Here is a 57,671-nt window from a genome sequence, read left to right as displayed (position 1 = left end):
TCGCAGAATGCAAAAATCAGCTTCGGAAGGATTCCCTCTCCGAATTCCACCCGTTCCTGTTCCTTTAATGCATCCTTTCTCTCTCTCACCAGTAAGGCTGCCTCCTCATCCGTCAAAGCAAGTCCAAACCTTTTCGTATAATCGTTGGCTGCTTTCACCCTGGCAATCTGGAAGCCATCGTTCGCAGTCTGAAGCCATTTCCTGTCATCCATAAAAATCACTCCTTTCTTTTGATAAATAACAAGTCTACTCCTGGCAGGCGGGAAATACAAGACTTGAAAAAAAGTCATTTTTATGGTATGATATATTCAGAAAAGACAGGAAATCCTGTCTTTTTTTTATGCCCTTTGGGGTACGGAAAGCAATGCCTTTCATCCCTTTTTTTCCAGCAGTATACTGAGTTTCCAGAATCCGGTAAGATTACGGTTTTCTTAACTTCTCCGGCGTTTCTTACGCATTCTTACGCCTTTTTTACATCCCTTGACCTTGGACCTGCTCCATGGTTTAAAGTCATTCCATCAGCAAAAAAACGCTGACATTGCAACAAAAAGGGGTTCTTATGAAAGGAGAACAAACATGAGAAAACAGAAACTTAAATGGCTGATTCCCTGCGCCGCAGCTCTATTTACCATAGGTGCATCCATGACCTCCTTTGCTGCACAGGGATGGGCAGAGGAAAATAACACCTGGGTATACCGGGACTCCAACGGAGACCTGGCAACAGAATCCTGGCGCAAGTCCGGTGACAACTGGTTCTATCTGAACGAAGATGGCGAACTGGCTACCAGCAGCTTAATTGAATCCGATGACAATTACTATTATGTAAATTCATCCGGTGCCATGGTTACAAATGAATGGAGGGAAGTCCCTTCCGACCAGGATGAAGAGGATGAACCAGATACATACTGGTACTACTTTGGCAGCAACGGAAAGGCCTTTAAAGCTCCTACCTCTGGCAGGACGTCCTTTAAATCCATAAAAATCGCCAACGGTGAATTCCATAACTATGCCTTTGATACCGAGGGACGGATGCTGTTTGGCTGGGTCAACGAAGAATCCGCACGCCAGACCGGAGACGATGCATGGAAGGACGGAATCTATTACTTGGGAGATTCCTCTGACGGCGCTCAGTCTAATGGCTGGAGATCCATTGAAGTGGAAGACTCTGAAAACGAAAAAGATAACTTTAACGGAGCCTACTGGTTTTATTTCGGCACCAACGGCAAGAAAGTTAAGGATACCACCAAAACTATCAACGGTTTAAAATACCGTTTCAATGAAAATGGTGCTGCTGAATCAGAATGGTATGATATTGCTTCTGCTTCTACCTCAAGTTCCGCAAACCAGTATTATAATCTTCCCGAACAGTGCTGGCTTGCAAAAGGCTGGTTCAAGACCGTTCCTGGAGAAGATGTTGATCAGGAAGCTTATGAAGACGGCACCGAATACTGGTTCTACGCATCCAGCAACGGACAGCTGACAACAAGCCAGATCAAGAGCATTAATGGATTAAGCTATGGGTTCAACGAAAAGGGAGAAATGCTTAAGGGCCTTTATAAGCTGACCTTTGAATCAGGTAAAACCATCGCAACCTACGACGAGATCGAAACAGAAAGCGATTTCCCGGCAGCCGATGATGCAGCAGAGGTTTACTACTTCGGCACATCTCCAAAGGAAGGCGCCATGGCAACCGGCAAGACCAACATTGATATCGACGGAGAGAATTACACCTATAACTTCCGCAAAGCCGGAAGCAACAAGGGTGCCGGCTACAATTCCATCACTGATGACAGCATCTACGTACAGGGCAGACTGATCAAGGCTGACAAAGATGAGAAGTATAAAGTAGTGGAATATAATGGCAAGGAATACTTGGTCGGTACAAGCGGAAAGCTTGCTAAGGGCAAAACAAATATTCAGGATGGCGACGGCAAATACTACAAGACCAACAGCGACGGAACCATCAAGGAATCCGGATACGAAAAGATAAAATAAGCTGATATAAGCTAATATAAATACCATTATAAAGAAGGCAGCACGGAGTACCAGGTGCTGCCTTCTTTTTATATTTATGAACCAGCATATACCTTGGCTCCTTCATAAATCGCTTCCGAATCCACATGATCAATGACCACCTGCCCCTTTGTCAGCCCTTCCTTAATAACCGTCTGGGAGGCGGTTTTATATTCCACCTCTACCGGCAGCTTTTCTGCCTTTCCGTTTTTGATGACAAACACGAAATTACTGTCATCCACCTCAAACACAGCACTTGAAGGAATCACCAGCTTGTTTTCCCCCTGATACAAAGTGAAACGTATGTTAGCTCCATATCCTTCCTTTCCTTCCAGGTCCGGATCCTCATCCATATCCATTTTCACGTGCACCCTGTATTCATCCATTCCCAGGGCGGAAGTTCCTTTGGACGCATAATCATAGACCTGGCTTATGGTGCCTCCATATATTTTATCCTGATTTTTAAGCTGCAGGACTACAGTTACCTTATCACCAGGAGAAAGATAAGGCGCTATGCTGGTGAGCACGTCAGACTCTATCTGGACTTTTCCCCTACCGCTAATGGTCAAAGCAGTTTCTCCTGCCTGAATGTAGGAAATATCCGCAACCGGCAGGGAGGTGATGATCCCATCCCGGTCTGCTGCCACCACACACTTTTTCAATCGGTCCTCCAGTTGCTCCATGGTCGTTTCCTGGGATTTGATCTGGGCCTTTAACTGTTCTTCCACACTTTCATAAAACCTTCCGTTAATGGTGGTTTCATCAATCCCCCCTGCCTTTAAACTCTCTAAAAACCGGCGGCTCTCCTCATAGCGGCCCTTTGCCTGCTCCCATGCCAGTGTAGCATACTCATATGTAGCCCGGTTCTTCTCCCACTCTATTTTGGAAATGCTGCCGGCAGAATACAGGGATTGGGAAGCGTCAGAAAGGGTTTTGGCTGCCTGGTAATCCGCTTCCTTTACAGCCACATCCGCCCTTACTGAATCTAAATACTCCTGAGGCGACGATGCCATCACCTGCCCGATGCGGCTCTGCTCCAACTTGGCTTTATATCCTGCCAGAGTGCTTTCACAAAGGGATTTTTCATGCAGTAAATCCTTATCATCGATGGTAAACAGAACATCTCCTGCCTTTACCCCATCATTTTCCCTGACCAACACCTCTTTTACGGGCCCTGACACATCAGAAACCAGGCGGTATTCCCCTCCTGCCGTAATGGTCCCTTCCTCTGTATAACGGTCTTCAACGGTATCATAAGAGGCTGCTGCGGTTTCCACCGGGGCCCCCCGAAAGCTTTTCAATGCAGTCCTGCCTATGGCCAATGCAAGGAGGATTCCTGCCGCCAGAAAGCATAATATCTTTTTCCTGCCATCCAATCGGATCTTCATAAGCCTACTCCCTTTCCTTTAATATATCTGTGAGTTTTATTTTTCTTACAAACCGCGTCTGGGCCAGCAAGGAGGCCCCTGTCATTGCAAGACAGGTAAGTAATGCGATCCCATAACAGGAGGGCCGTATCGCCAGATCAATGGTATAGGAATCGGAAATGACCAGATGCTCCAGAAGGTATTTCACCCCAATGCTTCCCAACACTCCCAAAACAATCCCCAGGATAAAGTAAACCACCTGTTCAAACAGCAGAATCCTTCCGATCTCCCGATCCGTTCCTCCCATGATGATAAACGTTCCAAGCTCTGAGATCCGTTCCCTGATATTGATCATGGAAATATTATAAATAAGGACCCCTCCTGCCGCTACAGCCATAAAGGAAAACATCTGGACCATTGCCATCATACTGCCCATGATGTCCCGGTAGCCGCCTATGATGCGTCCGGTATCCACCATCCAGGTGACACGGCTTGTTTTTAAAAGCTCTTCCCGGACTTCGTCAAGCTTTCCCTTCTCCACCTTCAACAATATGGTTCCCGCCATTGGGACGGATCCAAAAAAGCGGTAAAATCCCTTTGCCGACATATAGCAGCCGCCGCCCAGGCTCTCTTTTATGACTGCCTTTACCGGAACCTTCACTCCTTCCGCGGTCAGGCCGGGAACCGTTACTTCCATAAGGTCCCCTTCTTTCAAATGAAGCTTTTTTGCGATCCGGCTGTTAATGAGGATCCCATCATCCGGCGGCTCATAAAACCGTTCGTAGAGATCCATGATCCTCCACATGTCAGATCCCTGGTTCAGGCCGTAGACCATGGCAAACTCCGATAGATTTTCATGCTTTAATTCCACTGCCTTCTGGAGAACTGCCTCACTTTTTCTCACTCCCCTTATCCCCTCCCCTGCAGATTCCCCACGGATGGGAGAGACAAAGCGGTCCAGGGAAATCTGGATATCATAGGTTTGCACCTTGCTGAACTGGTCGAAAAACATCTGATCAGCGACTCCTTTAAAGGAGAAAAGTACGGAAGACATGGAAAAAGGGAATGCAATGGCCAAAATGATCAGAAAACCACGGAAAGGGTTTCTCACCACAGAGCGAAGTCCCATTTTCTCCATGGCTCCAAGTCTGGCAGCCCAAAAATGTGGAAGCCTAAAATTTCCTGCAGCTGAAGGAGCTTTTGCCCTCATAGCCTGGGCAGGAGTGATTTTTAAGATACCTCTCACCCCTAAATATACTGCCAGCAGCCCGGTCCCCACTGCAATTCCCATACCGCTTACCCTTGTATTCATATAGCTGTGATAAACCGTGTCCGGTAAGTTAAAAAAATCCACATACATATGAAACATAAACCGGCCAAAGGGAACCGCCAGAATGCTTCCCGCCAGAGCACCGAAAACGCCAACCTCAGCTCCCTGGTAAAGGTAGGCCAAAATCAATTCCCCGTCTCTCATTCCAAAGGATTTCATGGTGCCTATGAGACTCTGATCCCTGTCTATCATCTTCTTTAACACCACATAAAGCATAAACACGGATATGGACATAAAAAGAAAGGGCAGCACTGTTCCCATAGAATACAGCTCATTGATTTCACCCTTTACCATTTGATAGCTGGCCTGGTTTTCCCTGGAAGTCAGAGAGATCAGGCCATATCCGGAAAGACGGTCCATGAGCTGGTAGCGCACGTCTTCGTAGGTGTATCCTTTTGCCAGCCGGAATCCCAGCTCATTCATGGAATCCTTTTTCCCTGTCAATTCCTCCATCCTGCTTTTTTCCAGGCAGGCAATGTCATAAATCTCCCCATCAGGTATCATGGCTCCTCCCGGAGGAATGGCATATATGTATTCCGGGCCGTAACAGGTCCCGGCCAGTTCACATTTAACGCTTTTCCCATTGATCATAAGGGTGAGAGACGTCCCGTTTTCGTATCCATAGATTCCAGCCATCCGGTTCCCCAGAAAAATGCGGTCCTTACCCGTCCCACTCCCTTTGACCATCAGCTTATTTAACGGACCGGAGGGATCGTAAGAAAGCAGATGCACCGTGACGATTTCTGTCTGGGAGGGGGCAAACAGTCTTACATCAACAGCCATTTTCCCGGAAGCCTCTTCGATCCCCGGAATCTCCTTTAACCGCTCCAAGTCCACCTCCGATATTCCTGAAACCTGGGCAAACACATCCGCCATGGCACTTGCGTCATAGTAACGCTGTACCTGATCCCCTAAGTTTTTTAAGGTATCCATCATGGCAACATAAACAAAGATACCGATGGCAATGATGAAAACCGCCCCCAAAAAAGACCCTGGATTTTGTCTGGCGCACCGGACCACATTCTTTCGGAAGCTTTTCACTACCAGACCACCTCCTCCGGCTTTATGGGCCGTTCATTGACACGGACCCTTTCCAGACAGCCATCCTTAAAGTATAAAACCCGGTCTGCGATTTCTGCAATGTTCTCATTATGGGTAATAAGAATCACGGTCTTTTCATACTGCCTGTTAAAATCAGACAGCAGCTTTAGAATCTGGCTTCCGGTACCGCTGTCCAAGGCTCCCGTAGGTTCGTCGCAGAGAAGGATATCTGGATTCTTGCATAAGGCCCTGGCAATGGCCACTCTCTGCTGCTGCCCTCCCGAAAGCCTGCTTGGAAAATGGCCGGCCCTGTCTGAAAGCCCTACCTGCAAAAGCAGTGTCTCCGGATCCAGAGGGTCCCTGGACAGCTCCGCAGCCAACTGTACATTTTCCAGGGCCGTCAGCCCCGGCATAAGATTATAAAACTGGAAGATGAACCCGGCATGAGCCCGGCGGTAGGCCGTAAGGCTCTTTAAATCTCCCCAGGAAAGAGGCGTGCCGTCATAATAAACAGTTCCCCCGGTAACCGTTTCAATTCCTCCCAATATATTTAAAAGGGTGCTTTTCCCAGACCCGCTAGGCCCCAGGATCACAATAAATTCCCCCCGGTTGATCTCAAAGGACACATTCCTTAAAGCCTGTACCTTGACCTCCCCCGCATCATAATCCTTGCAGACGTCCTCTGCCCGTATCAAAACTCCCATAACCCCTTCCCTCCCTTCTTTTTCCCAATGATACATCCATGTTATTATCAATACGATCCCACGTCAATAGAGAGTTTTGATAGTTTTTATCAAAAAAAGGAAAGTGCCGGACTCAAAACGTCCGGTACTTTCCCTTTATTCTTTCACACGCCCCGGGAAAAACCCAACCCATAGGCTTCTGATTATTCCTTCATTCCCCAGTATACCTTTTCTGCTGTCACAGGCAGCTCCCTGATTCTTACACCTACCGCATTGGCCACTGCATCTGCAATGGCGGGAGAAGGGGTATTGATCACGATTTCACCAATGGATTTTGCCCCAAATGGCCCTGTAGGCTCATAGCTGCTTTCAAATTCCACCCGGATATCTCCCACATCCTGTCTGCTGGGAATCTTGTACTGCATAAAGGAATTCTGAAGCAACTGCCCCTTGGCGGAATAAGAGACCTCTTCATACATGGCCATGCCAATGCCCTGGGCGATTCCGCCTTCGGTCTGAATCCTGGCCAGATTAGGATTAATGGTGGTCCCGCAGTCCACCACAGCTACGTAATCCAAAAGTTCTACCTCACCGGTCTCTTGATCCACTTCAACCTCAGCCATGCCAACCATAAAAGGTGGAGGTGAAACCGGAGAGGTATGGCAGGCACCGGCAGAGAGCATGTCTTCATTAAAACACATGATCCTGTTTCCGATATCCTTTAAAGATATTTCCAGCTTACCCGCCTGCTGGTATACCCTCTTACCATCAAACTCCAGGGAATCCTCCGGACAGTCAAGGTATTGTGCTCCTTTTCTTATGATTTTTTCCCGCATCTCACCGCAGGCCTTTACCACGGCCATTCCCGTGAGATACATGGTACTGGAAGCATATGAACCGGAATCATAGGGGGAAATATCCGTATCCGTCCCATGGACCACGATCTCATCAAAATCACATTCCAGGCAGTCGGCCGCTACCTGGGCAAGTGTTGTGTCACATCCTGTTCCCATATCGGAAGCGCCGATTAAAAGGGTATAGAAGCCGTCATCATTGAGGCGCAGTTCCACAGAAGCGACATCCACTCCGGAAATCGCGGAACCCTGCATGGCCATGGCAACCCCTACGCCCCGTACCTTCCCATTCCCCATATCGATTCCCGGATATTTCTCATCCCAGCGGATCATCTCCTTTGCCCGGGCCATACAACGGTCCAGGGCACAGCTTCTTACCGTCTCCCCATAGTAGGCAGGCATAACATCTCCTTCCTTAACCATGTTCTGTTCCCTAAATTTTACGGAATCCATTCCCATCTTCTTTGCCAGTTCATTGACCGCTGATTCCACAGCAAAGATTCCCTGAGTGGCCCCGTACCCCCGGTATGCGCCGGAAGACATACGGTTGGTATAAACCACGTCATATGCAAAGCGAAAGGCCTTTGGCGTCCGGTAAAGGGGGATGGTCTTATGACCGGATAATCCTACTGTGGTAGGGCCGTGTTCCCCGTATGCCCCTGTATTTGACAGGGTATACACATCGATGGCCTGTAAGATTCCCGCCTTATCTGCCCCTGCCCGTACATGGATTTCCATCTCATGACGGGGAGAAGAGGCGATCTGTGATTCATACCGGCTGTAGATCATTTCAGCCGGCCTGCCGGTCTTCATGGTCACAATGGCCGGATAAACCTCAGCCACCACTGTCTGCTTTGCACCGAAGCCTCCACCAATCCGGGGCTTGATGATGCGGATCCGGGATTTTGGAACATCCAGAGCATGAGCCAGAATCCTTCTCACATGAAAGGGGACCTGTGTGGAGGCTACCATATTCAAACGCCCGTAGGCATCCAGATAGGAATAGGCACGGAAGGTTTCCATCATTGCCTGCTGATTGGCCTTTGTATGGTAAACCTGTTCCACCACATAATCGCACTGTTTTAAAACTTCATCCACATCCCCATGGGCTTCCTCACCGGAAGCGCACAAGTTTCTTTTGTTGTCCGCACCTACGGGACAGAGACTTTTCCAGTCCTCCTCCGGATGGATAAGTACCGGATGGTCCTTTGCCTGCTTAAAATCCAGCACCGGTTCCAAAACCTCATACTCCACCGTAAGGAGCCGCATGGCATGGTCCACCGCCTCTTCTGTCTCACCGGCTACAATGGCAGCCGCATCTCCAACAAAGCGCATCCGCTGATCCAGGATCAGCCTGTCATAGGGGCTTGGCTCCGGATAAGACTGGCCAGCCATGGTAAAGCGTTTCTGAGGCACATCCTGGTAGGTCAGGATACAGGCAATCCCAGCCACTTTCTCTGCCTTTTCCTTATGGATTTCCTTGATCAGTGCGTGGGCGTGGGGGCTTCTGAGCACTTTTACGATAAGACAATCCGCGGGAGCCAGGTCATCGGTATACACAGGCTTTCCTGTCACCAGAGCCATGGAATCCTTTTTTATCACAGAAGTATTGACCATACGCATTTTATAATTCATCCCTTTTCCCCCCTCTGCTTAAATAGTTCTTCACCGCACGAAGCTGTCCCATATAACCGCTGCACCGGCATAAATTTCCTGCCAGATACTCTTTGATTCCCTGGTCATTAAGAGCCGTTTCTTCCTTTTCCATTGCAAGCACATTCAAAATAAGACCTGGACTGCAAAAACCGCACTGCTCCGCTCCTTCGGCGGCCAGATATGCACCGAATTCCTTTGCTTCCTGCTCCACTCCTTCTAAGGTTACCACTTCGCAGCCATTGGCCCTTGCCGCCAGAAAGGAACAGGTAAGCCTTGATTTTCCATTGACAAGCACCGTACAAAGTCCGCAGTTTTCCGTTTCACAGCCGCATTTTACGCTGTAGCAGCCCTTTCTTCGAAGAAGCTGGAATAAGGTGGTGTCATCTGTGATCACCTCATAGGTCAGTTTTCCATTCAGTGTGAATTCTATTTCCATTTACCGTTCCTCCTGATCCAGCCCTTCCATAAGCCGTCTGATATATATTTCAGCCAAATGCTTCCGGTACGCTCCGCTTCCTCTCATATTGGAACCATAGCAAAAGCCGTCGGATGCCCTTTTTGCAAGCTCTTCCCATTGGCAATCCTGGGTTTCATCAAGAACCACCAGTTCTGCCCTTCCTGGCCTGGCTCCTACTGAAACATAGAAGTTTCCTTCTTTCCTGGCCACACAGCAGGCAATCACGGGAAAATCTGTCTTTGTCATACGCTGGGATCCGTAGGCCGCCCTTCTTCCATCCTTTTTAATATGAATTCGCACCAGGATATCCCTGTCACCCTTCATCCGGCAGAATTCTTTTAAGGGAACCAGGCCTCCCCGGTATAGTTCCACATCGGTATCAAGGGCCAGCAGACAAGTGATTATATCAGAAAATCCGAACCGGCCGTATACACTTCCTCCTACAGTGGCTCCGTTGCGGAACTGAACTCCCACAATGGAACGGGTGCATTCCTTGAAAATACCGTTAAAGCATTTGTTCAGTCCTTCATGAATTTCCATCTGGCGCAGCGTGCACATGGCTCCGATGGAAAATTCCTCTTCCGTTTCCTCAATCCCATGAAGTCCCAGGCCGGATAAATCCACAAGCGTCATCTTCACCCGGTTCTGTACCTTCAGCCACATCATGCCTCCGCCTATGACGCTGCTCTTTTTCTGATTCAGCACATAGGCTTCCTCCAGGCTTTCCGCTTTTACATAATTTTTAAATCGAATCATTAGAATTGTCCTCCTGACTCTCAAGCCTTCCCTTTTTGTCTTCCTACCGGTTTTCCCTTATCTATCAGTAAAACATTGATTAATTTATTATCAAAACTTATAAATACCATGTTATATATTAGAAAACCGGAAAGAGTATATCATACTCCTTCCGGTTTTGACAATGGTTTTCCAGGTTTTTTATTAATTTCGTCAATATTCGACAATGGATTCTCCGATTAATGCCTGGACATATTCCGGGCTGGAATTCAGGCATTTCAAAAATCCGGCTGCTGTTTCAGAAAAATCAATCCCATGGGCTTTCAGTTTTCCTATGTCCATGGTCAGGTTCCTTGGGTTGTCCTTGTCTCCCGTTTCATCGGGAATCACAAATTTCCCTCTGTTTCCGGCTTTATCAAGCATATGAAAGACACGGCTTCCTATTTCATAAGCGGAAAGGGTACTTTCGCTGCCAAAATTATAGATTCCGCCGGGCAGGTTCATGGCTGGCTCCAAGTTTGCCACTACCTCCTGCGCCCAGGTAATTCCCCGGTAATCGTAAATGGAAAGCCGGATAGGGCTGTTCTGCACCATGGATCTTAATAAGTTTGTCAGAAGATTGGAGCTGCTTTTTAAGCCCCTTACCGGAAAATCATACATCCAGGTAAGACGGAGGCAGATTCCGTCAGGCAGAATATGAAGGATTTCATCCTCGGCCTGCTTCTTATGGGCTCCGTAAACATTGATAAGAGGAACTTCATCGGATTCCTTATTCGGACCTTTTTTCCTGCTGCCCCCATAAATCTGGTCAGAACTCATAAAAAGCATGGTGCTGCCAGTCTCCCGGCATGCTTTGGCTATGTTCACAGCTCCCTTTCGGTTCACAGCCTCTGAAAGCTCCGGTTTCTCCTTACATACCCCGGTGTTGGATACAGCGGCGCAGTGGATTACCACATCAGGATTTTTGTTCTTTATATATTCAGACACCGCTGCTTCCTCTGTAATATCCAGATCCCTATGGCCCACCGGGACTACATCATAGTTTTTTTCGTAATATGCGGCAATTCTCCCACCAAGGAAACCCTGGGATCCTGTAACCATTAATTTTTTCTTCATCCGTATCCCCTCCTGTTTTTTAACAGTATATCACATTCCCTTCCCGGGTCCAATCACCAGTATGGCCTCTTACCATTCAAACACCCTATTTTTTTGAAGAAAAAATTGCCATCATATTTCAGCTGATTCCGTTCACAATAATAGATGTAATAATCAATCAAGGAGGGCTAACCCATGCTAGTAAACGGAAAAAACGAATGTATCCAATGCTCCATCGACAACTGCGCTTATCATGCAAAAAGTGAAGATTATTGCACCCTGGAGAAAATAAAGGTAGGAACTCATGAGAAGAATCCTACGAAAAAAGAGTGTACTGACTGCGAATCTTTCAAAAACCAGGCATAAGCTGTCAACTTTAATTTCCTCCTAAAAAATACTGCGTGACTTATTAGTCACGCAGTATTTAATATTCCTCTATTCATACAGCGGATATTTTTCGCAGATCTTTGTCACTTCGCCTCTGATGTAATCAGCTTTGCTTTCAAAATCCGTAGCAGCCAGCCAGATGCACTGGGCGATCTTTTCCATATCCTCTTCCTTTAAGCCTCTTGAGGTAACAGCCGGAGTTCCCACACGGACACCAGAGGTCACAAAGGGACTTCTTGGGTCATTTGGCACTGCATTTTTGTTCAGAGTGAGATAAACTTCATCACAGCGGTTCTGCAGTTCCTTTCCTGTAACCTCCATTCCTCTTAAATCAATCAGCATCAAATGGTTATCCGTACCGCCTGTCAGGATGTTGAATCCCTGCCTGATCAGTGCGGCAGCCAGTGCCTTTGCATTTTTCACCACCTGTTCCTGATAGGCCTTAAACTCAGGCTTTAAGGCTTCCCCAAAACAAACGGCCTTACCAGCGATCACATGCTCCAAAGGACCTCCCTGGGTTCCTGGGAAAATAGCTTTATTGAAATTAAATTTGTCCGCAGCTTCCTGATTTGCCAAAATCATTCCGCCTCTCGGTCCACGAAGAGTTTTATGAGTGGTGGTGGTTACCACATCTGCATAGGGAATCGGGCTTTCATGAACTCCTGCAGCAACAAGACCTGCAATATGAGCCATATCCACCATCAAATAAGCCCCAGCCTTATCAGCTGCTTCCCGGAACCTCTTAAAGTCAATAGCCCTTCCGTATGCGCTGGCTCCGGCAACAATTAGCTTCGGCTTATGCAAAAGCGCCAGCCGTTCCATCTCATCATAATCAAGAAAGCCCTCATCGTTGACACCGTAAGGAACGATATGAAAATACAAACCGGAAAAGTTAACGGGACTTCCATGGGTTAAGTGGCCGCCATGGTTTAAATTCATCCCCATAACCGTATCTCCCGGCTGAAGCATGGCAAGAAACACTGCCATATTGGCCTGGGCACCGGAATGAGGCTGAACATTGACATAATCGCAGCCAAATATCTTTTTTCCCCGCTCTATGGCAATGGTCTCAACAATGTCCACATCCTCGCAGCCACCGTAATAACGCTTTCCCGGATAACCCTCTGCATACTTATTGGTAAGTACCGTTCCCATAGCCATCATGACCGGTTCTGAAACAATATTTTCTGATGCGATTAATTCCAGATTTCTCCTCTGTCTTGCGCACTCTTTTTCGATGGCTTCTCCCACTTCCTTATCATAGCCGGTGATAAATTTCATAACCTGATTTACCATGTGCAGTCCCTCACTTTTCCTTTTGAATTTTACCATATTACCATTGTGGTAGATTATAAGACATTTTTCCTTACAATGTCAAGGCTTTCTCCTCTTCCTCTTTGGCTCTTGACATTTGCTGAACATGCCTATTGCTCCACCTTTATGAAGCATTTCCCCATACTGGCTTCCCATTCCGCCTTATCCAATGGCAACCGCCCTGATTTCTTTTATCTGTCTGGCCCCTTTCTCTGTCATATGCACCTTGGAATCTTGTAATTTCTTATAATTACCTGCAGCGTTTTATTACCATTGTATTCATTTACGGAAGGATAATAAATCACATCCAGGATCCGGCTGTCTCCCAGCTCTTTCAGAAAAGAATCCCCGTCACCAAACAGCATGGCATCCATTGGGGTTCCCTGATCCGTGGCCAGAGAAAATTTTACGGCATTCCTGTTTTTTCCTAAAACACGGACGCTTCGGATATGAAGACCTTTTTGGGCAAACAAAGGCTTTTCATTTCCCTGGCCAAATGGCTCCAACAGCTCCAATTCCTGAATCAAAGGCTCGTTTATGTACTCTAAGGGCATGGGAACATCGATCCACACCTTTCGAATGAAATCCTCCTCCGTAAGCCTTGCCTGTTCATTGAGACATTTCCGGAATTCATCCACATGATCCTTAAGGAGGGATAAACCGGCTGCCATGGGATGGCCCCCGAATTTTAACAGCAGATCCTTTACTCTTACCAGGGCATCAAACATGTGGTAGGCTTCAATGGAACGGCCGGAACCTTTGACACATTCCTCTCCATCGGTTAAAACAAAGGCAGGCTTCTGATAATATTCCCGCAGCCGTCCGGCTATGATACCTGCCAGTGATTCATGGCAGTCCGGCAGATAAACCACCAGAACCTTATCCCCGCGATACAGGGCTTCCACCTGCTCTACCGCCTCACTTGTCCCCTGCTTTGTCATGTCCTTGCGCCGGTCATTCAGCTCCTTTAATTCCCGGGCCATTTGATCCGCTTCCTCTTCGTTCCGGCTAAGAAGCAGGGATAAGGCCAGCTTGGCTGTCTGAAGGCGCCCGCCCGCATTTAAACAGGGACCGATGACAAATCCGATCTGATAAGCGGTTATCTGTTCCTTATCCAGATCATTCCTCTCAATAAGCTTTAACAGACCCAGACTCTTTGTCCGCCCCATCCGTTTCAGCCCTTCCTTTACGATGATCCGGTTCTCATCCTGAAGCTTCATCACGTCGCCTACTGTTGCTATGGCAGCGAATTCCACCATTTCCAGCCACTTCTCCATAGGTACATGAAAGGCTTCATAAAGAGCCTGGACCAGCTTATAAGCCACCATTCCCCCGCAGATATCCGGAAAGGGATAGGTACAATCCTCCTGTTTCGGATTCACCACTGCATCCGCCGGAGGCAGGATCTCCCTGCCGTTCTCCTTCATGATATCATGGTGGTCCGTAATTAATACCGTAAGACCCAGCTCCTTTGCCAGCCTGATCTGTTCCACCGCGGCGATCCCGTTGTCACAGGTGAGTATGGTATCTATGCCGTCTCCGGCAGCTGCCCTGATAATGGATTCATTGATCCCATATCCATCCTTTAACCGGTCCGGGATCTCATAATCCACCACAGCTCCCACCTTAGTCAGCGCCTGATACAAAAGGTAGGTGGAGCAAACACCGTCAATGTCGTAATCCCCAACGATCCGTATGGGCTTTAACTGCTCCGTCTTCTCCTTCAGAATCCCTACGGTCCTGTCCATATCCTTTAAAAGATGAGGGCTGTACAGGTCTTTTAACTCTCCCCATAAATATTTTCTCACAGCTTCCCTGCCCATCACATCCCGGTTTCTTATGATTCTTGCAGTCACCGGTGAGATGTGGTGGCATCTGGCCATTTCCTCAAAATCAGCCCTTTTTGTCTGAAGCATCCATTTTTCTTCTGCCATGTTTCGTTATCTCCCTGCATACAGCCTTGCCGGAAAGCTGTTCTTTTACATTTTCTTCCGTATCGGCTGACTCTCCTCTTTCCTTGCGCTTTTTTGCTGCATCCAGCCGGCTCATTAAGCTGGTTATGGAGTAGAGGATAGGAGCAAAATCTCCCCGGTATGCATGCTCACAGGTGGATTTTACTCCAAAATTTTCACTTCCGATCTCCCTGAATAAATATTTTTCATCATCAATGATGTACTTTAACCGCTTAATAAGCTGGTTGACAGAATTGGTCAGGATCCCGATCTCGTCTTCGGAGCGGTAGGGAAGGTATACCTCCAGATCTCCGTTGGCAACTCTCCTGGTTCCTTCTACAAGGGCCTTTACTGGCTTGTCAATAGCAATAACAAGATAAATGACCAAAAGAGAAATTACTCCGCTGATCAGGCAGATGGTTATGATCTTCACTTTTGCGAGCTGCTGGTAGAGCCTGTCGCCATGAATGCTGGCCGCTTCAGCTCCCTTGCGGTTAAAATCCACCACCTTTAAAAGCCCGTTGCTGGCATCATCGAATAATTGCCTGGACTCTCCTATGATCATATCAAAAGCTTCCTGGGTACGGTTTTCACGGCTTACGGCAAGTAAACTGTCACTGTAATCCAGGTATTTACTCCATTCCTCTTCCGCTGCCTCCATCAGCTTCCGGTCTGATTCATTGGTGATATAAAGCTCATAATCCTTAAATCCCTGGGCAATGTCTTGCTGGATCTGGTCCATTTCCCCTTCCAGGCGGTCCCTGTCCCTGTCATTGTCGGTGATGACATGGTTATATTCCTTAATGCGGTAATCGGATGTTCTGGTATTCAGCTCTTCAGCAATGATGATGGCAGGCACCCAGGACTGGGAGATTTCCGTACTGGCTTCATTGATCTGCCTGGCGGTTAACACAGATTCCGTCCCCATGAAAACCAATCCCATAATACTGAATCCCCCTAAAAACAGGAGCTTTGTTTTAATATTAATATTTCTGATAGACTTCAGCTTCATAGCCCTTTAATTCTCTCCTTCTCAACCGGTAATCCGGTAATTCTCTCTCTACAACCTCCCAAAATGCATGGGAATGGTTCATATGAATGCGGTGTGCCAGTTCATGGACCACCACGTAATCGGCCAGCTCCTCGGGAAGCAGCACAAGCCTCCAGTTGAAATTTAAATTTCCTCTGGAACTGCAGCTTCCCCATCTGGTCGCCTGATTCCGAATGGCTATTCTCCCATAGTCCACCTTCATAACAGCAGACCACCTGGCTGTTTTTTCCGCCAGATACCGTCTGGCCTCCTGTTTGTACCATAGCTTCACCGCCTCTTCCAGGGCCTCTTCCCGCTCTTTCTCCTCATAGGGTCCCCCGGGGCAGGATACCACCAATCGCTCCTTTGTAGCCTGTACACAGAACGACTTTTTCTTATGATCAGGGTTTACCACAAGGACCCGGTGGTGTCCGTAAAGAAGCAGGGAAGCCCCATCTGCCCAATGGAAGGATTCCTGCTGTTCCCTTGGGGTCCTGACCCTTGCCAACTGGGCAAATACCCAGTCTCTGTTCTTCTGCACCAGCTCATGCCCGGTCCTGAAGGCAAGGCGATTAGGAATCCGGACGAAAACCTCTCCCGTTTTTGTTACCTGCAGAGCCAGGGTGCGCCTGTCCGATTGAATGATCCGGTAATAGCATGTGCTTCCATCGTCAAAGGAAACCATGCCTCTTTCCTTTCTGCTGTCATGTATACCCGCTACCATAAATCTGATTTCAACCTTTTTCCTTTATCTTCTATTCTGACATATCTTAAACCCGTATCCCCCATTATAGCGAATAAATGCAAAAGAAACAATACATATCTTCATAGCCTGAAACGGAAAATAAGAGAACCCGGCAGGTCCCCTTATTGCGGTCTTCCTTTGCCCCTCCCCTTGTGCCTTAAGGGGAACTGCGGGAAACTTCTTCCAGCTTTTCCTGATCCACGATCCGGTACCCCTTTTCCTTCTTAAGGATTCCGTCATCACAGAATTTTTTCATGACAAAAAGCACATGGCGGTAGCTGACATTCATATACTCAGAAACATCGGTATGTGGTATGGCGTATTTCCCATTCTGCTGATATTTAAGAATAAAAGAAGCCAGCCTCTTTTCCAGAGAATAATTTAAATACTCACTCATCCGGTAGCTTCTGACCATCAGCTTATTGGAAATATAGGACGCAAAGTAAAATGCCGCTTCCGCGTCCTTTTTGCAGACCTGCTTTAACTGGTCCAGTTCAAATTCCAGGCAGACCACATCATCCATCACCTTATTTTCCTTGATATAATCCTCGCTGCAGAATAAGGAAAGCTCTCCCAGCCAGTCGCCCTTTCCTGCAAAATCAAGAATCGAACGGCGTCCGTTTTCATGGTCAATATAGATTTTCACCATTCCAGAAAGGATTAGATAACAATGGGTGATCGTTTCATCCACATGGAAAATATTCCTTCCCGCCGGAAAACGCCTTTCTGCCCCGGCCTCCGCCAGGATGTCCGGTAAATCACATATTCCGTATTTTTTCATACTTTCTTCTCCATATGATAATTCTCATAGCCGGAAACCTATTTTTTATGGTATCATAATCCCGAGGTGAAAACAATGAGCATAAAAAAACGAATCGACCTGGCCTGGACCATACTGTCCTTTGTATTATTTGGCTTTGGTATCTCACTGCAGTTAAAGGCATCCATCGGACAAAGCGTTTTAAACGCATTGGCAGTAACGTTATCCCATATCATTGAAATGAAGGTCGGCACCATACTCAATGGCATTAATTTGCTGTTCTTCCTTTCCTATTTACTTTTAAGACGCTCCCGTTTAAACTATAAAGACACCATACAAGTGCTTGCCACGGTTGCAAACGGATCCATGATCAACCTGTTCCTGTATCATTTTCTTTCTTTATTTACTGTGGAAAGCTATTTTTACAGGGTTCTGCTCTATTTGACCGGCCTTGGGATCGCATCGGTCAGCCTGGGAGCTATTCTGGCAATGGGGATTGTGAAATTTCCGCTGGAAAGCCTTTGCCTCGTAATCAGTGAATCCTATCAAAAGAATTTTGCCGCTGTCCGCATGAGCTTTGACGTGATATTTTTAATCGTCACCCTATGCCTGACCCTGTTGTCACATGCCCCCCTGCAAATACGGGAAGGAACCGTTATCAGCGTGGTTCTCCTGTCGACACTTCTGGGGATCTGCTATAATTTTTTCAGAAAACATTTAAGCGCGGAGGATTAAACACATGTACCAGACTTTTTTACTGGATATCGACAACACCCTGCTGGATTTTGACGCTGCCGAGGAGCAGGGCTTTAAAAAAATGATCCAATCTTATGATCTTGAATACAAAGAGGATATGCTTTCCCAATATAAACAGTTGAACAGACATTTATGGGATTTACTGGAGCAGGAAAAGATTGGAAGGGATGAGCTGCTTAATACCCGCTTTTCCCAATTCTTCCGCCTCTATGATATAGACATCAGCGGAGAGGAAGCGGAAGGGCGCTACCGCAGCCATCTTGGGAACAGTTCTTTTCTGATCCCCAATGCCAAGGAAACCCTGATCCGGTTAAAAGAAATGGGAAAACAACTGTATACCGCATCAAACGGCGTATACGCTACCCAGATTCAAAGGCTTGAGCTGGCCGGCGTTCTCCATCTTTTCGATGGAATGTTCATATCGGAAAAAGCAGGGTATGAAAAGCCATCTCCTTATTTTTTCCAGTACTGTTTTAAGAATATCCCTAATTTGGAAAAGGATAAAACTCTTATGGTAGGAGACAGCATTTCCTCAGACATCCAGGGGGCTGCAAATGCCGGCATCGACTCCTGCCTCTTCATCCGCTTGGACCCTCCTGCCGAATGCGGGGCTACTTATACCATTTACGATCTCTCGGAATTGTTAAATCTTTGACCTGCATACTCCACTATGCCCGGCAGCATAAGCTGCCGGGCTTTCTTCATACCCCCTTCATAAACTTTGAGGGTGATTTTAAGGTGTATTTTTTAAATACGGCACAAAAATGCTTATAATCTGTAAAACCCGTTGCATCGGAAACCTCACCGATCCGGTATTGTCCGGTATTTAATAGAACAATGGCCTGGGAAATCCGGTATTTATTTAAAAAATCAAGAAAAGTCTGGCCGGTCACCTCCTTAAACTTGCGGCTTAAATAGCTGGCGCTGACCCCAAGCTTATCCGATATGGATTCCACGCTCAGTTTATCTCCATACCCCGTCTTGATTTCCTCAATGGCCCTGGACACATACTTGTTTTCTGAAAGATCCAGCTGCATATAGTATTCCAGGTTCATGATTCCTGCCTCTGATTCCGCCTGCTCCATCACATAATCCAGCTGGCGGCTGCTTGTGATTTCCTCCTCCAGCCGTTTCATAAGTACCGCAAGCTTTTCTTCATCCACCGGCTTTAACAGATATTCGCTGACCTTGGCTGCAATGGCCCTTCTGGCGTATTCGAATTCCGCATAGCTGGTAAGAAGAATACTTTTAAATTTCACGCTCCTGGAGGCTTCCTTTATCATCTCGATTCCATCCATAAACGGCATGCAGATATCTGCAATGACCACATCCGGCTTATGCTCCAGTATCTTTAAAAGTCCCTCCTGCCCATTGGCAGCTTCAGCCACTACGACACAGCCCATTCCAATCCAGTCTGTCGTATAGATCAGCCCCTTGCGGATAATATCCTCATCTTCCGCTATCAACACCCGTAGCATTACGATTCCTCCCTTTGTACAGGAAGGGTCACCACCAGAGTGGTTCCAAGCCCTTCCGCACTGCGTATCTCCACCCCATAAGGCCTTCCATAGAGGATCCTGCACCTCCTGTGTATGTTATAAAGCCCGGAATGACGTCTGTTGTTCTCCTCCTGCTCCAAAAGCGCCTGAATCTCACATAAAACCCCTGGAGTCATTCCAATCCCGTCATCCCTGCAGATCATGATCAGCCGGTCTTCATGAATATAGGCCTTTAGCTCTACTTTTAAATTTTCCTGATTGCCGAACCCGTACTTTACGGAATTTTCGATCATTGGCTGGAGCACCAGCCTGGGAATCCGGCAGGTCAATGCCGGCTCCTCCACATCCACCACATAGGAAAACCGGCGGTTGAACCGGTATTTTAAAATCATAAGGTAATTCTCCAAATGCTCCAGATCCTCTTCCAGGGTAACTTCCGCCCTGCCGCCATCTAAGCTGTATCGAAGCAGGTTTGACAGGCTGAATACCATTTTACCGGCTGTCTCCGGCTGGATCAGGCACATATACCGGATATTTTCCAGGGTATTAAACAGGAAATGAGGATTAAATTGGGATTCCAGCTGCTTATTCTGGGCCGCCGCCACCAGTTCCGTCATCCTCCGGTTGTTCTCCATCTGAAGCTTTAAGCTGGCAATGGTTTCCCGGTAGGCATCGGCTATGATGCGGAATTCATTTTCACTTTCTATTTCCAGTGAGGTCTCTAAATTTCCATCTCTGGCCATCTCCATGACATGAAGGAGGCGGTAAAAATCCCTGGTCTCCCGCTCCGTTACTTTTTTCGTGCTGATCAGCACCCATATGGTCATAAGCACGAGGGCCGATATAATTAGAGCACTGCTAAGCCCCAGGGAAACCACGATATTCTGGATATCTGTCACGGAATAGACCAGAAACATGCGGTGATAGGCGGGATGAACGGATACCAGATACATCTTTTTATCATGAGGCAGATACCTGCCTGCCAATTTAAGAGCTTTCATGACCTGATTGCTGCTGTTCACCAGATTATAATTGCTGCTTAAATAAACCCTGCCGAACCGGTCTGCGATAATGGTCTGGCTGTCTGAACGGTCCAGCACAGGTCCCAGCTGGCTGCTGTTAATGGTGAAAACCAGGTATCCCGCCGTTTTCCCCTCCCGCATCATTGCTATGCCCATGGCAATATCCCGGTCTGAGCCTTTCCAGGCCTCCATCAAACGCACCCTGGTTTCCCCTGGTGTTTTATCCATGGCCCCGAACAGCCCCCAGTTCACGCCTTCCCTGTCTGATAAATATTCCGGGATCTCCTTTCTGGTAGATAAAATCACCTGCTTTTCTCCGTCAAAAACATACAGCTCTGCCTTATATCCCAACTGGCCGGACATACGGTAAAATTCCTCAAACACCAGCCTTCGCCCCGCTGCATCTGAACCTGCCGTAAGAAGCAGATCCGAACCGGAAAGCGCCGCAAGCTTTTCTTCATAACCCATAAGGGCCCTCTCCAGCTCAGCTGCCACGAAAGCGTTGTGGATCTCATTCCCGCTTTTTTTCCCGTAGAGAAGGACAGCAAGAAAAACCAGCGTACAGATCAGGGTAAAACCTGCCGCAGGAATGATGGCATACCCTAAGATCAAACGGCGCAGCTCCTCTTTGAAATATCGTCCCTTTTTCATGCTCCCTCCCCATTTTAATCCAGGGTGTCCTGAAAAATCTCTGAAAAACGATTCAGCCACTCCTTTTTGCTGTCCTTAACCACGGTCTCCTCGTCATAGATGATATGAATGGCCTGCTTATCCAGCAGATACTCCGGTTCATTCACATCCGTCCTTACAGAGCGCCTTCCAAGGCTTTCAGAGATGACCGTCTGGGCATCCTTTCCTGTCACAAAATCCACAAACTGCTTTGCTTCCGGTAAATGCTCAGTCTCCTTGACAATGCATACCACATCAGGCTTGGATATGACCCCTTCCTTCATGTACACCACTCTTACCGGATACCCGGAGCCAATGTAATGTGCGGCCCCCTCTTCAAAAGTGAGCCCCACGGTATAACGTCCCTCTGCCACCCCCTGGTATACCTCAGAGGAGCTTTGAAGAAGCTTTCCCCCAAGATTGTTGCAAAAGGCTTCCACATACCTCCAGCCAGCCTGGGGATCTCCCTCTCCCATAGCATATAGCATGTTGATTAAATGCTCAAAAGCCGAGGAAGAGGTGGAAGGATCACACATGGCAATCTTCCCAAAGAGCTCCGGCTTAAGGAGGTCCTCATACCCCTCTATGGGAATATCCGCCGCCAGATTGGTATTCACCATGAGTATGCTGGGAACATCCGTAAACCGGGTTAAGTTTCCTTCTTTATTCCTGTAATCTTCCTGGATCATAGGCTCATTTTTGCTGATATAGGGTTCAAACAGCTGGCTTTTTGCCATGGTGGTAGACAGGGAGCCTCCCCAGAAGATATCACACCTGGGCTCCTTCCGGTCTTCCACCATCTTTAACAGTTCTCCGGTACCTCCTGTGCATACCTCTACCTTAATCCCTGTCTGCTCCTCAAACTCCGATACAATGGGATTAATGAATTCCAGGGGATGAGGGCAGTAAACCACCATATCCTCAGCCCCATGAAAATCTGCGGGCACAGTCCGTGAACCTTCGGAGCAGCCTGCCAGACAGCTGATACACAGAAGGGCCGCAGTACATTTGATCCAGATTTTCATAACCTGCTTCCTGCCCTTCCCACTTATTAATATGATTCTATCACAGTACTACAGGATGTAAACACCCTTTGGATCAAAATTCAGACAAGCCCTTTCTCCCACTTCATAGATTCTGCGGTTGACCGGATTATAATCTGTTATCTGAATTTCCATATCACCTACCATAACCTGATAGTACTGATAAGAGCCCATAAAAGTGGACAGGGTGACCCGTCCCTCTAAAAGGCCTTCCTCCGCAAGAACAGCCCCCTCGGGCCGTATCACCAGAGTTGCCTCATCTCCTTTGTGGGCCCCTGCAAAGTTGTTGACCTGAAACTCTCTGCCAGCCACGGATATCATGGCTTTTTCTCCTTCTGCCCATAAGACCCTTGCCTTGAGGAAATTGGCTTCACCAATAAAATCAGCCACAAATCTGGAGGCTGGGTGATAATAGATCTCCCTTGGACTGCCGATCTGCTCTACCTTGCCCTTGCTCATGATAATAATTTTATCGGAAATGCTCATCGCCTCAGACTGGTCATGGGTCACATAAATGGCCGTAATTCCCACTTTCTGCTGGATCTTGCGTATCTCTGTTCTCATGGTCACACGCAGCTTGGCATCCAGATTGCTTAAAGGCTCGTCAAATAGCAGAACTCCTGGCTCAATGACCAAAGCTCTTGCCAGAGCCACCCTCTGCTGCTGACCGCCGGAAAGCTGGTTGGTCATACGGGATTCCATCCCTTCCATTTCCACCAGCTTTAATATGTTCATGACCCGTTCCCTGATCTCTTCCTTTGAAATCTTCCTGATCTTAAGTCCATAAGCCACATTGTCAAACACATTATAATGAGGCAAAAGGGCATAACTTTGGAATACCATGGCAGTATCCCTTTTATTGGGAGTCAGATGGTTGATGGCTTCCCCGCCCAGATATATTTCCCCTTCGTCAGGACTTTCGAAACCTGCAATCATGCGAAGGGTGGTTGTTTTTCCACAGCCCGACGGCCCTAAAAGTGTGACAAAGGTTCCCGGCTCAATATCCAGGGAAGTATCCTTAACCGCATAAAACTCCTTGCCTGTTTTTGGATCGATGTATATTTTTGAAATGCCATCCAGACGAACACCTTTTTTTTGTTTTTCCATTTTCTCTTCCTCCTGTTATCAATTTAGTCCCGGGCTTCCTTCACAGCTCTGCTGACGCCGAAAAATTTCATCAAGGCATTCATCAAGAGAACTGCCCCATAGGTTATCAGGATCAATACGGTGGCATAGGCACAGGCCACGCCGTAATTTCCCTTTTCCGCCTGCTCGTTGATCTGGCAGGTGATCAAAAGAAATTGAGGGGTCACCAGCAGAATGATGGCGGAAATCGCAGTGATGCTGCGCACAAACGCAGTAACCAGGCCGCTGAAAAAAGAATCCTTAATAAGAGGAAGGGTCACGGAAAGGAATACCTTGGCAGAATTGGCTCCCATGTCATAGGCAGATTCCTCTATGGATTTGTCGATCTGACGCAGGGCGGATATTCCGCTTCTTGTGCCGGTGGGAAGACTTCGGACGATAAATACGATGATCAGGATGAGACCGGTACCGTAAAGGCCGCTCATGAAACCGGAGCGGAACAGCCCGTTTGCATATCCCCGGATATATCCGATACCAAGCACCGTTCCGGGAACAGCCATGGCCAGCATGGAGACAAACTCAATAAACCCCTTTGCCTTAAACCGCTTCTTTACCACAAGATAAGAAATCACCATGGAAAGAAACGCCGTAAGGGGGGCTGCAATCAAAGACAGAACAAAGGAATCCTTAAATGCCTTTAAACCGCTGGTCTTAAACATATATTGAAACCATTTAAGACTTAGGCTGTAATCCCTTCCCCAAAGGGTAAACAGTGCACCAAAGGGGACCATGATGTACATCAGAAGCACAAAGGCGGCTACCAGACCGCAGAATATGGTCAGGGGTACGGTTACGCTCTTATCCTCTATGAGCATTCTCGCACGGGAGGCCTTTCCGGTTAAGGTAGCCGCCGTCTTCTTTTCCAGATAATATTTCTGGATCAGGAACAGCACCACCGTCAGAGACAAAAGAACCACCGACATGGCTGCCGCACCTGTGGAGTCATAAGCACCCGTCACCTGCAAATAGATGGTGGTGGCAAGGGTGTCATAGGATCCGCCGATCAGCATTGGATTAGCAAAATCTGCCACAGACTCAATAAAGGTCACCAGAAACGCATTTCCAAGGCCCGGGAGGAGAAGGGGAAAGGTAACGCTGGAAAACACCTTCCATCTGGAGGCCCCCATATCCCTTGTGGCCTCTTCCAAAGAAGGATCTATGTTTTTTAAAAGCCCCTTCAGCATTAAATAGCATACCGGGAAAAAGGTGAGGGTCTGAACTATGGCTATTCCCTTAAGCCCATAGACATTGGAATCATAAATCTGAAGCAGGGACCGGCTGATTAAGCCGCTCCTTCCAAAAAGCATAATCATGGATAAGGACAATACAAAAGGCGGGGAGACCACGGGAAGCATGGAAACAAGACCGAAAAGCTTTTCTAAAACCCTGGTTTTCAGCTTTACATATACTTCAACGTAAGCAAACAGCAGTCCGATTGCCGTAGAGGCAATGCCGGTGACAAATCCAAGAACAAGGGTGTTTTTAAAAGCATTCTTAAACCGGTCCAGGTTTAAAACTCTTTGAAACACGTCAAGAGTCACGGTTCCATCCGCATAAAAGCTGTCCACCAACAGCATAAGCAGAGGATAAAGAATAAACAAAGCAAGAAAAACAAGCAGAACAGCAATCATGCTGATCAAAACCGGATCTGAAAAAAACTTTCTGCGCTCCAGCCGGGCGCTCTGCAGGCTGGCCATATTAATTCCTCCTTTCGTCATTCCAGGCAGGAGCCCCGGCCCCCATAAAGGAAAACATGCTGCGTAATGGCCTCTTACGCATTACGCAGCATGTTTTTCCATACAGCAGGACGTTTGTCTCCTGCCCCTGTTTCCTTACTGAGTCAGGAAACGGCTGGCATCTGCTTTGTCAGCAGAGCTTCCCAGGGCTTCAAAGAAATCTTCCACATATTTAGCACTGTTTTCCTTTGCATCTGCAAAATCATAATCAATGGTATTGTTCATATCAAGGCCAAACCTCTCCGCCTCTTCCGGCTGAGTGGCATTCTTTAAAACCAGGAACTGATATGCACCATTTTGTTTTGCGATGTCCACGCACTCCGGGGAAAGGGCATACTCAATCCACAGCTTTGCCGCATTGGGATGGACCGCACCGTTAAAGATCGCAGTGGCTCCTACTTCAAAGGAAGTTCCATCTTCCGGAACGATCAGCTGAATGTTGTCATATCCCTGAAGAATCTGATAGATGCCGTCATGAAGGAAACCGATTCCAATAACACACTCCCCGGGACCAACCATCTTGGAAGGGCCGGAGCCTGATTTTGTGTATTGTGCAATGTTCTTATCCAGATTCTTAAAATATTCCATCGCAGCATCATGTCCCTTCATCTGGATCATGGTATTGATCACCAGCTTCGCCGTACCTGCGGTATTGGGGTTGGACAACATGATCAGTCCCTTATACTCTTCCTTTGTCAGATCATCCCAGGTCTTCGGAGCCTCCAGCCCAAGTCTCTTTAACTCTTCCGTATTGACCATGAAGCCCAGGATCCCCTTGTATATCCCGTACCAGCAATTGGTAGGATCCTTATACTGGTCTCCTATGAGATTCTTTGCATTGACTGCATCATAAGGTGTTAAGAGTCCTGCGGCTACTGCCTCATTGTAAGGATCTGTGGTTCCGCCGAACCATACATCCGCAGATGGCTTCCCGGCTTCTTCAGAGACCTTGGTATAAACCTCTGAGGTGGAAAGTCTCTGGAACTTTGTTTTAATTCCATAAGTCTTTTCAAACTTTTGGCAGACAGCGGCCAGATGTTCCTCTTCACAGGAGCCGTACACAGTTAATTCTCCTTCTGCCTTGGCTGCCTCAATCAAAGCTGATAAATCTCCGTCTGCTCCTGATTCCTTCTTCTCTTCCCCTGCTGCCGCAGGCGCCTCTGCAACTGTGGTCTGGGCCTCCTTTGAGGTCTCTGCCTTTGTAGCTGCCGCCTCCTGCTTGGAGCCGCACGCAGTCAGGCTCAGCGCCGCTGTAAGCGCCAGCAGAAATGCTGTTCTTTTTTTCATAATAAATATCCCTCCCATCGTTTTCTGTTATGTTATCATAGCAGAAAAACCCAGGAGGGAATACCGGAAAACCAGTAATAATGTCGTGAATTTTGAACCAATCTCTACATTTTTTAGTAAAATTACACACTGCACCTTTTATCTTAAAAAGCTTCCTTCCAATGCAAGAAACTGATCCAGGATCATCCGGCTGACTCTGGCCCCGAACACGGTGGCCGGATGATCCGGATAATACATGGCATCAGAAAATTCTTTATGGAACATGACGATGGCATAGGGGCCATAAGGGGTAAATACAAGCCCTCCGTCATTCCTGCAGGCATCCATACTCCCGCTTTTAGAGGCAACGGTGATCAGGATATCATCTGTGTTGTCACAATCCATATAAAACGGTGGAAAATCCTTGGTGATCATGCTGTTATAATGCTGTTTCTTAAAGATCTCCAGCATCTTCCCGTCCGCCTTGGGACTGATAAGCTCCCCCTTTGCCAGGCGGGTAAAAAAACCGGCATAATCCCTGGGCGTACTGGTACCAAGTCTTCGGTAAATATCAAAATGAATCGGGTTATAAAGCACCGTATCCTTGAATCCAAGGGCTTTGATGCACCGGTTGATCGTATCCATACCAAGATAATCAATGATCATATTGGTTGCAATATTATCGCTTACAATGATCATAAAAGTAGCGGCATCCTTTACCCGAAGCATTGCTCCCGGCTCCAGCGCCCCAAGCACGCCGCTTCCATCCACCACATGCTCTTCCCTGTATTGGATCATATCTTCCAGGCTCTTATTTCCCTTTTCCACCTCATCAAACAGGCATGCCAGAATATAAGTCTTAATGGCACTTGCCGTTTCAAATGTCTCATCTGCGTGAACGGAAATCACATTTCCATGGAAATCATCAAGATAGATTCCCATCGTTCCGTCATAGCTCATGATTTCCGCTTCAATTCTTTTCTCTAATGTAAGTCTGGAATCCATATTGTCCGACCCTTTCTCTGTACTGATCCATAAAAAGCCTGCAATGCAGGCACCGCACCAAGGCGGACTTCCTTTACCATTTAGCTTCTTATTCTGGCAGACATATTCCCTCCGCATGGAGCGTCAAAGATACTCCCAGACGCATACCAGCTTTTCGCTAAATCTGCCCTGTAGTCCTCTGCCTCAGGATTTAAGCTGTTGATCACCACGCCGCCGCTGCCGATTTTCCCCGTGGAATGGATATAAGCTCCATGGCCCATGTACATGGCAATATGTCCCGGAAAATACATAAGATCTCCGGGAAGCATTTCATCTTTTGGAATCTTATGGACCGGAAATCCCGGTTCGATCCTGGCATCGCGGTAGATCAGGATCCCGTTTAATAAATAGCTTTCCGAGGTCAGCCCGGAACAGTCGATTCCGGCAGTGGACCTTCCTCCCCAGCGGTACTGGGTCCCCAGATACTGCTTTGCCGTCTCTACCACCGCCTTCCGGAAGGTGGCTTCATCCACAATTTCCCTCTGGGGCAGCTCTCCTGTCCACAGTCCGGACTGGGAAAATTCCTTTGGTCTTAGATTCTGGTTTCGCGTATAACCAATACGTCCGTCCAAAAGCTCTACCCTGGCCCAGCCCTCTGCTTCTATATCAAAGGAAAGCACCTTTATCAGAGATCCTTTGAAAAGGCTTAACAGCCGTACCCCCTGGACCTTTGGAAGGGAAAGGATATCCACGTAACCCCCATCGATGACCATAAGGTCTCCCTGTTCCCAGGCTTTCAGCGCATCCAGGCTCCCTGTTTCCATCGCCTCTTTCCTGATAAAGCCGGCATAATTGTAGAAAGTCCGCACCGGATAAAAGCCCTCCACCTCTTCTCCGGTGATCGCAACCCCCATCCCATACAGCCCTTCATCTGAAATAGCCGACACCGTTTCTCCAAGGCTGTTCTCCTTTATCTCTTCCGGTCCTTCCCAAATAGCGGCAACCGGTATTTTTACAATCCCGTAAGATTCCAGCATCATCACATCATCTCCTTCTGTTCTTCGTTTACATTCCTTCCGGCACTTCACCTTCTCCACTGCCGTGGATACACAGACCACTGTATTTTTCATTATTATATGGTCCGATATGCGGAATGTCAATGATACCAAGAAATATGGAAGACGGAATGCTTTGCTATCTTCTTATTTCATGCCCCTCCCTTTAACCGGAACCGGTTCAAGCAGCTTAAACCACAATGTTTGAAAAGGATTACCCTTCATATAATTCCCCCTTCTTTTGTCCATCTTGAGTATTCCTAATCATAGCAAAGAAAGGCCTAAAATGCAATGAAATATGCAATGCTTGAAGAATCATAAAATTCTATTTTTCTGTCTGGGAATATAAAAATTAATTATATATCAGATTGTATTCCATTCATTGCATATGATATAATCACAATGTTTTTTACTTTATAGCAAAGAAGGATTCCAATCAATGATACGAAAGACAATGAAATTTTTAAGAAGCGATATCGTTTTTACCCTGTCTATGGTTTTGGCTGCTTTATCCTGCATGATAATTCCTCCAAATATTAAATATCTTGATTATATTGATTACAATACTTTGATACTACTGTTCTGTCTCATGCTGATTATGGAAGGGTTAAAAGAACTGAACTTTTTTCAGTATATCGGGAAAATGGTTTTAGACAAAGTAAAAACAGAGAGGGGAATAATTTTTACACTTGTATTTCTATGCTTTGTTAGCAGCATGTTTATAACCAATGATGTTGCTTTGATCACATTTATCCCATTTGGAATATTAATACTGGAAATGACAGGATTGACATCCATGCTATGTTTGACAATCACACTGATGACAATCGCAGGGAATCTCGGAAGCATGTTGACGCCAATAGGAAATCCCCAGAATCTTTATCTTTTTTCTGTATCCCATACGAATATAAAGGATTTTTTACTTTTGATGCTGCCTTATTCGGTTATATCTGCAGTTCTCATCACTGCTTTTATCATGCTGAGTTACAGGAAAACAGCAATAACGATAAGGTTGGAGAAAACGGAAAAGATGGAGAACCGAAAGGTTTGTATGTATCTTCTGTTATTCCTGCTATGTCTTCTGGCAATTACAGGGTTCATTTCCAAAGGACTGCTGCTTATGGTTGTATCGTTCTGCCTGTTAGTTGGAGACAGACATTTATTCCTGAAAGCAGACTATCCTCTTTTATTAACATTTATCTTCTTTTTTATTTTTATCGGAAATTTTAACAACCTTAAAGGTCTCCATAAGATAATCATCCGTATCCTGGAAAATCATGAACGCATCGTTTCCATTGGTATAAGCCAAATAATCAGCAATGTTCCGGCAGCCGTACTATTGTCAAATTATACCACTGATTACAAAGAAATTATCATTGGAACAAATCTTGGAGGCTTAGGAACGCTGATTGCATCTATGGCAAGTCTGATTTCTTATAAACAGATTACAGGGAAATACCCCCACCTAAAGAACGGGTATCTTTTAAAATTTACATCCTGCAATCTGATATTTCTCATACTGCTTTACACGATTTCTGTTACAGCATTGCATTAAGATCATATATCTTACCAGGATACGATTAGTGACAGGTAGTGGCATAATAGGACGAATAAGTAGGAATGCAAAAAAATTGCAAAAAAAGCGGTATCACTCGAAAAGTCATACCGCTTAGCCAGTAAAATTATGAACCCCTCTGTTAATCGCCTGATCTTCGGGTTCCTCCATTGTTTTTCCTTCATCAATCTTTGTATAAATTCTTATATTCTTCGGCCTCTTTCCGGTTTGCCAGCACAAAATGCTCTGGCCTTATCTCTTTCCAGGAAGGCTTTTCCCATGAATAATCGTGAATCAAGGGATCATAGACCAGAAGCTTTTTCTCCTTCTCACGCCTGGGATCTGGCATGGGAATTGCCGATAGCAGCGCCCTGGTATAAGGATGAAGGGCATGGGTAATCAGCTCCTCCGTTTCTGCCATTTCCACGATCTCCCCCTTTCGGATCACCGCGATCCGGTCCGTGATAAACCTCATAACGGATAAGTCGTGAGCAATAAAAAGATAGGTGATCTGCCGTTTTTTCTTCATATCCCTAAGGAGATTTAAAACCTGGGCCCGGACAGACACATCAAGGGCAGATATGGGCTCGTCGGCAATGATAAAATCCGGGTTCATAATCAGGGATCTGGCAATTCCGATCCGCTGTCTCTGACCTCCGGAAAATTCGTGGGGAAAGCGGCTGGCAAACTCCGGAAGAAGGCCAACATCAAGAAGGGCCTGGTCCACCCGCTGTTTCCGTTCCGTCTCCCCCAATCCCTTTTCCATATTCATCAGTCCTTCGCTGATGATGTAATCCACCTTTGCCCTTTCATTTAAGGAAGCCTGGGGGTCCTGAAAGATCATCTGTATTTCCTTAATGACCTTCCGGTCCAGCTCAGCCGATATCTTCCCGTTGATCTTCTCCCCTTTGTAAAGGATATCTCCTCCCGAACTTGGCACGATTCTCATGATCGCCCGGCCAATGGTGGTTTTCCCTGAGCCGGACTCTCCTACCAGTCCAAAGGTTTCTCCTTTGTATAGTTTAAAGTTTACCTTTTTTACTGCTTCATATTTCTTTCTCCGCTCTCCAAAGGTCACATCCAGATCCCTTACATCCAATAACACTTCACGTTCCATTAAAACAGACCTCCGTTTCTGATTTTGCTGACCACAGGCGGCGGGTCTGCCTTAGGTGCCCTGGGATCCAACAGCCAGGTCTTTGCCTTATGGGTAGGGGATACCTGAAAATAGGGAGGCCTTTTCACAAAATCAATCTTAAGGGCCTGAGGATTACGGGGAGCAAAGGCATCTCCCTTTACTTCCGCGTAAAGATTGGGCGGAGTTCCCGGAATAGAAAACAAGTCCGTCCCCTTTACTCCAACCTGAGGCAGAGAGGAAAGCAATGCCCAGGTATAAGGATGCCTTGCATCATAGAAAATATCTTCGCAGGTGCCGATCTCCACTATATCCCCGGCATACATAACGGACACCCGGTCCGCAATGTTGGCTACCACCCCCAGGTCATGGGTGATGAGGATCACCGAAAGCCTGTATTTATGCCGCAGCTCCTTTAATAGATCCAGGATCTGAGCCTGTATGGTCACATCTAGAGCCGTGGTAGGTTCGTCACAAATGAGAATCTGCGGGTTGCAGGCAATGGCAATGGCGATCACCACCCTCTGGCGCATTCCCCCGGAAAATTCATGAGGATACTGGTCAAACCTTTTGTCAGGATCCTGGATCCCCACATCGGCTAAATATTTTAAAGTCCGTTTCTTCGCTTCCCGGCGCCCCACCTGCTGGTGAAGCAGCACGGCTTCCATGATCTGAACTCCAATGGTCTTTAAGGGATTTAAACTGGTCATAGGGTCCTGCATGATCATTGCAATCTCATGGCCCCGTATTCTCAGCCAGTCTTTTTCCCTTTTGACGTTGGTCAGATCCACTTCCTTCCCGTCATCAGCCCCGTAATAAACTGCGCTTCCTCCATCCACATACCCGTTTCTCTCCAAAAGCCCCATAAAGGATTTGGTAAAAACAGACTTTCCGCTTCCCGATTCCCCAACAATAGCCAGAATCTCCCCCTTGTATAATTCCAGAGAAATGCCTCGTATGGCATGAAGAACTTTTCCCCTCAGCTCAAATTTAATATCCAGATCGTTTACCTCTAAAATCTTTTCCTGATTCATGCTGCCCCTCCTTACATGTGATTCTTTGGATCAGCGGCATCCGAAAAGGCATTGCCGATGATATAAAACGATATGGTGACAAAGGAAAGAATGATGGTTGGGTAGACCAGCTGGTAACGCAATGCTGGACTGGTGATCAGGACACGCCCTTCATTGATCAGGTTGCCTAAGCTTGGAATGTTCACCGGCAATCCCAATCCGATGTAAGTAATAAATACCTCGTTGCCAATGGCAGCCGGAATGGTGAGTGCCATGCGCAGCATGATGACTGACACCAGATAAGGTAAAAGATTCTTTAAAATGATCCTGCTGACAGGCGTCCCCAGACATCGGCTGGCAACATTATAATCCCTGTCCCTGATCATGAGAATCTGGTTCCGGATAAACCTGGCCATCTGAATCCAGCCGGTCAGGCACATGGCAAATACCAGTGTCTTCACACTGGGCTTTAAAATATAAGAAATAAGGATCAGAACAATGGTATTGGGAATGTTGTCGATAATATTGTAAATTTCCGTAAGGATGAAATCCGCCTTTCTCACATATCCCCAGATCACTCCCACAGTTATACCGATGACCGCTTCTGCAAAGGCCACAGACAATCCGATGATCAGAGACGTCCTGGTACCTGCCCAGATCCTTGCCCACAAATCCTGTCCAATGGAATTGGTTCCCAGTATAAAATCTTTTCCCGGTGGAATGTTGCGAAACTGCATTCCTTTAGCATCGTTGATGATCATATTGGGATCATATTGCCCGGGCAGATAGGGCTGCAGAAAGGTAAACGCCAGAAGAATGATCAAAAGCACCAAAAGAACAAAGGCTCCCCGGTTCTTTAAAAAAGCGCGGAAGGTGCTGTACCAGTAGGAATAATTGCTGTATCCTGTTTTCTCCGCTTCCTCCTGGCTAAAGCCTGCAAAGGAGAACAGCTCTGCTTCCTCCATATTTTCCATGAACTCCGCTTCTTTTGTATGGCGGTAAGAAAACTGTTTCATCATCTGTCACCTACTTTCTTTCCCAGACTGATTCTGGGATCCAGCATAACCATAAGCAGGTCACCCAGCAAAAGGCCCAGAACTCCTACGCAGGCATAGAGCAGAACAATCCCCTGGACCATGGTATTATCGTGCTTTTTGATCACCGTAACAAGAAGCCCTCCCATCCCCGGGATGCTGTACAGGGATTCAATATAAATGGAACCGATTACCGTGTTTAAAAATGCGGTAGGAATATACTGGGCCAGGGGAACAAAAGCATTCCGGAAAATATGCTTAAACATGACTCCCCCCTCTGACATTCCCTTTGCCTTGGCCAGCTTTACATAATCCTTATTGCTCTCATCTACCATATACCGTCTCAGCCACATGCCGTAAAAAGCAATATTACCAAGAGACATGGACACCACCGGAAGAACCCAGTACTTGGGATTATCAATCTGGAAGAGCAAGCCAACTCCCATCAGCCTGGTTCCGTAAAGCTGGATATAGAGAAAATAAACGGCTGCAGGAACTGCCTGGATGCATACAATAAACAGGGTTCCGACCCGGTCGAACCACCTGTATTTATACCGTGCCATCAGAGCTCCCATGGGCAGACCCACAAGCAGGGAAACAACCATGGACCAGACACCCAGTTTCACAGAAACAGGGACTTTATCCGCCAGAATATCTGATACTGGAACATTGGAACGGTAGATCCTGGACACGCCCAGATTCCCATGAAGAAGGTCTTTAAAGAAGTGGATCACCTGGAGCGGAAGCGGATCCGTAAGACCCATTTCCTTAAGACCCACCTGGATCTGCTGAGGCGTCATCTTGTCAAAATTCTGGAAATATCCTTCAATGGGCATCAGGCGAAGCAAACAGAATACCGCGGTCAGAATGATGATCAGCGTAAGAAATGAACGTGCGATTCTTTTACCTAAATACTTTAACATCAGTTTCTCGGCTCCTTTGTGTTTTCTTAAAAAAATACTCTCGGAAGAAGATGTGTCCTCCGGCACATCCTTTTCCGACGGTATTTTTCCGCCGGGCAACGGCTTAAAACCAATGGTCCGGCGCATATACTGGTATTTATGTCTGCTAGCAACGGACCAGATGCCGGAATTTCAGGAATTCCGGCATCTGGCCAATGCTGCAGGAACCAAATACCCCTTAGCTTATCATGGGTTCTTTACTTCACATTGGCTTCTCTGTTGGCCTTATACTCATCCATAGAAATGTAATGATCCTGAAGATGCTGCCCCTTATACCTTAAGTTTGATACACCAAAGGGCGCATACTGGCCTTCAAATACATCCAGCTTAATGGCTAAATATTTGCTGACGGAAATGCTGAAAGGCAGAACAAACGCATGATTGATCAAGCTGGCCTCCGCCTTGGCAAATGCCTCATAGCGGGCATTGATATCCACTTTTATATCCTTGGCTGCCTCTACCAGGGAAAAGTATTCCAATGCCGCATCAGCGGAAGGGGTTCCCTCTTCAATGGCCTTTGCAATGTTTCCGTACTTATATCCCAGGTCATAACCATCCTCGCCTTTTGCCTGGTAGAATGGGTCCGTCCAGGTCTCAGGGTCCGCATAGTCAGCACCCCAGTTACATTTCATCAGGGCAAACTTGCCCCCTCGGCGTACTTCCGTTAAGAACCCATCCGCAGGACCGGCCTCCACGATGATATCAATAAAATCCGTACCAAGAAGGGTTTCCATCTGCTGTTCTACAACCTGGCATTCCTTATCCCAGTTGATCTCAGAAGGATTATAGGGCATGAGCACCTTAACCGGGAAGGTAACCCCCTCGGCCCCAAGCTCTTGCTTTGCCAGGTCTCGGTATTCCTTAGCCTTTGTCTCATCAAAAGTCTGCAACAGGGAGGCCATATCGCCAATGGCCGTGTAATCCACTCCGTCTGCATTAAATGTAAAGTTAGCCGGGGTAATGGAATTGATCACAAAATCGTCAGGAGTAGCCGGCTCTAAGACCGCCACTTCCTTTGACTTATTTAAGCCGGCAAATAAGGCTTTTCGGAAGTTTTCATTATTCACTGCTTTTTTCCAGTTTTCCGGTTCATACTGGGCATCAAACTGAGGGTTAAAGTTAAAGCTGTAGAAATAGGAGTAGCTGGTTCTCGGCCTTTCACGGCTGATTAAATTCTTGGTATCCTCACTGCCCATCCAATTATCCAGGATGTCTGAGGAAATTTCCGCATAATCAACTTCTCCCCGCTTTACCATTTCCGGTCCTATGGTATTGTATTCCGCATTATAGATCTCCTGGATCTCATCTATGTAAACCACATCCGCATCATAATTTACCGGGTTCTTTTTAAAGACATGTTTTTCCTGGGGAGAAAACTCTGCCAAATAAAACGCACCGTTATAATACATCTTATCCGCGCCCGTACCGAAATCCTTTCCCAGTTCCGCAAGCTGCGGGCCGTAAGCCGGCATATATACGACATAGGCCAGAGAGGAAAGAAAATACGGAACCTCCTTTTCCAGGGTATAAGTAAGGGTATGTTCATCAACTGCCTTTACTCCTACTTCTGAAAAATCTATGGCATCCCAGACCGTTCCATCCTTGTCCGCTCCGCCGTTATATACCAATCCATTATAATATTTTTCCGCATTGGCTATGATACCAAATAGATTCTGCACATTTGCACTTTCATACTCAGGAGTCAGTTCATATTTCATGGCATCAACAAAATCCTGAGCTGTCACGTCTGCAACCTCGGTGCCGGTATTGTCCACCCATTTGGCCTCCCGCAGTTTTAATGTCCATGTAAGAGTGGCATCGTCATAGGTCCATTCTGTGGCAAGGCCCGGCTTAATCTGTCCCTTGCTGTCATATTCGATCAGGGTATCCACGCAGTTGGCCCCTATTTTATTGTCATTTTCCGAAGGGGATACAAGATAATTCAGTGTTGTTGCCTCAGCGCCATATAGCTTGGTATACACAGCTGCCTTTCCGTTCTCCCCCGCTCCGCTTTCCTTTCCTGCGGCCTGGGAACCATCTCCAGTGGTCTTTTTCCCGCTGCAGCCGCTTAATGCTGTAGAAGCAGCAAGAACGGTGCATAAAACTGCAGCTATCAATCTTCTTTTCTTCATAAATTCTCCTCCATTTTCCTAATATTTCTAACCCATTTGGGATTAGTACCAATTTATTTTATTTTATTCCAGCAATCACCAAATGCAGGAACCTTACTGATCCCCAAGCCTGGATCTTCATTCATAAATATCTTAGGTCCGTCAAAAACAGGCCCTCCGGTATAAGGGTCTTCCCTGCAAAGAGATGGACCATCTAAGTCAGCCCGGGTAATGATCCCCTTTCCGGCCGCCAGATGAGCCGCTGCGCTGACTGAGATCTTGCTTTCCAGCATGCATCCGATCATGCATTCTATTCCAAAGCTTTCCGCAATGGAGCATATTTTTAAGGCCTCATAAATCCCCCCGGTTTTCATCAGCTTAATATTGATGAGATCAGCCGCCCGTTCCCCAATGATCCGTATGGCATCCTCCGGAGAAAAAACACTCTCATCTGCCAGAATTGGGGTGTATACCTGACTGGTCACAAACTTCATTCCTTCAAAGTCATGGGCATTTACCGGCTGTTCCACCAGGTCCATGTCAATTCCCATATCTTCCAGCGTCCTGATGATCCGGACTGCCTCCTTGGCGGACCAGCCCTGGTTGGCATCAATACGCAGTTTAATATCCGGCCCCACCGCTTTTCGGATCGCCTGGATCCGCTCCACATCTGTTCTTCCCTCTTTCCCTACCTTGATTTTCAAGATGCGAAAGCCTTGTGAAACGGCCTTTCGGCTGTCATTAACCATCTCTTCAATGCCATTGACACTGATCGTCAGATCCGTTTCAATCTCTCCCCGTCCGCCTCCTAAAATCTTATATAGGGGTTTCTTACAGGACTTTGCAAAAAGATCATAAACAGCCATATCTACCGCTGCCTTTGCGGAACTGTTCTTTAATATGCAGCCATGAAGCTTCTTCATGATTCCGTCCAGATTTTCAATTTCCATGCCAATCAATGCCGGAGCAATAAATTCCTGGATGGCAGAAAGAATGGAGCCCTGAGTATCTCCTGTGATCACCGCAGTGGGAGGAGCCTCCCCGAATCCTGTATTCCCATCATCCGTTGTAACTCTGACTACAATATCATTTACGCTGTCAACCGTTCTAAGGGCTGTTTTAAATGGCGTCACAAGGGGAATGCTGACCTTTGCCGTCTCTATTTTTACTATCTTCATTTATTCTCCCTCTATTTCCTGAATTCCTTTATTGGCTTCCCTGTATAATTCCAGGGAAATTTCAGCCATGATTCTCTCAAAAGCAGGAGTATCCGTCTCATTTCCGCAGAAACAAACCAAAAACGGTTCCTTTCCATAGACGATACCCACATCATGAGTGATTCCTGTATCCTCCCCTGTTTTGTGGGCGATCTCCGGACTTTCCGGAAGAGCCTGGAGATAAAATGGAATCTTGCTGCAAAGCTGTTGATTTTTCAAAATAGAAATCATCGTATCACTGGACTCCTTATCTATAAGAGTCCCGTCATACATCATTTTTAAAAGCCTGCCCGTTTCATACCCGGTTATGTAGTTCTGGATCCCTCTGGCCGCCCTTTCTGTGTCGTACATTTTTCTCTGAAGAAGCGTCTGCCGGAACCCAAGCTCTTTGATTGTTTCATTGATTTCTTTCATACCAAGTATATCAATCAAAACATTAGTTGCCGTGTTGTCGCTGAAAATTATCATTAAAGTGACAAGATCCATGCCTGTGACCAGAATCCCGTCATGAAGATAGGTGAGGGCACCGCAGGAAGGAACCCAATCCTCCTTTTTCACAGCAAATATATCATTCATACGGAAGGTTCCCTTCTTTTCCTTTTCAAATGCAGCCGCCATGACAAACAGCTTGATTACGCTTGCCGCCAGCATGGGTTCCTGCTCATGATAAAAAAAACCTTCACCTGTCTTTAAATTCTCATATAAAAAGCTGATTTTTCCGGGAAGCCCTTCCAGCTTCTGTATTATTTCATCCTTCATAACTAAAAATAACCCTCCTGCTGGCTATTTTGACAGCCTGATATAAAAAAAGAGGCACTGCACCTATTGTCTACAGCTACCTCATCGCACCTGATAAAAACCTTCCTAAAGCCCTAAGTTTAGTATAATAAATTCTGAAAAAAAATCAAGCTATAATTTTTATTAATACTGAATTCCGGAGTCATTCACCGTTACAGATATAAAAAAAGAACAGTTTTTATCCGCTGAATAAAACTGTTCTTTTCATGCGCCGGACAAGATTCGAACTCGCGGCCTTCTGGTCCGTAGCCAGACGCTCTATCCAGCTGAGCTACCGGCGCATTTTGTGGTACATGGTTAATATACACCCATTTATTAAATTTGTAAAGCGGGGAATCCAACTTCCCCGATATAGGAAGCTTCCATATCCGTATAAGGAAAAGGACAGCTACTCGCTGTCCTTTTCCTTGTAAACTTCTCTGTTTTCTTCATATCTCAGTGTGTTCGGCCCTAAAAAATGTCCCGTTCCCCAGTGGTTGTTAAAAGTTTCCAATTCCTCAGCCACCTCTTTTTCCGATTCCAGGTTTTTCTTGTTCTTATCCATGCTTATCACCTCTATGATAGTATGGACGATTGTCTTAAAAATTATTATATTTATCAAACAACAAAAAGAAGTCCGGGAATGGTCTTTAACTTTGTTCTTTAACGAATCTTGGCTGCCTTCTAGACCATAATATCATACTGATTCCAGGGAAAAATTAAATCGTCATCCAAATATTAGCCAAATACAAAAAAGGCACCCTTTCCCGGATGCCTTAAATTATGAAAACCCTTATAAAATAAGGGTTTTCTGTACGTGCGTGAGAAGATTCGAACTCCCGACACCTTGGTCCGTAGCCAAGTGCTCTATCCAGCTGAGCTACACACACATATTCACTTATTTGCCTCATCAGGCAAATGCCGGCGACCGGAATCGAACCGGTACGGGAGGTAAGTCCCGCAGGATTTTAAGTCCTGTGCGTCTGCCAGTTCCGCCACGCCGGCATTCTCATGATTTGCGCAAGCAACGAGCCATGCGAACATGCTTGCATGTTCAGTTGGCGACTGCCGCAGCAACGAGCAGAATTCATAAAGCGTATTTCATCTCGTCATCATGGTAATGGGACCTATAGGGCTCGAACCTATGACCCTCTGCTTGTAAGGCAGATGCTCTCCCAGCTGAGCTAAGATCCCATATACAAGGTAGTAAGTATTATACAACTTACCTGCTGGTTTGTAAAGCCTGTACCTTTCAAGTACAGAACGACCCGGATGGGATTCGAACCCACGACCTCCGCCGTGACAGGGCGGCGCTCTAACCAGCTGAGCCACCGGGCCAGATTATCTAATATTTAGTTCAGTGTCAGTGGACCTTCGGGGACTCGAACCCAGGACCGACCGGTTATGAGCCGGTTGCTCTAACCAACTGAGCTAAAGGTCCTAAACATTATAATCTGCAAACATATTAAATTTACTAAAAGCCGATGATCGGACTCGAACCGATAACCTGCTGATTACAAATCAGCTGCTCTGCCAATTGAGCCACATCGGCATTCAATGACCCCAACGAGATTCGAACTCGTGTTACCGCCGTGAAAGGGCGATGTCTTAACCGCTTGACCATGGGGCCAAAGCTCCCCGAGTAGGACTTGAACCTACGACCCAACGGTTAACAGCCGTTTGCTCTACCGACTGAGCTATCGAGGAATATTGAAGCATATACCCTCAAAACCACACATTGCTACATATCTGTTTTCATCCGTTCTTTCCTCTTACCTAAACCAACCTGGTTAAGCCCTCGACCTATTAGTGACAGTCAGCTCCACATGTTGCCATGCTTCCACCTCTGCCCTATCTACCTCGTCGTCTTCAAGGGGTCTTACTCTTGCGATGGGATATCTCATCTTGAGGGGGGCTTCACGCTTAGATGCCTTCAGCGTTTATCCCTTCCCGACTTGGCTACTCTGCCATGGTGTTGATCACCAACAGATACACCAGAGGTCAGTCCATCCCGGTCCTCTCGTACTAAGGACAGCTCCTCTCAAATATCCTACGCCCACGCCGGATAGGGACCGAACTGTCTCACGACGTTCTGAACCCAGCTCGCGTACCGCTTTAATGGGCGAACAGCCCAACCCTTGGGACCTACTACAGCCCCAGGATGCGATGAGCCGACATCGAGGTGCCAAACCACTCCGTCGATGTGAACTCTTGGGAGTGATAAGCCTGTTATCCCCAGGGTAGCTTTTATCCGTTGAGCGATGGCAATCCCACTTTATACCACCGGATCACTAAGTCCTAGTTTCCTACCTGCTCCACCCGTCGGTGTCGCAGTCAAGCTCCCTTATGCCTTTGCACTCTTCGAATGGTTTCCGTCCATTCTGAGGGAACCTTTGAGCGCCTCCGATACCCTTTCGGAGGCGACCGCCCCAGTCAAACTCCCCGCCTGACATTGTCCCCCAGCCAGGTCATGGCTGCAGGTTAGAAACCCAATACCGCAAGGGTGGTATCCCAACATCGGCTCCGCAAAGACTGGCGTCCTTGCTTCTATGCCTCCCACCTATCCTGTACATGCAGTACCGAATCCCAGTATCAAGCTGGAGTAAAGCTCCATGGGGTCTTTCCGTCCTGGCGCAGGTAACCAGCATCTTCACTGGTACTTCAATTTCACCGGGTGCATTGTCGAGACAGCGCTCAAATCATTACGCCTTTCGTGCGGGTCGGAACTTACCCGACAAGGAATTTCGCTACCTTAGGACCGTTATAGTTACGGCCGCCGTTTACTGGGGCTTAAATTCAGAGCTTCGCGTTTCCGCTAACCCCTCCTCGTAACCTTCCAGCACCGGGCAGGCGTCAGCCCATATACCTCACCTTTCGGTTTTGCATAGACCTGTGTTTTTGCTAAACAGTTGCTTGAGCCTATTCTCTGCGGCCTGATTTCTCAGGCACCCCTTATCCCGAAGTTACGGGGTCATTTTGCCGAGTTCCTTAACAATGCTTCTCCCGCCGGCCTTAGGATTCTCTCCTCATCCACCTGTGTCGGTTTACGGTACGGGCACATATCACACAATAGCGGCTTTTCTTGACAGCCCCTACGAAGACTTCCCTACTTGTGTTCGGTACGCGTCACACCTTCCTGTTGCCAGATGGATTTTCCATTCTGGCCAGTAAAATGCTTGCCCCGGTCTTTTCATTCCCGGGTTCTTCCTCGGTTCTGTGTCCCCACAGTTCTGATGATATGCGGTACAGGAATTTCAACCTGTTGTCCATCGACTACGTCTTTCGACCTCGCCTTAGGCCCCGACTTACCCAGAGCAGATCAGCTTTACTCTGGAAACCTTAGATATTCGGCCTGGAGGATTCTCACCTCCATCTCGCTACTCATTCCGGCATTCTCTCTTCTTAACACTCCACATCTCCTTACGGTAATGCTTCTGTGCGTTAAGAATGCTCCTCTACCAATGTATTTACATACATTCCACAGCTTCGGTGTCGTGTTTTAGCCCCGGACATTTTCGGCGCAGGACCTCTCGACTAGTGAGCTATTACGCACTCTTTGAATGTGTGGCTGCTTCTAAGCCAACATCCTAGTTGTCTCTGAAATCCCACATCCTTTTCCACTTAACACGCACTTTGGGACCTTAGCTGGTGGTCTGGGCTCTTTCCCTTTTGACTGCCCAACTTATCTCGTGCAGTCTGACTCCCGTACATCATCTGACCGGCATTCGGAGTTTGATATTCTTTGGTAAGCTTTGACGCCCCCTAGGAAATTCAGTGCTCTACCTCCGGCAGACTAATACGAGGCTAGCCCTAAAGCTATTTCGAGGAGAACCAGCTATCTCCGGGTTCGATTGGAATTTCTCCCCTACCCACACCTCATCGCCACCCTTTTCAACGGATGTGCGTTCGGTCCTCCATTTCCTTTTACGGAAACTTCAACCTGGACATGGGTAGATCACCCGGTTTCGGGTCTACCTTTACTGACTCATTCGCCCTATTAAGACTTGGTTTCCCTTCGGCTCCGCACCTTCAGTGCTTAACCTTGCCAGTAACGGTAACTCGCCGGACCGTTCTACAAAAAGTACGCGGTTCCACTTAAAATGTGGTTCCACAGCTTGTAAACACAGGGTTTCAGGTTCTCTTTCACTCCCCTCCCGGGGTCCTTTTCACCTTTCCTTCACAGTACTATGCGCTATCGGTCACTAAGTAGTATTTAGCCTTGGGGGGTGGTCCCCCCGAATTCCCACAAGGTTTCTCGTGTCTCGTGGTACTTTGGATCCTGCTCGCTGACTATTGCTTTCCCATACAAGGCTTTCACTTTCTATGGCCGGTCTTTCCAGGACCGTTCTGGTAACAAATCGTCTCACTTCTTGCAGTCCATAACCCCAGTATGCACGCATACTGGTTTAGGCTCCTTCCATTTCGCTCGCCGCTACTTTGGAAATCGAGTTTTCTTTCTTTTCCTCCGGGTACTTAGATGTTTCAGTTCCCCGGGTTCCCGACGTATGGCTATGGATTCACCATACGACAGCTGAGGTTTGCTCAGCTGGGTTTCCCCATTCAGACATCTCCGGATCAAAGGATATTTGCTCCTCCCCGAAGCTTTTCGCAGCTTATCACGTCTTTCATCGGCTCTTAGTGCCAAGGCATCCACCCTGCGCTCTTATTAGCTTAACCAATTCGATGTTCACCTGCGGGTGCGGGTTACTAATCTAAGATACATAGCGTTGTATCTCTGGTCTTAGGTTTGTTATTTCACCGTACGTTACGGTTACTTTAACGAGTTTTGTTTGGTTACATCGTTAGATGTAACACCTCGGATGTCTTGATGTTGTCTTTATACTTTACCGTATAAAAACTCTATCTAGATATATTTCAATATGTGGTTTTCAAGGTACATGCGTGATGCAATCAGAAGTGTGCACAATCATATGGAAAACTGTGTTGAACACTTGTGTTCCTAAGCAGTTTTTTATGTGATTGTATAGGCGTGGAATGCCGTGACTGAGAAAAGCGTCAGCTTTTCGAAGTACACCTTCGTAACTACATCAAATGGAGATGGAGAGATTCGAACTCTTGACCCCCTGCTTGCAAGGCAGGTGCTCTCCCAACTGAGCTACACCCCCATAAATAATCTGGCACCCACCTGCTCTCCCATGCCGTCTCCAGCATAGTACCATCGGCCGCTTAAGTCTTAACCATCGTGTTCGGGATGGGAACGGGTGTCTCCCCTAAGCGCATCGGCACCAGAAATTTCGTGTCTCACTAGTAATGCGTGCACAATTAAGCGGAAAACTGTGTTGAAAGCTTGCTTTCATAAGCAGTTTTTTTGATTCATTGTATAAGCGGCGCAGCCGCGACCCAGCGAATTTCATTCGCGAGGTTCCACATTACGGTTCTCTTGGTGTTTCTTTATTCTTTTTACTTCCTTTGAAAACCAAAGACTCAACAGTATCTAAAACCCTTACTTCTTCTTCCTTAGAAAGGAGGTGATCCAGCCGCACCTTCCGATACGGCTACCTTGTTACGACTTCACCCCAGTTATCAGTCCCGCCTTCGGCAGCTCCCTCCTTACGGTTGGGTCACTGACTTCGGGCGTTACCAACTCCCATGGTGTGACGGGCGGTGTGTACAAGACCCGGGAACGTATTCACCGCGGCATTCTGATCCGCGATTACTAGCGATTCCAGCTTCATGTAGTCGAGTTGCAGACTACAATCCGAACTGAGACGTTATTTTTGGGGTTTGCTCCAGATCGCTCCTTTGCTTCCCTTTGTTTACGCCATTGTAGCACGTGTGTAGCCCAAATCATAAGGGGCATGATGATTTGACGTCATCCCCACCTTCCTCCAGGTTATCCCTGGCAGTCTCCCCAGAGTGCCCAGCCGAACTGCTGGCTACTAAGGATAAGGGTTGCGCTCGTTGCGGGACTTAACCCAACATCTCACGACACGAGCTGACGACAACCATGCACCACCTGTCTGGAATGCCCCGAAGGGAAGGCCCCGTTACGGACCGGTCATTCCGATGTCAAGACTTGGTAAGGTTCTTCGCGTTGCTTCGAATTAAACCACATGCTCCACCGCTTGTGCGGGTCCCCGTCAATTCCTTTGAGTTTCATTCTTGCGAACGTACTCCCCAGGTGGAATACTTATTGCGTTAGCGGCGGCACCGAAGAGCTTTGCTCCCCAACACCTAGTATTCATCGTTTACGGCGTGGACTACCAGGGTATCTAATCCTGTTTGCTCCCCACGCTTTCGAGCCTCAACGTCAGTTACAGTCCAGTAAGCCGCCTTCGCCACTGGTGTTCCTCCTAATATCTACGCATTTCACCGCTACACTAGGAATTCCACTTACCTCTCCTGCACTCCAGCACCACAGTTTCCAAAGCAGTCCCGGGGTTGAGCCCCGGGCTTTCACTCCAGACTTGCAGTGCCGTCTACGCTCCCTTTACACCCAGTAAATCCGGATAACGCTTGCCCCCTACGTATTACCGCGGCTGCTGGCACGTAGTTAGCCGGGGCTTCTTAGTCAGGTACCGTCATTTTCTTCCCTGCTGATAGAGCTTTACATACCGAAATACTTCTTCACTCACGCGGCGTCGCTGGATCAGGGTTTCCCCCATTGTCCAATATTCCCCACTGCTGCCTCCCGTAGGAGTTTGGGCCGTGTCTCAGTCCCAATGTGGCCGGTCACCCTCTCAGGTCGGCTACTGATCGTCGGCTTGGTGGGCCGTTACCTCACCAACTACCTAATCAGACGCGGGTCCATCTCATACCACCGGAGTTTTTCACACTGTGCCATGCAGCACTGTGCGCTTATGCGGTATTAGCAGCCGTTTCCAACTGTTATCCCCCTGTATGAGGCAGGTTACCCACGCGTTACTCACCCGTCCGCCGCTCAGTCACTTTTAATTCCATCCGAAAACTTCCTTAAAAGTGCTTCGCTCGACTTGCATGTGTTAAGCACGCCGCCAGCGTTCATCCTGAGCCAGGATCGAACTCTCAAATTTAAGCAGATAGTCTTTGAAAGCGGTCGTAGATTTGCCAGAAATCCCGTTGGAAGTTTACTTCCATAAGGGAGTTATGGGAAAGCTGCGAACATTTGCGAAGCAAATGGTAGCGAATGAAGCAAAGCTTCATGAGCCTACCGCCCGGACTAGCCATCCAGTTCAATCCACGGTCAAAATCAACTAACTAGCTAATTTATTTCCCGTTTTACTTGTTGTTTGGTTCGTATACAATTACTTGTATTCGTTCTGAAATTTTCTCATTCAAAGCCATCAAACATGGCTTGTTTTATTAGAATTTTCAGGGTTTTACATACTGTTCAATCTTCTGTTTTCAAGGTGCTTTGCATCTGCCTGAAACTTTCATTTCCCAGATGCTGACGCAGAAGGAGGGATTTGAACCCTCGCGCCGCTACTAACGGCCTACTCCCTTTCCAGGGGAGCCCCTTCAGCCACTTGGGTACTTCTGCAGTTAGCTGATTCTTCTATGTTATTAGCGGCTAAAAACCTGCCAACGGAGAGGGTGGGATTCGAACCCACGCGCCCTTGCGGACAAACGGTTTTCAAGACCGCCTCGTTATGACCACTTCGATACCTCTCCAAATGTGCTTTTATATTCTAATAGAAGTCCATGCTTTTGTCAAGCACTTTTTTCTATTTTTCCCAAATCTCTTGGAGACTTATATTGCTTATTTGCTGCGCTCATCAGCTGCAACTTGGATAGTTTATCATTGTTTGTTTGTTCTGTCAACACATTTTTACATTTTTTTCAAATTATATTAATAAGCTTCATAAAAGCTCTAAAAGTCGTTGTTTTGCTGCTTCAGCTGTCTTAAAATCTTCTTCTGTCCCTGTCATATAACACACCGCATCTTCCCATACTTTTAAGGGATAATCCGTTGCCGGTATTTTGGCTACAACGTTGCAGCAGCATCTCTTAGAAATACAGTTTCTTAAATCTGACAGGTACATGCAGCCCGAATCCGCCGCTATCCGGTCCAAAAGCCCAGTCTTGGCGTTTTTGTCCATCTCTATCCGGTTTTCTTCAGTTTTCATCTACCGTACCTTCTTTCCTCTGATGCAGCTGTCGACATGATCTGACAGCCGCCCAGCCCGCATGGCGGACTTTTCTGTATAATCATACATTAAATACTTTATATAACTAATAATATTGTAATGAATGCAACATGTCAAGTGATCGATTGCATTATTTACTACATATATTTCATTAAATGCAATACTATGGAATCAGGAGGAGCTACCTATGTATATAGATTTCAATTTTTCAAAACGCCTTTCAGAGCTTAGAGCCCAAAAGGGTGTATCCGCACGTGATATGAGTCTGTCCCTTGGCCAGAATCCCACATATATCCATAAAATAGAAAATGGACTGGCTCTTCCGTCCATGATGGGCTTCTTTTATATATGCGAATATCTGGATATTGAACCAGCTGAATTTTTCTCCCACGGCATCAGCAGCCCGTCAAAGGTAAGAGAACTAATGGAGGATGCCCAGCACTTAAACAGGGAGCAGCTTGACCACCTACACCTGATCGTAAAGGATCTTTTGAAATCAGGAGGGAAAAAATAAAAAGGAAGCTGCACGTACAGCATTCCTTTTATTTATCCCTTTGGTTTCTTTTTATCAACACTGCGGCAATTTCCATATCCTCCGGTGTTGTTATCTTTATGTTGGCATAATCGCCCCGAATCAATTTCACCTTTTCCTGAGTCATGGTTTCTACAACCATAGCATCATCCGTTACTCCCTTCTGATACTTTTCCGAAGACATAAGCTTTTCATAAGCCCGAAGTACCAGTTCATATTCAAAGGCCTGAGGGGTCTGGATCATCCAAAGGCGGTTCCTGTCAGGTGTTATGGCTGCAAATTCATTTTCATCAGACATCTTAATGGTGTCTTTTACAGGCATACCGACCGCACAGGCCTTATGTTGTCTGGCCCCCTGAGAAGCTGCTTCTATGATCTCTCCGGTCACACAGGGCCTGGCACCATCATGAACCAGAACATAGTCACAGTTTGTAACTGCTTTTAGACCTTCGTATACAGAATGATATCGTTCCTTTCCTCCTTCAGTCACCGCGGTCACCTTGCTGAATCCGTATTTTCCTACGATTTCCTCCCGGCAATACCTAACCTCTCCAGGTCCGGTCACAAGGACGATCTCATCTACCGAACTGTTTTCGAAGGCAAGAAGTGCATAATACAGCAGCGGTTTCCCGAAGAGCTCCATGTACTGCTTATGTACCTGGCTGCCCATGCGTGTTCCTTTTCCTGCTGCCAATATGACTGCTGCCGTTCTCCTCCTGTCCTCCATCGGACTTTTCCCCCTAACGTACCCATTTATTTGGGATAAAAAGAATACCTCCAGAATGTCACTTCTTTTCTGCCCGTACTTTTGGGAGCATAAAAGGATATCCCCGGGTTCTTTTTCTTTCCTTCCCATGCTTTTGGAGCATAAAAAGATACCCCAGGGTTCTTCCTCTTTCCTTCCCAGTGCTTTTGGGCATAAAAAGATGCCTCAGGGTTCTTATTCTTTTCTTCCCATGCTTTTGGGCATAAAAAGATACCCCTGGATTTCTTCCCAGCCTTTTTTAGAAGTATGATAGAAAGCTTCTCCCAGCTTCCTATCTTTCCCCAAGTTTTAAATTAGGAACTGCATTTAAGTCCCAGCCAGCTCTGGCTCCATTGATATACTCATAATAAGCTGCCGTACCAATCATAGCAGCATTATCAGTGCAGTAAACAGGGGACGGATAGTAAAAGGCAATTCCTGCTTTCTCACAGGCAAGGCTCATCCCTTTGCGAAGGGCAGAGTTTGAAGCCACACCACCGGCAATGGCTACCTTTTTAAATCCATATTCCCTTGCCGCTTCCACTGTATGGCTTACCAGCACGTCCACCACCGCATTTTGAAAAGATGCAGCCAGATCGGCCACATTGATCTCTTCTCCCATCATGTTGGCGTGGTTGATATGGTTTAATACTGCGGACTTTAAGCCGCTGAAGCTGAAGTCGTAAACGCTTCCCTCTACCTTTGCCCGGGGAAATTTAATGGCATGGGGATCTCCTTCCTTTGCCGCCTGGTCAATCTTCGGACCTCCAGGGTATCCAAGGCCCACCGCTCTTGCCACCTTGTCAAAGGCTTCTCCTGCCGCATCATCTCTGGTACGGCCCAGAATTTCAAATTCTCCATAATCCTTTACAATCACAAGATGGGTATGGCCTCCCGAAACGATCAGACATAAAAATGGCGGCTCCAGATCCGGGTGTTCAATAAAGTTTGCCGATACATGTCCTTCAATATGGTGGACTCCCACCAACGGCTTGCCCGCAGCATAGGCAATGGCCTTTGCCCCGGCAACACCTACAAGAAGGGCTCCTACCAGTCCCGGACCATAAGTTACGCCTATGGCGTCCATATCTTCCAGGCACATCCCAGCCTCCTGAAGGGCAGCTTCTATGACCTGGTTGATTTTTTCAATATGCTTTCTGGATGCGATTTCCGGCACAACGCCGCCGTATAATGTATGCAGGGCGATCTGGGTAGAGATCACATTGGAAAGGATCTCTCTTCCGTTTTTTACCACGGCTGCCGCCGTCTCATCACAGGAACTTTCAATTGCAAGTATATAGACATCTTCCTCTGTATGATTTTTCTTCATTGCCTCTCCCTCACTCCTCATCAAATTCCAGTTCCAAGGTCCAGGCATCTTTTGCCGCTTTTGCGCGGGGAAAAATTTCCCGGACTTTCTCCATATATTCTTCTGGTCTGGTAAGGGAGGGGCTGTAATGAGTCAGCCACATCTGCCTTGGCTGGGCTTCCTTTGCCAGCCTGGCAGCTTCATAAAAGGTCATATGCTTATATTCCCTGGCCTTTGATTCCTTTCCTTCTTCTCCGTACATTCCCTCGCAGATAAAAAGATCCGCCTCCCTTGCATATTCCGCAATTACAGGAACCGGTCTTGTATCCGTACAATAGGTAACCTTAAGCCCGCGCCTTGCCGGGCCTAAGACCATGTCAGGAGTTAACGTCCTTTCACCGTCTTCAATGGTTTCTCCCTTTTGCAAACGGTTCCAGAATTTCTGGGGTATGCCGGCAGCATAGGCCCGTTCTACATCAAACCGGCCCTTCCTGGGAATGGAAATGGAATAACCATAGCAGACCACATTGTGGTTCACCCGGTATGCATCGATCACATACGGCCCGATGATTACCTGCTCCCGTATCTGGTCAAGCTCAATAAATTTCAGTTCAAAGGGCAGTTCCGGCGCAATGGTCCTCAGGGCTCCTACCACACGTTCTAAGCCCTTTGGACCTATAAGAGTCAGAGGTGACCTTCTTTCCGCATTTCCCATGGTCAGGAGAAGTCCCGGAAGACCGCTGATATGGTCGGCGTGATAATGGGTAAAGCAAATGATGTCAATGGGTTTCGGGCTCCAGCCCTTTTCCTTTAACGCAATCTGGGTTCCTTCCCCGCAGTCAATGAGAAGATCACTGCCGTCGCATCTGGCCATCATGGCTGTCAGCCACCGGTATGGCAGAGGCATCATTCCTCCGGTTCCCAGCAAACATATATCCAACATAAAATTTCCTCGCTTTGATTTCTGTCAATGAACAGCGGCAAAAAACCGCCTCATAAAATCATATCACAAAGCAGAGGCAATTAGCAACTATAAATATTCCAGCTGTTCTTCTACCTCCACAGGAATCTTAAATTCCTGAATCATGGTATCGTAACAGTCCTCGCAAAGATCAAAATGATGGATCTCCCCATCCTTCTCGGAGAAAAAGTCCCAGGTATGATTAATACTAATTACCCCCTCCCTGGCAACACCTTCTGACACGATAATTTTTTTGCCACAGCAGTTGCACATAACTGTTTCAAGCTGACCACCGTTTTTGTACTTTCTCATCTTCCTCTCACCTTTCCGCTTAATTGCCCTGTTTTTGGGGGCATAAAGGGATACCCGTAGGGTATTTCCTTTTTCGCATTTACCAGTTAAGCCCTGTTTCCGCTTCGCATCATCTGAAAATAAGAAAAAGGGCATCCTTACTGGATACCCCTACATTATATACGGTGTTTCCCCTTATTTTTAGTGGTAAATGTTTCATATCCGGCGGTTCCACATGATGACGGCATTTTCCTGAGGATCACGATAATAATTTTTACGGATGGTCTCCTCTTTAAAACCATAGGATCTATAAAGGTTTCTGGCTTTATTATTGCTTTCACGGACCTCTAAAGACAGGGACATTACTTCCTTTTTTCTGGAATATTCCACCAGACGGTCCATAAGTTTCTTTGACAGGCCCCTGCCCCTGTACTCAGGATGAACGGCGATCCGAAGCAGTTCTCCTTCCCCGGCAATGATCCGGAAGATGCAGTAGCCAAGCAGGCCCCCCCCCTCTTTAAGTACCAGCCAGGTATCAAGGCTGCTTACTAAGCCCTCTTTCACGGATTCCAAGGACCATGGATCGGAAAAGCAGATCCGTTCTAGTTCAGAGACTCCAAATACATCCTCCGGACGCATTTCATGGATCAATGGCTTCTCCTCCTTTCAGGAACGTTGGATTCAGCTGACAGTTCCGCAACGGCTATTTTTCTAACTACAGTGAAATTTAACCTTGCTTTCATTTAGAAAGATACTCCTCCCGTTCCCGCTCCGCCTGAGGTTTTCTTAAATAAACAGGAGCATGCTCTGCTGCCGTAAGAGTCTTTCCTTCCTCATAATACTTACAGCCCAGAGCTGCCACTGCTGCAGCCCGCTGCCGGTTTAAATGAGCCGGAGCGAACAGGAAGGGAACCGTCATTTTTTGTTGTATCTGTTTTTTGTATACAGGGACGCCGTCTCCTAAGAATATCACCTTTTGCCCGGCTGCATTTAATTCTTCTGCCAATTCTTCAATGTCCATGGCACATTGTTCCTTAATCACGGAAAAGCCCGTCCTGTTGTCATAAATGCCCGTGTAAACCTGATTCCTCCTGGCATCCATAATGGGGCAGACGGTATAGGCGCTGCCGTATAAGTTATAAGCCATGGCATCCACGGTCGGCACGGAAATCAGAGGCTTCTTTAATGCAAGGCCAAGGCCCTTGCCAGTGGCAGAGCCGATCCGAAGTCCGGTAAAGGAACCCGGACCTCCGGAAACAGCAATGGCATCAATGGTTCCTAAGTCCAGGTCCACCATTTTTACAATTTCATCCAGCATGGGAAGAAGGGTCTGGGAATGGGTCCTCTTAAAATTAACGGTATATTCCGCAGTCATCACCTCGTCCTCCACCACGGCAACGGAAGCCACCAAAGACGAGCTTTCAATTCCAAGTATCCTCATTTATATTCCCTCCACGGTGATTTTCCTGTAATCAAACCCTTTTTCCAAATCTTTTTCTATGGTTATGGTTATTACATGGTCAGGAAGAAGCTCTCTGATCCGGTTGGACCATTCAATTAAGCTTACGCCTTCCCCGTAAAAACAATCCTCATAACCGATCTCATCCATCTCGCTGATATCGCCGATCCGGTACACATCAAAATGATAGAAAGGCAGACGTCCATCCTCATACTGGTTTACTATGGTGAACGTAGGGCTGTTCACCGGTTCCATGATCCCAAGGCCTTTCGCGAACCCCTGGGTAAATACGGTTTTCCCCACTCCCAAATCTCCATTTAAACAGTACACATCGGAAGGCCTGGCTTTCTCTCCCATTCTTTTCCCAAGTTCATAGGTCTCTTCTGGCTTCCAGCTTTCTACTACCATATTTTATATCCTCTTTCGCCTTTCAGGAGGCAGTTTTTCTTTCATAAGTCCACGGATGTCCGCCTTTTTTTCTCCCATAATGGAATCAGGCAGCAAATAAGCGTGAACCCGGTCCATATAGAGGATCATCATATCTTTTCCCCGATCCACTTTCCCCACATTCTCCCAGGCAATCGGAAGGTTTTCCTTTCCCTGGGAAACCAGGATCCCCTCCTCGTCAAAGGAAAGTGTCATAGGGTTCTGGATCATGGGAGTCTTTGCCTGTCTGACCGCTTTTAAATAAAGTATGCCCGGCTGCCAGACTGTAAACATCAGGGCGCAGATGACTAACAGCACCCGGTATGGTGTGGAATTAGAGTTCCATGTAGTGATCAGGAGAAAGACAGCAGCAGCGCTGAAAATAATATTAAAAAGTCCCTGCAGTCCCTGATAGGAATGATACATGGAAAACTTCCAAAGATCTTTTGCCGTCAATTTTACTTCTATTACAATCGGGTATTTCTCTTCCACGTTTTCCTCCTTCCTGCGCCCTTGGGGCACAGCACTTTCAGGTAAAATTCAAACCTTTTTCTTTTATAATTTCATGGTCAGGGCGATCCTTTTTTTCTGCACATCCACGCTTATGACCTTAACTTCAACAATATCTCCCACGCTCACCGCTTCCAGGGGATGTTTGATGAATTTATCCGACATCTGTGAAATGTGAACAAGACCATCCTGGTGGACGCCGATATCCACAAAAGCACCGAAATCAATGACATTTCTTACCGTACCCTTTAATACCATGCCTGGCTGTAAGTCCTTCATTTCCATGACATCGGTACGCAGAATGGGCGCAGGCATCTGGTCCCTGGGATCCCTTGCCGGTTTTTCCAATTCCTTTACAATATCCCGCAGGGTGATCTCCCCGATCTCCAGTTGGGCGGCCAGGGACTTATAATCCAGGATCTTTTTGCTGATACCGCTTAAGCCTCCGCGAGCCAGCTCTGTTAACTCATATCCCAGCTTATCCAAAAGCTTCTTTGCCGCCTCATAGGTTTCTGGATGAACGCTGGTTCCGTCCAGGGGATTTTTTCCTCCCTGGATCCTCATAAAGCCAGCGCACTGTTCGTAAGCCTTTGGCCCCAGCTTGGGAACTTTAAGAAGCTGGCTCCTGCTGATAAATGCCCCGTTCTCTTCCCGATAGACCACGATGTTTTTAGCTATGGGCTTTGAGATACCGGAAATGTATTCCAGAAGGGAAGCGGAGGCTGTATTTAAGTCCACGCCTACTTTGTTCACACAGTCTTCCACCACTCCCTGAAGCGCATCGCTTAAATGTTTTTGATTCATGTCATGCTGGTACTGGCCCACTCCTATGGATTTAGGGTCAATCTTAACCAGCTCTGCCAGTGGGTCCTGCAGCCTTCTTGCAATCGAAGCGGCGCTCCTCTGACCAACATCAAAATTGGGGAATTCCTCTGTGGCAAGCTTGCTGGCTGAATAAACGGAGGCCCCTGCCTCATTTACAATGATGTACTGAACCTGCGGCCGTATTTCCTTTAACAAATCCACGATCACTGCTTCTGATTCCCTGGATGCGGTTCCATTTCCTACAGATATCAGGGAAATATTGTATTTTTGGATCAGCTTCCGTAAAACGGCCTTTGATTCCTCTACTTTGTTCTGAGGTGCTGTAGGATAGATGACTACCGTATCAAGGACCTTTCCGGTCTCATCCACAACTGCCAGCTTACAGCCGGTGCGAAATGCCGGGTCCCAGCCCAGGACCACCCGCCCTGCAATGGGGGGCTGCATTAAAAGCTGCTCCAGATTCTTTCCAAACACCCGGATGGCCCCAGCCTCCGCCTGTTCTGTAAGGGCGCTTCTTACCTCCCGCTCAATAGCCGGAGCGATGAGACGATCATAGCTGTCTGCGACCACTTCTTTCAGAATCGGGGTGGTATATGGGTTGTCCCTTTCAATCACCTGCTTTTCCAAAAAACGCAGAATCTGTTCCACCGGAGCCAGTATTTTTACCGTAAGGATCTTTTCCTTTTCTCCCCGGTTTAAAGCCAGAATCCTGTGACCTGCGGACTTTTTAATGGTCTCCTCGTAATTGTAGTACATTTCATATACGGATTCTGCTTTTTCATCCTTTGCCGATGACTGAATGCTCCCCTGGCTGACAGTGGCGTTTCTGATATAAGTGCGGTATTCCGCATTGTCGGAAATCCGCTCTGCAAGAATATCCTTTGCTCCGCTAACGGCATCTTCCGGGGAAGAAACCCCGTTCTCTTCGGAAACGTATTGGGCCGCCGCATCTGCCAAAGGGGCTTTTAACATTTGCATCTGGATTAAGTCCGCAAGAGGCTCCAGCCCCTTTTCCTTTGCAATGGTGGCCCTAGTTCTTCTTTTCGGCTTATAAGGACGGTATAGATCCTCCACAGCCACCAAAGTCTGGGCTTCCAGTATCTTTTTTTCCAGTTCCGGCGTCAGCTTCTCCTGCTCCCTGACGGAAGAAAGAACCTGCTCCTTCCGCTCTTCTAAGTTCCGCAGGTAGCGGAGCCGCTCATCCAGATTCCGCAGGACCTCATCATTTAAGGAACCGGTAGCCTCTTTCCGGTATCTTGCAATAAACGGTATGGTATTCCCTTCATCAATGAGCTTTACCGCCGCTTCCACCTGTCCGCGGGCTATGGAGAGTTCTTCCTGTAATGCCTTTATAATATCCATGGCGTTCCCCTTATTTTTTCATAATTTACTTCCTGATGAATCTAGCGGATTTGCCTGCATATCCGGCTGGTTCATAAACGGAAGGTTAAAAGACGGTTTGCTTTCCCCCTTTTTTCAATTTACTATTATAATTCATCAGCCGGGCTTATGCAATACCCGTCTGGACACGGGGCCCTTTTCATGCTACAATCATACAATAGTATGATTTATGAAAGCATTTTCCTGTTTTCACAATATGCAAACGAGGTAAATTACGAATGGAAGAAAATCATAACAGCAACAACGGGATGCTGCCCCAGGTCCGTCCCACAGGTTCTTTCCTAGCCTTCTGGTCCGTTCTTCTGGGCGGCCTTGGACTGGCCAGCGACTGCCTTCCCTTATTCAGCATCTGGAGCCTGCCGGCCGGCCTGTTTCTCGGACTGATCGGCATCGCATGTGCCGTCCTTTCCAGACAGGGAAAGCCCTTTACCCAGCAGGCCCAGCTCGGCCTGATCCTGTCTGTTATTTCCGCAGTCTGCGGCCTTATGATGGCATTATTTATTATTTTTGTATACGACACGATGGATACCAATACACCTTTGGGCCATTACTTCAGACAGGTTTTTGAGACAGCATCCCAGGCCCTTACCGCTGCCTCTTCTTCCGGAGAATAGGGCCTACCTCATAAGAGGAAGCAGGTCCACTCCCTTAAAAACCAGCATATAATTCTTAAAAATCAAATTGGCTGCCGTAATAGCGGCCCCTGCCAGGATCCATATCCTGTCTCTTTTTCTATGATCTGCGGAAGTCAATTTCCCTTGAAAGGCAGTCCTTAAGATCAACTCCATAAAAAACACGAAACATGCATAAAGGACCAGCGGATGATACTGAAAACTCATCCGCAGGTCCCCCTGCAACAATGACCGGACGGCCCGGGTCCCGCCGCAGCCCGGACAGTAAAGTCCTGTCAGGGAATGGAACAGGCAGGGAAGCCCCAGGCCAAATATTTTTTTTAACCAGTTCATGTCTCTGCCGGCCTTTAATCCGCCAGGTCAAAGGCATCATGAACGGTCCTCATGGCACGGTTTACATCCGCTTCATCAATAAGAACCGTGATCCGTATCTCTGAGGTAGCAATCATCTTGATGTTTACATTGGCGCTGGAAAGAGCTTCAAACATCTTTGCAGCCACTCCCGGATTGCCTGTCATCCCTGCTCCGATAATGGAAATCTTAGCTACGCCTTCCTCGCTGGTCACATCCTGGGCAGTGATGGACTCCTTGTTTTTATTTAAAAGGTCCATGGTATCCTTTAAGTCAGTCTTTGCCACTGTAAAGGAAATATCTTTCCTCTCTTCCCGCCCGATGGACTGTATGATGATATCCACGTTAATATTGTTCTTTGCCAGGAGATTGAAAATCTTAAAAGCAATTCCAGGCGTATTCTTGACCCCGATGACTGAAATACGGGCTACATTTTTATCCGCGGCCACGCCGCTAACCAGCATTCTCTCCAATTTTGTTTCCTCCTTGACAACGGTACCTTCTGCCCTGGTCAGGCTCGACAGAACAACCAACTGAACACCATAGCGCTTTGCCATCTCCACAGACCGGTTATGGAGCACTTTTGCTCCCAGAGAAGCGAATTCCAGCATTTCATCATACGAAACCTCAGGAAGCTTTCTGGCATTTGGAACAATGCGGGGATCTGCAGTATATACCCCTTCCACATCCGTGTAAATCTCACATGCGTCCGCATGAAGTGCGGCTGCAAGGGCTACGGCTGTTGTATCGGAGCCCCCTCGTCCAAGGGTTGTTAAGTCATCGTATTTGCTGATCCCCTGAAAGCCTGTGACGATCACGATTTTCCTGGCCTCCAGTTCATGCCGGATGCGCTCCGTGTCGATCCGTTTTAATTTGGCTTTCCCGTAGGCAGAGGTGGTGTGCATGGCCACCTGAGCCGCATTTAAAGAAACGGCCGGAACTCCCAAAGAATTCATTGCCATAGCCATAAGAGCCACACTGACTTGTTCTCCTGTGGCTAAGAGCATATCCAGCTCCCTTTTGGGAGGGTCAGGATTAATCTCAAGGGCCTTTGCAATGAGACCATCCGTCGTCTTTCCCATAGCGGACAGGACCACTACTACCTGATTGCCTTTTTCATATTCCTCAATGCAGCGCTTTGCCACATTAAAAATTCTTTCCTTGTCTGCGACGGAGCTACCGCCAAATTTTTTTACTACTAACATTGATGCCTCCTGGCGAAAAGTCAAGCGGATATTCCCATCCGCTTTGCTGTATGCTCATAAACTTGTTACACAGTTTCAAATTCTGCGCGGATCCGCTGCCTGATCCCCGGCAGTTGTTTCGCTTTCAACCTGTATTCCTCTTCGGTCATGGCCTTTGTAAGGACTGCAAATTCATCCATATGGTCCAGTTCCACCACATCCACCTTGCCGAACACTTCCTCTACTTCCTTTATTCGCTTTTCAGCGATTCCCTTGACTCTCACAAAGCAGCGGAAGGAAAAGCTGTCTATGGGTGAAATCGTAAGGTTTTCCCTGTCCCATCCCATTTCCACATGGTGGTCAAAGGCTTTCAGGGCTTCAACAATATCCGCCACCACTGCGCTGGCAGTGGGAAGCTTTCCTGCACCGCTTCCATAGAACATGGAAGTGCCCAGCATATTTCCCTTTACAAGAATGCCGTTATAAACATCATCTACGGAATATAGGGGGTGATCCTTTCCGATCATGACCGGGGCTACAAATGCATGGACGTTACCTC

Annotated in this window: 49 protein-coding genes, 12 tRNA genes and 3 rRNA genes (2 of these 64 only partly in view); 7 read left to right on the top strand and 57 right to left on the bottom strand. The window is 47.2% G+C overall.

Annotation, left to right across the window (positions count from 1 at the left end; translation table 11 throughout):
- On the bottom strand, nucleotides 1–212 hold the beginning of the coding sequence (locus tag CLOSA_RS03485) for a DUF6323 family protein (protein WP_013271388.1). It extends 262 nt beyond the left edge of the window; only the first 212 of its 474 coding nucleotides appear in the window; the start codon lies at nucleotides 210–212; its stop codon lies beyond the left edge, outside the window.
- Nucleotides 213–576: 364 nt separating this feature from the next.
- On the opposite strand from CLOSA_RS03485, the gene CLOSA_RS03475 reads away from it, so the two are divergent.
- A complete protein-coding gene (locus tag CLOSA_RS03475) occupies nucleotides 577–1,995 on the top strand; it encodes an N-acetylmuramoyl-L-alanine amidase family protein (protein ID WP_013271387.1) in 1,419 nt (472 codons plus the stop codon).
- A gap of 74 nt (nucleotides 1,996–2,069) precedes the next feature.
- On the opposite strand, the gene CLOSA_RS03470 is transcribed toward CLOSA_RS03475, so the two are convergent.
- The 7 genes from CLOSA_RS03470 to CLOSA_RS03440 form a co-directional block, all read right to left on the bottom strand.
- The gene (locus CLOSA_RS03470; protein ID WP_013271386.1) at nucleotides 2,070–3,401 is read right to left on the bottom strand and encodes an efflux RND transporter periplasmic adaptor subunit; all 1,332 of its coding nucleotides are present in this window, start codon (nucleotides 3,399–3,401) and stop codon (nucleotides 2,070–2,072) included.
- A 4-nt stretch (nucleotides 3,402–3,405) separates the two neighbouring features.
- A complete protein-coding gene (locus tag CLOSA_RS03465) occupies nucleotides 3,406–5,751 on the bottom strand; it encodes an ABC transporter permease (protein ID WP_013271385.1) in 2,346 nt (781 codons plus the stop codon).
- A complete protein-coding gene (locus tag CLOSA_RS03460; protein ID WP_013271384.1) occupies nucleotides 5,751–6,455 on the bottom strand; it encodes an ABC transporter ATP-binding protein in 705 nt (234 codons plus the stop codon). The genes CLOSA_RS03465 and CLOSA_RS03460 overlap by 1 nt, the downstream gene beginning before the upstream one ends.
- Before the next feature lie 182 nt (nucleotides 6,456–6,637).
- A complete protein-coding gene (locus CLOSA_RS03455) occupies nucleotides 6,638–8,911 on the bottom strand; it encodes a xanthine dehydrogenase family protein molybdopterin-binding subunit (protein ID WP_041708858.1) in 2,274 nt (757 codons plus the stop codon).
- A gap of 1 nt (nucleotide 8,912) precedes the next feature.
- Nucleotides 8,913–9,380 carry a (2Fe-2S)-binding protein gene (locus tag CLOSA_RS03450; protein WP_013271382.1) on the bottom strand — a complete coding sequence of 156 codons (468 nt, stop codon included), beginning with the start codon at nucleotides 9,378–9,380 and terminating at the stop codon, nucleotides 8,913–8,915.
- Nucleotides 9,381–10,157 carry an FAD binding domain-containing protein gene (locus tag CLOSA_RS03445; RefSeq protein ID WP_013271381.1) on the bottom strand — a complete coding sequence of 259 codons (777 nt, stop codon included), beginning with the start codon at nucleotides 10,155–10,157 and terminating at the stop codon, nucleotides 9,381–9,383.
- A gap of 192 nt (nucleotides 10,158–10,349) precedes the next feature.
- The gene (locus CLOSA_RS03440) at nucleotides 10,350–11,252 is read right to left on the bottom strand and encodes an SDR family oxidoreductase (protein WP_013271380.1); all 903 of its coding nucleotides are present in this window, start codon (nucleotides 11,250–11,252) and stop codon (nucleotides 10,350–10,352) included.
- Between the two features lie 174 nt (nucleotides 11,253–11,426).
- Between CLOSA_RS03440 and CLOSA_RS22040 the strand changes: the two genes are divergently transcribed.
- Nucleotides 11,427–11,597, top strand: a complete 171-nt coding sequence (locus CLOSA_RS22040; RefSeq protein WP_013271379.1) for a DUF1540 domain-containing protein — start codon at nucleotides 11,427–11,429, stop codon at nucleotides 11,595–11,597.
- Nucleotides 11,598–11,666: 69 nt separating this feature from the next.
- Here the strand turns inward: CLOSA_RS22040 and glyA are convergent, their stop codons facing one another.
- The 5 genes from glyA to CLOSA_RS03415 form a co-directional block, all read right to left on the bottom strand.
- Nucleotides 11,667–12,914, bottom strand: a complete 1,248-nt coding sequence (gene glyA, locus CLOSA_RS03435) for a serine hydroxymethyltransferase (protein WP_013271378.1) — start codon at nucleotides 12,912–12,914, stop codon at nucleotides 11,667–11,669.
- Nucleotides 12,915–13,147: 233 nt separating this feature from the next.
- Entirely contained in the window at nucleotides 13,148–14,866 is a 1,719-nt protein-coding gene (gene recJ, locus CLOSA_RS03430) for a single-stranded-DNA-specific exonuclease RecJ (RefSeq protein ID WP_013271377.1), read from the bottom strand.
- Nucleotides 14,826–15,896, bottom strand: a complete 1,071-nt coding sequence (locus tag CLOSA_RS03425) for an MCP four helix bundle domain-containing protein (protein WP_013271376.1) — start codon at nucleotides 15,894–15,896, stop codon at nucleotides 14,826–14,828. The genes recJ and CLOSA_RS03425 overlap by 41 nt, the downstream gene beginning before the upstream one ends.
- Nucleotides 15,868–16,638, bottom strand: coding sequence for a M48 family metallopeptidase (locus tag CLOSA_RS03420; RefSeq protein WP_242647778.1), 771 nt, complete (start codon nucleotides 16,636–16,638; stop codon nucleotides 15,868–15,870). Before CLOSA_RS03420 ends, CLOSA_RS03425 begins: the two co-directional genes overlap by 29 nt.
- A gap of 178 nt (nucleotides 16,639–16,816) precedes the next feature.
- Nucleotides 16,817–17,440 (bottom strand): cyclic nucleotide-binding domain-containing protein, encoded by a 624-nt coding sequence (locus CLOSA_RS03415; RefSeq protein ID WP_013271374.1) that lies wholly within the window; start codon nucleotides 17,438–17,440, stop codon nucleotides 16,817–16,819.
- A 75-nt stretch (nucleotides 17,441–17,515) separates the two neighbouring features.
- Between CLOSA_RS03415 and CLOSA_RS03410 the strand changes: the two genes are divergently transcribed.
- On the top strand, nucleotides 17,516–18,154 hold the full coding sequence (locus CLOSA_RS03410; RefSeq protein ID WP_013271373.1) for a YczE/YyaS/YitT family protein: 639 nt from the start codon (nucleotides 17,516–17,518) through the stop codon (nucleotides 18,152–18,154).
- Nucleotides 18,155–18,158: 4 nt separating this feature from the next.
- Entirely contained in the window at nucleotides 18,159–18,830 is a 672-nt protein-coding gene (locus CLOSA_RS03405; RefSeq protein WP_013271372.1) for a YjjG family noncanonical pyrimidine nucleotidase, read from the top strand.
- Between the two features lie 46 nt (nucleotides 18,831–18,876).
- Here the strand turns inward: CLOSA_RS03405 and CLOSA_RS03400 are convergent, their stop codons facing one another.
- From CLOSA_RS03400 to CLOSA_RS03365, 8 genes are all read right to left on the bottom strand, one after another.
- On the bottom strand, nucleotides 18,877–19,653 hold the full coding sequence (locus tag CLOSA_RS03400) for a response regulator transcription factor (protein WP_013271371.1): 777 nt from the start codon (nucleotides 19,651–19,653) through the stop codon (nucleotides 18,877–18,879).
- Nucleotides 19,653–21,347, bottom strand: a complete 1,695-nt coding sequence (locus tag CLOSA_RS03395; RefSeq protein WP_013271370.1) for a sensor histidine kinase — start codon at nucleotides 21,345–21,347, stop codon at nucleotides 19,653–19,655. The genes CLOSA_RS03400 and CLOSA_RS03395 overlap by 1 nt, the downstream gene beginning before the upstream one ends.
- 14 nt (nucleotides 21,348–21,361) lie before the next feature.
- Nucleotides 21,362–22,390, bottom strand: a complete 1,029-nt coding sequence (locus tag CLOSA_RS03390) for an extracellular solute-binding protein (protein ID WP_013271369.1) — start codon at nucleotides 22,388–22,390, stop codon at nucleotides 21,362–21,364.
- Between the two features lie 48 nt (nucleotides 22,391–22,438).
- Nucleotides 22,439–23,515 (bottom strand): ABC transporter ATP-binding protein, encoded by a 1,077-nt coding sequence (locus tag CLOSA_RS03385; protein WP_013271368.1) that lies wholly within the window; start codon nucleotides 23,513–23,515, stop codon nucleotides 22,439–22,441.
- Between the two features lie 23 nt (nucleotides 23,516–23,538).
- On the bottom strand, nucleotides 23,539–25,251 hold the full coding sequence (locus CLOSA_RS03380) for an ABC transporter permease (protein ID WP_013271367.1): 1,713 nt from the start codon (nucleotides 25,249–25,251) through the stop codon (nucleotides 23,539–23,541).
- Nucleotides 25,252–25,386: 135 nt separating this feature from the next.
- The gene (locus CLOSA_RS03375; RefSeq protein WP_013271366.1) at nucleotides 25,387–26,577 is read right to left on the bottom strand and encodes an ABC transporter substrate-binding protein; all 1,191 of its coding nucleotides are present in this window, start codon (nucleotides 26,575–26,577) and stop codon (nucleotides 25,387–25,389) included.
- A gap of 138 nt (nucleotides 26,578–26,715) precedes the next feature.
- Nucleotides 26,716–27,561, bottom strand: coding sequence for a serine hydrolase (locus CLOSA_RS03370; RefSeq protein ID WP_013271365.1), 846 nt, complete (start codon nucleotides 27,559–27,561; stop codon nucleotides 26,716–26,718).
- 80 nt (nucleotides 27,562–27,641) lie between these two features.
- On the bottom strand, nucleotides 27,642–28,670 hold the full coding sequence (locus CLOSA_RS03365; RefSeq protein ID WP_242647777.1) for a C40 family peptidase: 1,029 nt from the start codon (nucleotides 28,668–28,670) through the stop codon (nucleotides 27,642–27,644).
- Between the two features lie 364 nt (nucleotides 28,671–29,034).
- Between CLOSA_RS03365 and CLOSA_RS03360 the strand changes: the two genes are divergently transcribed.
- Nucleotides 29,035–30,150, top strand: a complete 1,116-nt coding sequence (locus CLOSA_RS03360) for an SLC13 family permease (protein ID WP_013271363.1) — start codon at nucleotides 29,035–29,037, stop codon at nucleotides 30,148–30,150.
- Between the two features lie 184 nt (nucleotides 30,151–30,334).
- Here the strand turns inward: CLOSA_RS03360 and CLOSA_RS03355 are convergent, their stop codons facing one another.
- From CLOSA_RS03355 to CLOSA_RS03240, 24 genes are all read right to left on the bottom strand, one after another.
- A complete protein-coding gene (locus CLOSA_RS03355; protein ID WP_013271362.1) occupies nucleotides 30,335–31,267 on the bottom strand; it encodes an ATP-binding cassette domain-containing protein in 933 nt (310 codons plus the stop codon).
- Nucleotides 31,267–32,319, bottom strand: a complete 1,053-nt coding sequence (locus tag CLOSA_RS03350; RefSeq protein WP_013271361.1) for an ABC transporter ATP-binding protein — start codon at nucleotides 32,317–32,319, stop codon at nucleotides 31,267–31,269. Before CLOSA_RS03350 ends, CLOSA_RS03355 begins: the two co-directional genes overlap by 1 nt.
- 11 nt (nucleotides 32,320–32,330) lie before the next feature.
- Nucleotides 32,331–33,317, bottom strand: coding sequence for an ABC transporter permease (locus CLOSA_RS03345; RefSeq protein WP_013271360.1), 987 nt, complete (start codon nucleotides 33,315–33,317; stop codon nucleotides 32,331–32,333).
- Complete coding sequence (locus CLOSA_RS03340) at nucleotides 33,314–34,255, bottom strand: ABC transporter permease (RefSeq protein WP_013271359.1); 942 nt, start codon at nucleotides 34,253–34,255, stop codon at nucleotides 33,314–33,316. The genes CLOSA_RS03345 and CLOSA_RS03340 overlap by 4 nt, the downstream gene beginning before the upstream one ends.
- 236 nt (nucleotides 34,256–34,491) lie before the next feature.
- Nucleotides 34,492–36,426 carry a peptide ABC transporter substrate-binding protein gene (locus CLOSA_RS03335; protein WP_013271358.1) on the bottom strand — a complete coding sequence of 645 codons (1,935 nt, stop codon included), beginning with the start codon at nucleotides 36,424–36,426 and terminating at the stop codon, nucleotides 34,492–34,494.
- Between the two features lie 53 nt (nucleotides 36,427–36,479).
- Nucleotides 36,480–37,583, bottom strand: coding sequence for a dipeptide epimerase (locus tag CLOSA_RS03330; protein WP_013271357.1), 1,104 nt, complete (start codon nucleotides 37,581–37,583; stop codon nucleotides 36,480–36,482).
- Nucleotides 37,584–38,381, bottom strand: a complete 798-nt coding sequence (locus CLOSA_RS03325; RefSeq protein WP_013271356.1) for a serine hydrolase — start codon at nucleotides 38,379–38,381, stop codon at nucleotides 37,584–37,586. It abuts the gene before it with no gap.
- A gap of 246 nt (nucleotides 38,382–38,627) precedes the next feature.
- A tRNA-Arg gene (locus CLOSA_RS03320) sits at nucleotides 38,628–38,701 on the bottom strand.
- 107 nt (nucleotides 38,702–38,808) lie between these two features.
- Nucleotides 38,809–38,964: a hypothetical protein gene (locus CLOSA_RS22525; protein WP_013271355.1), complete on the bottom strand. Its 156-nt coding sequence runs from the start codon at nucleotides 38,962–38,964 to the stop codon at nucleotides 38,809–38,811.
- Nucleotides 38,965–39,215: 251 nt separating this feature from the next.
- Nucleotides 39,216–39,289 (bottom strand) — tRNA-Arg (locus tag CLOSA_RS03310).
- Nucleotides 39,290–39,318: 29 nt separating this feature from the next.
- Nucleotides 39,319–39,404, bottom strand: a tRNA-Leu gene (locus CLOSA_RS03305).
- Nucleotides 39,405–39,520: 116 nt separating this feature from the next.
- A tRNA-Val gene (locus CLOSA_RS03300) sits at nucleotides 39,521–39,593 on the bottom strand.
- Nucleotides 39,594–39,663: 70 nt separating this feature from the next.
- Nucleotides 39,664–39,737, bottom strand: a tRNA-Asp gene (locus CLOSA_RS03295).
- A gap of 29 nt (nucleotides 39,738–39,766) precedes the next feature.
- Nucleotides 39,767–39,840, bottom strand: a tRNA-Ile gene (locus tag CLOSA_RS03290).
- 38 nt (nucleotides 39,841–39,878) lie between these two features.
- Nucleotides 39,879–39,951: transfer RNA gene (locus CLOSA_RS03285), tRNA-Thr, on the bottom strand.
- A 6-nt stretch (nucleotides 39,952–39,957) separates the two neighbouring features.
- A tRNA-Glu gene (locus tag CLOSA_RS03280) sits at nucleotides 39,958–40,029 on the bottom strand.
- A 4-nt stretch (nucleotides 40,030–40,033) separates the two neighbouring features.
- Nucleotides 40,034–40,106 (bottom strand) — tRNA-Asn (locus tag CLOSA_RS03275).
- A 79-nt stretch (nucleotides 40,107–40,185) separates the two neighbouring features.
- Nucleotides 40,186–43,076, bottom strand: a 23S ribosomal RNA gene (locus CLOSA_RS03270).
- A gap of 376 nt (nucleotides 43,077–43,452) precedes the next feature.
- A tRNA-Ala gene (locus tag CLOSA_RS03265) sits at nucleotides 43,453–43,525 on the bottom strand.
- Nucleotides 43,526–43,532: 7 nt separating this feature from the next.
- Nucleotides 43,533–43,650, bottom strand: a 5S ribosomal RNA gene (gene rrf, locus CLOSA_RS03260).
- A gap of 231 nt (nucleotides 43,651–43,881) precedes the next feature.
- Nucleotides 43,882–45,412 (bottom strand): 16S ribosomal RNA (locus CLOSA_RS03255).
- Together the 16S, 23S and 5S rRNA genes with 11 tRNA genes alongside form the textbook arrangement of a ribosomal RNA operon.
- A gap of 378 nt (nucleotides 45,413–45,790) precedes the next feature.
- Nucleotides 45,791–45,879 (bottom strand) — tRNA-Ser (locus CLOSA_RS03250).
- Nucleotides 45,880–45,924: 45 nt separating this feature from the next.
- Nucleotides 45,925–46,010: transfer RNA gene (locus CLOSA_RS03245), tRNA-Ser, on the bottom strand.
- A 188-nt stretch (nucleotides 46,011–46,198) separates the two neighbouring features.
- Nucleotides 46,199–46,465 (bottom strand): hypothetical protein, encoded by a 267-nt coding sequence (locus CLOSA_RS03240; protein ID WP_013271354.1) that lies wholly within the window; start codon nucleotides 46,463–46,465, stop codon nucleotides 46,199–46,201.
- Nucleotides 46,466–46,673: 208 nt separating this feature from the next.
- Between CLOSA_RS03240 and CLOSA_RS03235 the strand changes: the two genes are divergently transcribed.
- Nucleotides 46,674–47,000, top strand: a complete 327-nt coding sequence (locus CLOSA_RS03235; protein ID WP_013271353.1) for a helix-turn-helix domain-containing protein — start codon at nucleotides 46,674–46,676, stop codon at nucleotides 46,998–47,000.
- Nucleotides 47,001–47,028: 28 nt separating this feature from the next.
- Here the strand turns inward: CLOSA_RS03235 and ispD are convergent, their stop codons facing one another.
- The 9 genes from ispD to CLOSA_RS03190 all read right to left on the bottom strand — a co-directional run bounded on the left by ispD (nucleotide 47,029) and on the right by CLOSA_RS03190 (nucleotide 54,906).
- Nucleotides 47,029–47,745 carry a 2-C-methyl-D-erythritol 4-phosphate cytidylyltransferase gene (gene ispD, locus CLOSA_RS03230; RefSeq protein WP_013271352.1) on the bottom strand — a complete coding sequence of 239 codons (717 nt, stop codon included), beginning with the start codon at nucleotides 47,743–47,745 and terminating at the stop codon, nucleotides 47,029–47,031.
- 310 nt (nucleotides 47,746–48,055) lie between these two features.
- Entirely contained in the window at nucleotides 48,056–49,093 is a 1,038-nt protein-coding gene (gene tsaD, locus CLOSA_RS03225) for a tRNA (adenosine(37)-N6)-threonylcarbamoyltransferase complex transferase subunit TsaD (protein WP_013271351.1), read from the bottom strand.
- A 10-nt stretch (nucleotides 49,094–49,103) separates the two neighbouring features.
- Nucleotides 49,104–50,015 (bottom strand): ribonuclease Z, encoded by a 912-nt coding sequence (locus tag CLOSA_RS03220; protein ID WP_013271350.1) that lies wholly within the window; start codon nucleotides 50,013–50,015, stop codon nucleotides 49,104–49,106.
- An 87-nt stretch (nucleotides 50,016–50,102) separates the two neighbouring features.
- The gene (locus CLOSA_RS03215) at nucleotides 50,103–50,345 is read right to left on the bottom strand and encodes a hypothetical protein (protein WP_041708848.1); all 243 of its coding nucleotides are present in this window, start codon (nucleotides 50,343–50,345) and stop codon (nucleotides 50,103–50,105) included.
- Nucleotides 50,346–50,540: 195 nt separating this feature from the next.
- A complete protein-coding gene (rimI, locus tag CLOSA_RS03210) occupies nucleotides 50,541–50,975 on the bottom strand; it encodes a ribosomal protein S18-alanine N-acetyltransferase (RefSeq protein ID WP_013271348.1) in 435 nt (144 codons plus the stop codon).
- An 88-nt stretch (nucleotides 50,976–51,063) separates the two neighbouring features.
- The gene (gene tsaB / locus CLOSA_RS03205) at nucleotides 51,064–51,765 is read right to left on the bottom strand and encodes a tRNA (adenosine(37)-N6)-threonylcarbamoyltransferase complex dimerization subunit type 1 TsaB (protein ID WP_013271347.1); all 702 of its coding nucleotides are present in this window, start codon (nucleotides 51,763–51,765) and stop codon (nucleotides 51,064–51,066) included.
- On the bottom strand, nucleotides 51,766–52,191 hold the full coding sequence (gene tsaE, locus CLOSA_RS03200; RefSeq protein WP_013271346.1) for a tRNA (adenosine(37)-N6)-threonylcarbamoyltransferase complex ATPase subunit type 1 TsaE: 426 nt from the start codon (nucleotides 52,189–52,191) through the stop codon (nucleotides 51,766–51,768).
- A 3-nt stretch (nucleotides 52,192–52,194) separates the two neighbouring features.
- The gene (locus tag CLOSA_RS03195) at nucleotides 52,195–52,701 is read right to left on the bottom strand and encodes a YcxB family protein (RefSeq protein ID WP_013271345.1); all 507 of its coding nucleotides are present in this window, start codon (nucleotides 52,699–52,701) and stop codon (nucleotides 52,195–52,197) included.
- Nucleotides 52,702–52,764: 63 nt separating this feature from the next.
- Nucleotides 52,765–54,906, bottom strand: a complete 2,142-nt coding sequence (locus tag CLOSA_RS03190; protein ID WP_013271344.1) for a Tex family protein — start codon at nucleotides 54,904–54,906, stop codon at nucleotides 52,765–52,767.
- Between the two features lie 257 nt (nucleotides 54,907–55,163).
- On the opposite strand from CLOSA_RS03190, the gene CLOSA_RS03180 reads away from it, so the two are divergent.
- Entirely contained in the window at nucleotides 55,164–55,559 is a 396-nt protein-coding gene (locus tag CLOSA_RS03180; protein WP_013271343.1) for a hypothetical protein, read from the top strand.
- 3 nt (nucleotides 55,560–55,562) lie between these two features.
- On the opposite strand, the gene CLOSA_RS03175 is transcribed toward CLOSA_RS03180, so the two are convergent.
- The 3 genes from CLOSA_RS03175 to CLOSA_RS03165 all read right to left on the bottom strand — a co-directional run.
- Nucleotides 55,563–55,910, bottom strand: coding sequence for a DUF2752 domain-containing protein (locus tag CLOSA_RS03175; protein ID WP_013271342.1), 348 nt, complete (start codon nucleotides 55,908–55,910; stop codon nucleotides 55,563–55,565).
- Between the two features lie 14 nt (nucleotides 55,911–55,924).
- Nucleotides 55,925–57,133, bottom strand: coding sequence for an aspartate kinase (locus CLOSA_RS03170; protein WP_013271341.1), 1,209 nt, complete (start codon nucleotides 57,131–57,133; stop codon nucleotides 55,925–55,927).
- Nucleotides 57,134–57,198: 65 nt separating this feature from the next.
- Nucleotides 57,199–57,671: the final stretch of a homoserine dehydrogenase gene (locus CLOSA_RS03165; RefSeq protein WP_013271340.1), read on the bottom strand. The gene runs 751 nt beyond the window's last position; 473 of the gene's 1,224 nt are visible here — the last part of the coding sequence; its start codon lies beyond the right edge, outside the window; its stop codon occupies nucleotides 57,199–57,201.

This window comes from [Clostridium] saccharolyticum WM1, from assembly GCF_000144625.1.
GTDB classification, from domain to species: domain Bacteria; phylum Bacillota; class Clostridia; order Lachnospirales; family Lachnospiraceae; genus Lacrimispora; species Lacrimispora saccharolytica.
This window is presented reverse-complemented; position numbering and strand designations above follow the sequence as displayed.

What these genes read in the sequence shown, in the direction of transcription:
- CLOSA_RS03475 (WP_013271387.1), top strand. Translation starts at nt 577, where the DNA reads ATGAGAAAACAGAAACTTAAATGGCTGATTCCCTGCGCCGCAGCTCTA.
- CLOSA_RS03470 (WP_013271386.1), bottom strand. Translation starts at nt 3,401, where the DNA reads ATGAAGATCCGATTGGATGGCAGGAAAAAGATATTATGCTTTCTGGCG.
- CLOSA_RS03460 (WP_013271384.1), bottom strand. Translation starts at nt 6,455, where the DNA reads ATGGGAGTTTTGATACGGGCAGAGGACGTCTGCAAGGATTATGATGCG.
- CLOSA_RS03455 (WP_041708858.1), bottom strand. Translation starts at nt 8,911, where the DNA reads ATGCGTATGGTCAATACTTCTGTGATAAAAAAGGATTCCATGGCTCTG.
- CLOSA_RS03450 (WP_013271382.1), bottom strand. Translation starts at nt 9,380, where the DNA reads ATGGAAATAGAATTCACACTGAATGGAAAACTGACCTATGAGGTGATC.
- CLOSA_RS03445 (WP_013271381.1), bottom strand. Translation starts at nt 10,157, where the DNA reads ATGATTCGATTTAAAAATTATGTAAAAGCGGAAAGCCTGGAGGAAGCC.
- CLOSA_RS03440 (WP_013271380.1), bottom strand. Translation starts at nt 11,252, where the DNA reads ATGAAGAAAAAATTAATGGTTACAGGATCCCAGGGTTTCCTTGGTGGG.
- CLOSA_RS22040 (WP_013271379.1), top strand. Translation starts at nt 11,427, where the DNA reads ATGCTAGTAAACGGAAAAAACGAATGTATCCAATGCTCCATCGACAAC.
- glyA (WP_013271378.1), bottom strand. Translation starts at nt 12,914, where the DNA reads ATGGTAAATCAGGTTATGAAATTTATCACCGGCTATGATAAGGAAGTG.
- recJ (WP_013271377.1), bottom strand. Translation starts at nt 14,866, where the DNA reads ATGGCAGAAGAAAAATGGATGCTTCAGACAAAAAGGGCTGATTTTGAG.
- CLOSA_RS03425 (WP_013271376.1), bottom strand. Translation starts at nt 15,896, where the DNA reads ATGAAGCTGAAGTCTATCAGAAATATTAATATTAAAACAAAGCTCCTG.
- CLOSA_RS03420 (WP_242647778.1), bottom strand. Translation starts at nt 16,638, where the DNA reads ATGGTAGCGGGTATACATGACAGCAGAAAGGAAAGAGGCATGGTTTCC.
- CLOSA_RS03415 (WP_013271374.1), bottom strand. Translation starts at nt 17,440, where the DNA reads ATGAAAAAATACGGAATATGTGATTTACCGGACATCCTGGCGGAGGCC.
- CLOSA_RS03410 (WP_013271373.1), top strand. Translation starts at nt 17,516, where the DNA reads ATGAGCATAAAAAAACGAATCGACCTGGCCTGGACCATACTGTCCTTT.
- CLOSA_RS03405 (WP_013271372.1), top strand. Translation starts at nt 18,159, where the DNA reads ATGTACCAGACTTTTTTACTGGATATCGACAACACCCTGCTGGATTTT.
- CLOSA_RS03400 (WP_013271371.1), bottom strand. Translation starts at nt 19,653, where the DNA reads ATGCTACGGGTGTTGATAGCGGAAGATGAGGATATTATCCGCAAGGGG.
- CLOSA_RS03395 (WP_013271370.1), bottom strand. Translation starts at nt 21,347, where the DNA reads ATGAAAAAGGGACGATATTTCAAAGAGGAGCTGCGCCGTTTGATCTTA.
- CLOSA_RS03390 (WP_013271369.1), bottom strand. Translation starts at nt 22,390, where the DNA reads ATGAAAATCTGGATCAAATGTACTGCGGCCCTTCTGTGTATCAGCTGT.
- CLOSA_RS03385 (WP_013271368.1), bottom strand. Translation starts at nt 23,515, where the DNA reads ATGGAAAAACAAAAAAAAGGTGTTCGTCTGGATGGCATTTCAAAAATA.
- CLOSA_RS03380 (WP_013271367.1), bottom strand. Translation starts at nt 25,251, where the DNA reads ATGGCCAGCCTGCAGAGCGCCCGGCTGGAGCGCAGAAAGTTTTTTTCA.
- CLOSA_RS03375 (WP_013271366.1), bottom strand. Translation starts at nt 26,577, where the DNA reads ATGAAAAAAAGAACAGCATTTCTGCTGGCGCTTACAGCGGCGCTGAGC.
- CLOSA_RS03370 (WP_013271365.1), bottom strand. Translation starts at nt 27,561, where the DNA reads ATGGATTCCAGACTTACATTAGAGAAAAGAATTGAAGCGGAAATCATG.
- CLOSA_RS03365 (WP_242647777.1), bottom strand. Translation starts at nt 28,670, where the DNA reads ATGAAAAATACAGTGGTCTGTGTATCCACGGCAGTGGAGAAGGTGAAG.
- CLOSA_RS03360 (WP_013271363.1), top strand. Translation starts at nt 29,035, where the DNA reads ATGATACGAAAGACAATGAAATTTTTAAGAAGCGATATCGTTTTTACC.
- CLOSA_RS03355 (WP_013271362.1), bottom strand. Translation starts at nt 31,267, where the DNA reads ATGGAACGTGAAGTGTTATTGGATGTAAGGGATCTGGATGTGACCTTT.
- CLOSA_RS03350 (WP_013271361.1), bottom strand. Translation starts at nt 32,319, where the DNA reads ATGAATCAGGAAAAGATTTTAGAGGTAAACGATCTGGATATTAAATTT.
- CLOSA_RS03345 (WP_013271360.1), bottom strand. Translation starts at nt 33,317, where the DNA reads ATGATGAAACAGTTTTCTTACCGCCATACAAAAGAAGCGGAGTTCATG.
- CLOSA_RS03340 (WP_013271359.1), bottom strand. Translation starts at nt 34,255, where the DNA reads ATGTTAAAGTATTTAGGTAAAAGAATCGCACGTTCATTTCTTACGCTG.
- CLOSA_RS03335 (WP_013271358.1), bottom strand. Translation starts at nt 36,426, where the DNA reads ATGAAGAAAAGAAGATTGATAGCTGCAGTTTTATGCACCGTTCTTGCT.
- CLOSA_RS03330 (WP_013271357.1), bottom strand. Translation starts at nt 37,583, where the DNA reads ATGAAGATAGTAAAAATAGAGACGGCAAAGGTCAGCATTCCCCTTGTG.
- CLOSA_RS03325 (WP_013271356.1), bottom strand. Translation starts at nt 38,381, where the DNA reads ATGAAGGATGAAATAATACAGAAGCTGGAAGGGCTTCCCGGAAAAATC.
- CLOSA_RS22525 (WP_013271355.1), bottom strand. Translation starts at nt 38,964, where the DNA reads ATGGATAAGAACAAGAAAAACCTGGAATCGGAAAAAGAGGTGGCTGAG.
- CLOSA_RS03240 (WP_013271354.1), bottom strand. Translation starts at nt 46,465, where the DNA reads ATGAAAACTGAAGAAAACCGGATAGAGATGGACAAAAACGCCAAGACT.
- CLOSA_RS03235 (WP_013271353.1), top strand. Translation starts at nt 46,674, where the DNA reads ATGTATATAGATTTCAATTTTTCAAAACGCCTTTCAGAGCTTAGAGCC.
- ispD (WP_013271352.1), bottom strand. Translation starts at nt 47,745, where the DNA reads ATGGAGGACAGGAGGAGAACGGCAGCAGTCATATTGGCAGCAGGAAAA.
- tsaD (WP_013271351.1), bottom strand. Translation starts at nt 49,093, where the DNA reads ATGAAGAAAAATCATACAGAGGAAGATGTCTATATACTTGCAATTGAA.
- CLOSA_RS03220 (WP_013271350.1), bottom strand. Translation starts at nt 50,015, where the DNA reads ATGTTGGATATATGTTTGCTGGGAACCGGAGGAATGATGCCTCTGCCA.
- CLOSA_RS03215 (WP_041708848.1), bottom strand. Translation starts at nt 50,345, where the DNA reads ATGAGAAAGTACAAAAACGGTGGTCAGCTTGAAACAGTTATGTGCAAC.
- tsaB (WP_013271347.1), bottom strand. Translation starts at nt 51,765, where the DNA reads ATGAGGATACTTGGAATTGAAAGCTCGTCTTTGGTGGCTTCCGTTGCC.
- tsaE (WP_013271346.1), bottom strand. Translation starts at nt 52,191, where the DNA reads ATGGTAGTAGAAAGCTGGAAGCCAGAAGAGACCTATGAACTTGGGAAA.
- CLOSA_RS03190 (WP_013271344.1), bottom strand. Translation starts at nt 54,906, where the DNA reads ATGGATATTATAAAGGCATTACAGGAAGAACTCTCCATAGCCCGCGGA.
- CLOSA_RS03180 (WP_013271343.1), top strand. Translation starts at nt 55,164, where the DNA reads ATGGAAGAAAATCATAACAGCAACAACGGGATGCTGCCCCAGGTCCGT.
- CLOSA_RS03175 (WP_013271342.1), bottom strand. Translation starts at nt 55,910, where the DNA reads ATGAACTGGTTAAAAAAAATATTTGGCCTGGGGCTTCCCTGCCTGTTC.
- CLOSA_RS03170 (WP_013271341.1), bottom strand. Translation starts at nt 57,133, where the DNA reads ATGTTAGTAGTAAAAAAATTTGGCGGTAGCTCCGTCGCAGACAAGGAA.